Source organism: Sphingomonas phyllosphaerae, assembly GCF_036946485.1.
GTDB lineage: Bacteria > Pseudomonadota > Alphaproteobacteria > Sphingomonadales > Sphingomonadaceae > Sphingomonas > Sphingomonas phyllosphaerae_E.
The window spans coordinates 287,871-343,108 of sequence record NZ_JAQIJA010000006.1; the positions used below are offsets into that span (position 1 = coordinate 287,871).

A 55,238-nucleotide genomic window follows, 5' to 3' on the forward strand; every position below is an offset into this window, starting at 1 on the left:
CCAATGATTATAGGCGCGTACCTGCATCCGGCGCTCATCCGAGCCGACCGGCGCATGAGCCTCGCCGACGCCGCCCTCGGTGGGATCGTCGTCCTGGCGAAGATCGTCGTAGCCGCGTGCGCTGTCCATGCTCATCGTCCGTCCCGGCGAGCGGCCTGCCATTCGGCCGGATTCGCCGGACGCTTTTGCCGCGCGGATGGTAAAGGCCCGGTAAAGCCGGGAGAGGCTTGTCAACGCCCATTCCCGCTGCTAAGCGCCGCCACCACGACGTTTCCCACGCGGAAGCGCGTTGGCCGCTTTAGCTCAGCTGGTAGAGCATCGCATTCGTAATGCGGGGGTCACAGGTTCGAGTCCTGTAAGCGGCACCACACCCATCCATTGTGACAGCTTCCTCTCTTGGCCGGCGGCGATGCTTTTGAGCGAGCGCTGAGGAGAGGAGGGAGCGAGGTTGCGATTGGCTCGCGGCGCCTCACCGATCTACATGCCGCGGCGCTGCTACGGGCGGCACAAGATGACACGCCGGGGCTAGACGAGAATGGCTCGTTCGGGGGGAGGTAAGATGTCGCCGATCCCGCTGACACATCGGGTGTCCTCCGCTGAGCCGACGAAGGCCAGGATGCGGCGAAAGCGATCGATGGCGCTGGTTTTGCAGAGTGCCGGTGTCGTGGCCCCGGGAAAACCATCGATGTCCGGCGACCACCGCCGTGCCCGGTGACCCGCCCGAAGCTCGGGCGGGTCGGATGCTGATCAGGCGGCGGCGACGGGTTCGGGCTTGATCGCGCGGCTGGTGCGGCCGTCGATGCCGCGCGGCACGTCGCCGGCGACGGTGGCGCGGCGCAGGTGGCGGCGCTGCAAGCCGAAATCGGCGATAGCGCGGTGCTGCGTCGAGCGATTGTCCCAGATCGCCACGTCACCCGCCTGCCAGCGCCAGCGCACCACATTCTCCGGCTTGGTGATGTGATCCTGCAGGATCGAGAACAGCCGCTGCGAATCGGCGGTGTTCAGCCCGGCGAAGCGCTTCACGAAATGGCCGAGCAGCAGCGAGCGTGCGCCGCTTTCGGGATGCACGCGCACGACCGGGTGCTCGGTTTCGTAGATCGTCGAGGTGAAGACCTTGCGGTGCTCCTCCTGCGCCTTCGACGCGCCGGCCAGCACCTCGGCATAGTCGTAATCGTTGCTGTGGATCGCGGTCAGCCCGTCGACCAGCGTGCGCAGCGAGTCGGGCAGTTCCTCGTAAGCGGTTTCGCCGTTCGCCCACAGCGTGTCACCGCCCGCGTCGGGGATCACCAGCGCGCGCAGGATCGATGCCTTGGGGTAAGCCGGGACGAAGGTGACGTCGGTATGCCAGCTCGACGCCGCATAGCCTTCCTTCGATTCGAGTTCGAGCAGGTAGCGCGATCCTTCGGCGACCGGCACGGTCGGGTGCGCGATCGGATCGCCGAGCAGCGCGGCGAATGCTTCGTGTTCGGCGTCGGTGAGATGCTGTTCGCGGAAGAAGATCACCTTGTGGCGGACCAGCGCGGCCTGGATCGCGGCGACGGTCAGCGGATCGAGATCGCCGCCCAGCTTCACGCCGCGGATCTCGGCACCGATCCGGCCGGCGACGGGGTGGATGTCGAGCGGGCTTTCCGCTTCGGCGGCATTCACGAACCGGTGGACGAGAGACGTCATGGCACTTCTCCTTCTTCGTGGTTGATCGGTGGGATGGAGGTCAGTCGGCGAGCGCGCGGCGGATGCGCGCGTGTTCGGCCTGATCGAGCGGGAAGCCGTAGAGGCAGGCGGCGGAGATCAGGTGCGCGAGCGCGGGGCCGAGCGCGAAGACCAGCAACAGTCCGTCGAGCGCGGCGGGCGTGTTCGGGCCGGTCGGCGTGAAGCCGAGCCACGCCACCAGCGGCAGCGCGATCCCGATCGCGGCGGCCATGCCGGCCTTGCTGGTGAGGCTGAACACCGAGAAGAACAGCGTGGTGCGATCCGCGCCGGTTTCCAGCCGATGCTTGTCGGCGATGTCGGCGACCATCGATCGCAGCATCAGATTGCCCGAACCCTGCGCGAGCCCCTGCGCCAGCGTGAGCGCGAGCAGCAGCGGGAAGCGCGCCGGGGTGACGAGCAGCAGCCCGAGGTTGATCGCGACCTGCACCAGCTCGCCGAGGATCGCGGTGCGGTGCTTGCCGAACCGGGTGGCGATCCGCATCCAGATCGGCCCGGCGGCGATGCCGAAGACGAATTGGAACAGGAACAGGCCGCTCGCCCATTCCGGATGGCGCATATAGGCGCTGACGAAGAAGACGATCAGCGCGGAGCGGATCAACTGCCCGGTCGTCACCGCGAAGTCGGAGACGATCACCCGCAGCAGCAAGGTCTCGCTCAGGATCAGCCGCACCGCGCGCGCGAACGGCATTCGGGTGTTCGTGGCGGGCGCGCGGCTGTTGTCCTCGACCGCCGTCAACGCCAGCGGCAGGGTGACGACCAGCCCGCCGATCACCACCAGCCCGAACGAGGCGAGCTTCAGCACGGCATCGTCGGGGCGGAGCTGGTCGATGATCGTCGGCAGGATCAGCACCAGCAGCAGCGCGATCGATCCGGCGACCGTGCCATAGGTGGCGATGCGGGTGCGCTCGTCATAATCGCGCGAGATTTCGCCCGACCATGCCAGATACGGGATCTGGATCATCGACCAGCCGAGATAGAATAGGAACAGCGAGACCGCGAGCAGCGGCGCGCCGAACCCGGCCGGCGGGAAGAACAGCGTCGAGGCGGCGGCGGCATAGACGATCGCGCCGGCGATGATCCACGTCCGCCGCCGGCCGAGCCGGCTGCTCCCGTAATCGCCGAGCACCCCGATCAGCGGGTCCGCGATCGCACCCCACACCCGCTCCAGCAGGAAGATCAGCCCGATCGTCGCCAGCGACAGCCCGTAATGCTCCGCGTAGATTGCGGGCAGATAGACCGCCAGCGGCCCCTGCGCGGCATAGATGGGCAGCGTCAGCGACGAGAAGGCCGCAAGCCGCAGCGGCGTGAGCCGCGTGCCGCCACGCGCCTGCGCGGGGAAGAGGGATGCGTGGAGTGTGGCCATGCCGCTAGATCCTCACAGCTTCGTGCGAAGGGTGACGCCCCAGGTGCGCGGGTCGCCGACGATGCCGGTCACCAGCCCGAAATTGGTCGGCGACAGCGTCTGGAAGTAATCGGTGTCGCCCGCATTCCTGACCCATGCGGAGACGTCCCAGCGGGCGTCTTCGGTACGCAGGCCGACGCGCAGGTTGAGCACGCCATACGCGTTGATGACGCCGTAGCGCGAGTTGCCGGCGGTGGTGTTGAACGACGAGCGATGCGAATAATCGGCGTGGCCGTACACTTCGAGCGCGCCGCCGACCGGCTGCGCGACGTCGGCGCCGAGCGTGTAGGTGAACTTCGGCACGCCTGCGAGCTGTTGCCCGGTCAGGTTCTGGATGCCGCCGAGGTTCAGCCGCTCGGGCGCCTGCGGCGCATTGCGGTAATCGCGGTAGGTGGCGTCGGTGTAGCTGATGGAGGCGTTCAGCGAGGCGTGCCGCACCGGCGCCCACACGAGATCGCCCTCGATCCCGCGCGAGCGGACCGACGGGATGTTGGCGATATACTGGCGGTAGGTGACGGTGTTGGCGAGCAGTTCGGTGATGCCGGTCTGATAGTCCGAGACGTCGGTCCAGAAGCCCGCGAGGTTGAGCGTCACCGTGCGGTCGAGCCACTGCGACTTCAGCCCGACCTCATAGGCGTTGACGCCTTCCGGCCGGACGTTCGGATCGATCCCGGCGGGCAACGCGGTGAGGTTGAGCCCGCCCGATTTGCTGCCGCGCGAATAGGAGGCATAGAGCAGCGCATCGGGTGCGACGCGATACGACAAGGTGGCCAGCCCCGAAAGGCTGTCGTCGTTGAGCCGCGTCGTGAAATCCATGACCGGATTGAACTGGGTGCGGATCGCGAGCGCGGCGGCGCGCGCCTTGTCGGGCAACCCCGACAGGTCCGCCCCGGCGAAGTGGAACTGATGAAAGCGGCCGTTCTTCCGCTCGGCGGTGTAGCGCAGCCCGACCGTCAAGTGCAGCGCGTCGGTCGCGTTCCACGTCGCTTGACCGAACGCCGCGACGCTCTTCGTCTCGGGCGTGGAGGTCGACCGCGCCTCGAACCCGGACAGCGCGGCATTGCCGATCGCCGCGGACACCGTGGGCAGGTTCCAGCTTGCGGCATCGGCCCCATAGGCGGTGGCGCCGTAACCGCGGACGATCTGCCAGAAGTAATAGGCGCCCACGACGTAATCGACCGTGTTGTTCCCGGTGGACGCCAGCCGCACCTCCTGGCTGAACTGGCGTTGCCGGTTCGCCTGTTGCGCCTTGGTGACGACCGACAATGCGGTGTTGTCGCCATCATTGGCCGGGTCCCAGTCCCACCAGCGGTATGCTGTAATCGAGGTGAGCGCGGCGCGGCCGAGGTCCCAGTCGACCTGCGCCGATGCGCCATAGCTCTTCATGTTCGACTGATAATGGCTGTTGGCGTCGCCGCGTCGCGCGAAGGGATCGATCGGCAGCGGCGTGTAACCGGCGCGCGCCGCGCGATCGCGGAAATTGTTGGGGACCGCTGCGCCGTTTTCGTAGGTACCGAAATAATCGGCGACGATGCCGAGCACGAAATGCTGCTTCTGCTGCGAATAATCGCCGATCAGCTTGATCGCGAGCGCGGGCGCCGGGGTGATGAGCAATTGCCCGCGCGCGGAGAAATTGTCGTAATCCTGCGCGCGCTCTCGGGTGGTGACGTTGGTGAGGAAGCCGTCGCGATGCGTGTCGGCGATGCTCAGGCGGTATGCGATCGTGTCGGCGACGATCGGGCCCGACACCGACCCGCGCACCTGATGATAGCCATAGTCGCCCAGCGTCGCCTCACCCGCGAATTCGGTGGTGAAGCTCGGCGCGCGGGTCGAGATGTTGATCGCGCCGGCGGTCGTGTTCTTGCCGAACAGCGTCCCCTGCGGTCCGCGCAGCACCTCAATGCGATCGAGATCGACCAGATCGAATTGCGACTGGCCGACGCGGCCGTAGAAGACGTTGTCGATATAGATGCCGACGCCATTCTCCAGGCCGTCGTTGGTCAGCGCGACGTTCGAGCCGAGTCCGCGGATGTTGATGTTGGTGTTGCGCGGATTGAAGCTGAAGACCTGCAGGCTGGGAACCAGTTGCTGCACCTGTCCGAGCGTGAAATTGCCGGTGCGTTCGAGCGCTTCCGAGCCGACGACGCTGAGCGCGATCGGCACGTCCTGCGCGCGTTCCTGACGACGGCGGGCGGTGACGAGCACTTCGCCGCCGACGGCGTCCGCATCCGCATCGGCGGTCGGCGCCGGATCGGCGTTTGGTGTGGGATCGGCCTCGGGCACCGCTGTGCGGGCGGCGGCGACGTCGGTGCTTGCGTGCGCCTCGGCGGCGAGCGCGACGGTGGAGGTGGCGGTCAACAGACCGGTCAGCAGGATAGTGGAGGCGCGCCGCGGCAATCCGCCCGCCCGGGTGGTCGATGGCAACAAGATATGGAACTCCCGTCACGATCCGGCGCCCGCCCCCCTGGCGGCACGAACCGGTCGATGGATTTTCATTGGAGCTTGGAATCGCGTGCCGCGGTGCAGCCTGTCGGCATGCGGCGGCGTGACGATCCTAACGGATAGCGCGCATCACATTCCCCTTCACGTCGGGGGGAAGACACGATGCCTGGCGTGGTCGCCTCGGCGTCGTGCGCTTTAGCCGTTGGTGACGCGGAGCAAGCTGCATCCCGATCAAAAGCCGCGGGCCTGATGTCCGGCGAACCGGGGGCGGAGGGCCAGTCCGCTGTTAATATCTATCGATCTAATAGGATTTCAGGTCAACCAAAGCTTTGGTATCAGGGTGCAAAGCTCAATCGGCGAAGCGGCGTCGGCGCGTCACGTCGAGCTGGACGACGCGCGCGCCATGGACGGTGATGACGATCGAGCCATAGTCCAGCCCGGCGATCGCCTCTTCCACCGCGCGCAGGACGGAGTCTTTTGGCGGCGGAGTGGCATGGTCGGTGACCGCAGTTCGTTGATCGATCATCGCATCGAACCCTTTCGATGGCAGAGGAGGGGAGCGGCCGTCCGGCCGCCCCCGATCGCGGTCAGTGCGCGCTTTCTTGCTGCACCGGCTGGCGTCGGCGATTGCCGACGTCCTGCCAGGTGACGAGCGGGTAGAGATTGTGCGCCTGCGCTTCCTTGTCGAACAACGCCTGGAGTTCGGCGAGCTTGGCGGGGTTCTTGCCGGCCAGGTCGACGCGCTCGGTCGGGTCCTGGTCGAGGTTGTAGAGCCGCCACGCCGGCGTGCCGTGATCCGCGCCGATGCTCGCCCCGGCGATCAGCGGGTTGGGTGCGGCGAGCGACGCCTTCCATCCGTCCTGATAGATCGCACGCGCACCGAAGATGTAGTAATATTGCGTGCGGTGGCGCGAGGCGGCGGCGGCGTCGTCGATCGAATAGGCAAGCGAGGTGCCTTCGATCGGCTGCTGCGCGATGCCGCGGATCGTGTCCGGCGGCGTGATCTTCGCCAGTTCCAGCGTGGTCGGCAGGATGTCGATGACATGGCCATATTGCTGGCGCACGCCGCGTGCCGAAATCGCCTTCGGATAGGAGACGATCAGCGGGTTGCGCGTCCCGCCCTCGCAATTGGCGTCCTGTTTCCAGCAGCGGAACGGCGTGTTGGTCGCCTGCGCCCAGCCGAGCGGGTAATTGGCCTCGACGCCCTCCGGCGTGCCGATCTGGTCGATATGCGCGAGATTATAGGCAAGGTTCTCCTTTTCGGGTAGCGCGGGCGCCGTGAGCGAGCGATCGATGTCGCCGTTCAGCGTGCCTTCCTTGCTGGCGCCATTGTCGCCGATCACCACCACGAACAATGTATTGTCGAACTGGTTAATCTTCTTCAGGTGATCGACCAGCCGTCCGATCTGCGCGTCGGTGTAGCCGAGATAGCCGGCATAGACTTCCATGAAGCGCGCATACAATTTGCGCTCGTCGGGGCTGAGCTTGGCCCATGGTTTGATCCCGGGGTCACGGTCGGGCAATACCGCATTGGCCGGGATCACGCCCAGCTTCTTCTGCTGCGCGAACACCTGCTGGCGATAGACGTCCCAGCCGGCGTCGAACTTGCCACGATACCGGTCGCGCCAGTCGTCCGGCACCTGATGCGGGGCGTGGGTGGCGCCGGGGGCGTAATAGAGGAAGAACGGCTTGGTCGGGGCGGGCGGCGGCGCGCCCAGCCCGGTGCGCGCGGGTGCGGCGTGTTGCTGACGGTCGATGAAGCTGATCGCCTTATCGGTGATCTGCTCACTCAAATGGCGGCCGTCCGGGGTGACATGCGCCTGATCCTCGACCAGATCGGGCTTGTACTGATCGGTCTGCGAGCCGAGGAAGCCGAAGAAATGGTCGAACCCCTTGCCGGTCGGCCAGCGATCGAACGGGCCGGCGTCGGTCGCGTCCTCGTCGGGGGTGACGCCATATTTGCCGACCGCGAACGTGCTATAGCCGTTGTCGCGCAGGATTTCTGCGATCGTGCCGGCCTGGGACGGCAGGTAGCCGTCCCACCCCGGAAAGCCGGCGGCGAGCGAATGGTGCGAGAACCCCGCCACATGCACCGACGAGCTGTTGCGTCCGGTCAGCAAGGCGGCGCGGGTGGGGGCGCAGATCGCGGTGGTGTGGAAGTTGGTGTAGCGCAGGCCCTGTTGCGCCAGCTCCTCCAGCCGCGGCGTGCTGATCCCGCCGCCGAACGCGCTAGCGGCACCGTAGCCGACATCGTCGAGGAGGATCCAGACGATGTTCGGCGCACCGGCGGGTGCGCGAACGGGCGCGGGCCACGCTTCGGTCGAGTCCGCGAGCGTGCGGCCGATCTTGCCCTGAAACGGCGGCTGCGTCTGCGCCTGGGCCTGGGTGGTCAGCATCAGGATCGCGGCGAGCGCGGTCATGGATCGTCTCATTTTCTCTTCCCCTTTTGGCTGATGGCGATGGTGGGCGACGCGGGGCGCCAGACGCAGCGGAAGCCGATGTGCGTGGTGCCGGTGTCGGTTGTTTGGGCGTGGCGTGCGGCCGGGCGGTAGCGGCGGCAGTAATTGTCGGCGCACAGATGCGAGCCGCCTTTCAGCACCTTGCGCCCGCCGCTGTCGGCCCGGGTGCCGCCGCGCGGGTTGGCGGGGACGCAACAGGTGCGCGCCGGTGCCGCAGGAATGGTGTACCAGTCGTCGGTCCACTCCCATACGTTGCCGATCAGGTCGTAAAGACCGTAGCCATTGGCGGGATAGGTGCCGACCGGTGACGTCCGGTGCCATTCATCCGGTGTCTCGTTCACCAGCGGGAACGTTCCGTGCCAGTAATTGGCGAGGATCGTCCCGTCCGGTGCCAGTTCGTCGCCCCATGCGTAATCCGCGCCGTCCAGCCCGCCGCGCGCGGCAAATTCCCACTCCGCCTCGGTGGGCAGCGCCTTGCCCGCCCAGGCGGCGTAGGCGGCGGCATCCTGATGCGCGACATGGACGACGGGATGATCCTCAAGCCCGTCGATCGCGCTGTCGGGACCGGTCGGGTGTCGCCAGTCGGCGCCGAAGACGAAGTGCCACCACTGGCGATGGTCACGCGGGTCGGTGAGCCGTGCCGGCGGAGCGAAGACCGACGACCCGGCATGCGCCATGTCGGCGGCCATGCCGGGATAGTCGCGCGGGTCGGGCGGGACCTCGGCCACGGTGCGATAGCCGGTGGCGGCGACGAAGGCTGCGAACTGGCGATTGGTGACGGGATGGTGGTCGATCCAGAAGGTGTCGACCCGGACGCGCCGCACCGGCGCTTCTTCCAGGTAGAAACGGTCCGACCCCATCTGGAACGTGCCGCCGGGCACCTGGACCATCGTGGAGCGATCCACCAGCGCATGGGCCCGCTGCGCGCGGTGGCGCGCGAACCGCGACATGGCCGCGCTCGTCCATGTCACCGTCGCCATTCCCTCATCTCAAACGCCCCCATCGCCCTTCGCATTGAATACACACTAGATTGATAGGATTTCGTGAGGCCGCAAATCTTTGCCGGGGAGAAGGCCAGCTTTCCGGCGTCACCGTCGCGAGGAAGTGCGAAACAAATTGAAATGCTTGCGAGGTCTTGTCGGAGTATTTACGCCCACACCGACGACCCCGCGCAGCCGGGGCGGGCGACAGGAGACGATATGAAGGTGTTGATCGCAGTGACGAGCCTGGTGCTGACGCTCGGCACGATGGCCTCGTCGGCGCGCCCACTGACGCAGGATGGCGCGCCCGGAACGCGTCAACTGGACGTCGTGGGCACGATCGACAGCCATCGCGCGCCCAAGGCTCCTTCGGCGGCGCGATCGGCCTATCTGCTCGCCTATTTCAAGGACGAGACGCACTCGCTGCATTTCGCGACCTCGGCGGACGGCTACACCTTCACCGACGTCAATGATGGCGCGCCGGTGCTGTCGGGGCGTGCGGTCGCCGATCAGCAGGGCATCCGCGATCCGCATATCATGCGCGGGCCGGACGGCGACTTCTACATGTCGATGACCGACCTCCACATCTTCGCCAAGCGCGAGGGGCTGCGCGCGACCGACTGGGAGCGGCCGGAGAAGGACTATGGCTGGGGCAACAACCGCAACCTTATCATGATGAAGAGCCACGACCTGCTGCACTGGACGCTGGCGAAGGTGAACGTCAGCGCGCTGTTCCCGGCCTTCGCGCAGGCGGGCAACGCCTGGGCGCCGGAGACGATCTGGAACCCGGCGCGCAAGCGGATGATGGTCTATTTCACCACGCGGATCGGCAACGGACCGAACTTCATGGTGCAGTCGCTCGCCGACCCGGCGTTCACGACGCTGACGACCGAGCCGAAGCAGATCCTGCACTATCCGCGCCCGGCGGTGAACACGATCGACGCCGACATCACCAAGATCGGCGATCGCTATCACATGTTCTACGTCGCGCATGAGCAGCCCGGCAGCATCCGCCAGGCGGTGTCGCGGCGGATCGACGGCGGCTATGTCTACGATCCGCAAAAGATCGATCCCGAGACGGTCGCGGCGGAGGCGCCGAACCTGTGGAAGCGCCATGGCACCGACACCTATGTGCTGATGTACGACGTGTTCGGGGCGAAGCCGAACAACATGGGGTTCGCCGAGACGACTGACTTCAAGACATTCCGCAACATCGGGCGGTTCAACGATCCGGGTGCGAAGATGAAGACGACGAACTTCACCGCACCGAAGCATGGCACGGTGATGGCGATCACCCCGGAGGAAGCGGCGCGGCTGCGGGGGTATTTCAGGGGGAAGCAATAACGACAGCCATCTGTTGTTCGTCGTCCCGGACCCGATCCGGGACCCGCTTCTTGTTCGAACGGTCCGTCTGCAGAAAAAGCGGGGCCCCGGATCAGGTCCGGGGCGACGGGGAGGGTGACAGGAAGGTGGTTCCTCGTCATCCTGCTTCAAGAACCTAGCGAGAGAAGAAGATGGTCAGCGCACGGCATCGCTTGCGGCAGGGCTTGCGGCAGGGACTTGGCTTGGCGATCGCGGCGACGCTCGCCGTGCCGCCCGCAGCCGCGCAATCCGCCGACACCTACACCCCCGCACCGGAAAATCTCGCCGCGCGGAAATGGTTTCAGGACGCCAAGTTCGGGATCTTCCTGCATTGGGGCCTGTACAGCGAGCTGGGCGGTACCGGATCGTCGAGCGGTGCCGAATGGATCATGCAGAACAACAAGATCCCGGCGGCGAAATATGAGCGGCTCGCCAAATTCTTCAATCCGCAGCAGTTCGATGCCGACGCCTGGGTCCGTTCGTTCAAGGACGCCGGCGCGCGCTATATCGTCATCACCAGCAAGCATCACGACGGTTTCGCGATGTTCGACAGCAAGGTGTCGCCGTACAATGTCGTGAAGGCGACGCCGTTCAAGCGTGACCCGATCGGCGAACTGGCGGCGGCGTGCCGGCGGCAGGGTATGAAACTGTTCTTCTATTATTCGCAGCTCGACTGGCACAATCCCGACTATTTCCCACGTGGGCAGACCGGCCAGTCTGCGGGGCGTCCGGAAGCGGGGGATTGGGACAAGTATCTGGACTATCAGGATGCGCAGTTGCGGGAGTTGCTGACGCAATATGGGCCGATCGGCGGCATCTGGTTCGACGGATGGTGGGATCAGGAGAAGTCGCCGCTGCGCGATCGCTGGCGGCTGGAGCGTACCTACAAGCTGATCCACCAGCTTCAGCCCGGTGCGCTGATCGTCAACAACCACCATCACGCGCCGTTCGCGGGCGAGGATTACCAGACGTTCGAGCGCGATCTGCCCGGCGAGAACAAGACCGGCTTCAGCGGCACCGCGACGGTCGGTGCGCTGCCGCTGGAAACCGCCGAGACGATGAACGGTAGCTGGGGCTTCAACCTGACCGACGACCAGTACAAGTCGCCCAAGACACTGGTGCAGACGTTGGTCGGCGCGGCGGGGCGGAACGCCAATTTCCTGCTCAACACCGGGCCGATGCCGAATGGCGAAATCCAGCCGGAAAATCTTGCGACCTTCCACACGATCGGCGCGTGGCTGAAGGTGAACGGCGCCAGCATCTACGGCACGCGGGGCGGGCCGGTGTCGCCGGGCGACTGGGGCGTCACCACGCAGAAGGGCAAGACGGTGTACGTGCACCTGTTGCGCGCCCATGACGGGCGGGTCGTATTGCCGCTGAAGGCCGCGGTCGCCTCGGCACGGCTGCTGGACGGCGGTGCGCGGGTGGCCGTGGCGCGACGTGGCGCGAACACCGAACTATCCGGGCTGCCGCAACTCGGCGAAAGCTGGGATCAAGTGGTCGAGTTGACGCTGCGGTGACGCGGGCGGCGGGCCGGGGCTGGTCAAACCTCTCCACAGCGGCATAAGCGCGCGTATGGCCGCTTTCGACGACTCCGCCGACCCTGCGCTCGGCGCCGCGTGCAACCGCCTCGCCGCCTGGGTCGAACCCTTGCCGGCCGGGGTGACGATCGATCCCGCCTCCGGGTTGACCGAAGCGGACCTGGCGTTGATCCTTCGGCATCTTCACGCGACCCGGCACGGCGAGGCTGCGGGGCGGGCGGCCGGACGATCGTCGGTGCCGCTGACGGCGCGGGAGTGAGCAAGCGATGACCCTGCGGAGCGAAAAGCAGAAGATGCTGGCCGGCGAACCCTATCATGCGGGCGATGCCGAGCTGATCGCGGACCATCAGGCGGCGCTCGCCTGGATGGCGCGGTACAATGCCGCCGCGGCGCTTCCTGCCGCGGAGCGACGCGCGATCCTGCGCGAGCGGTTGGCGGCGGTGGGCGAGGGGGCGGTGATCCGGCCGCCCTTCCACTGCGATTATGGCTATAACATCCGATTGGGGGACGGCGTGTTCCTCAATTACGGCTGCATCATCCTGGACGTCGTGGCGGTGACGATCGGCGCGGCGACCCAGATCGGGCCGGGGGTGCAGATCCTGACCGCGGATCACCCGCGCGATCCCGAAGCCCGCGCGACCGGAGCCGAATGGGGGCGTCCGATCGCCATCGGGCGCAACGTGTGGATCGGCGGCGGCGCGCTGATCCTGCCCGGCGTGACTATCGGTGACGATGCGATCGTTGGGGCAGGCAGCGTGGTGACGCGGGACGTGCGCCCCGGAGCGACGGTGGCCGGCAATCCCGCGCGCGAGCGCTAGCGAAGAAGAAGGGTCGGCGCATGACGGGTCGGATCGTATCACCGTGGCCAGCGGGTCTGCGTGCTGGCGTGCTGGTCGTGCTGGCGTTGGTTGCGATGCTGCTGACCACCGCCGCCGCACCGCGAACGCCGCCCGCACTGCTGCTGTTGCCGGACATGCCGTTGCACGATCCGTGGATCGTGGCCGATCGCGCCACCCGCACCTATTGGCTGTTCACCCGTAACGAGAAGCAACTGACCGGCGACCGGCGGCTGGGCATCATGGCCTATCGCAGCCGCGACCTGAAGCATTGGCAGCGGCCGGTGGTGGTCTTCACGCTGCCCGAGGGGAGCTGGGCGAACGACGGTGCCTGGGCTCCGGAGGTGCACCGGTGGAAGGGACGCTGGTATCTGTTTTCCACCTTCTACAATGATGCGCTGAAGCTGCCCGCGGAGGGGGCGCGACGGCCGATCCGGCGTTCGACGCTGATCGCATCGGCGGCCTCGCTGGGCGGGCCGTTCCGGCTGGAGCGTGACGGCGCGCCGGTGGTCGATTCGGGGCGGATGACGCTCGACGGGTCGCTGTACGTCGATCGCGCGGGCAAGCCGTGGATGGTCTATGCACACGAATGGGTCCAGATCGGCGACGGGACGATCGAGGCGGTGCCGCTCGACGACCGGCTCGTCGCCGCCGGACCGCCGCGCCTGCTGTTCCATGCGTCGGACGCACCGTGGGTCAAGCGCGCCTATCCCGCCGACGCCGCGGGTGGCAACGTCACCGACGGGCCAGAGCTGTTCCGTACGCGCACCGGCACGTTGCTGATGTTATGGTCGAGCTACGACCGGCGCGGCTACGTCCAGTCGCTGGCGCGGTCGAAGAGCGGCGAGGTTACCGGACCGTGGGAGCAATTGCCGCCGCTGGTGCGCGGCGACAGCGGACACGGGATGCTGTTCCGCACCTTCGAGGGCAAGCTGACGATGGTGCTGCACCGCCCGTTCGAGAACGCGCGCGGCAAGCTGTATGCGATGCGCGACATGGGCGACACGATCGCGGTCGAGCGCGAACTGACCGAACTGGACGGCGAAACGCGGCCGGTGGTGACGGCCGCGGGGGATTAGGCTCGAGGTCCCATCCCTTTTCACGTCATCCCGGACCCTTCGGCGCGCTCAGGACAGGCCTGATCCGGGATCCCGCTTTTTCCGCGGGCGCGGCGAAGAAGCGGGGCCCCGGCTCAAGGCCGGGGCGACGACGAAGGGGTAGGCTAGCCGTCGCTCAGTAATTGACCGCATAGTCCTTGCGGAAATCCTGTCCGGCGAAGGCGCGGCGCATCGTCCACGGCTGTGGCGGGGCGGTCCAATAGGCGTGATCGGCGGGCAGGCCGAGCGCGATCAGGCTTTCGGAGGCGATATACATGCTCCCGGCGTTGGAATAGATGTCGCCCAGCGTCGGCTGGTGCCGCGCGAAGCCGATCGTCAGAAAGCCATCGGCGTTGAAATTGCTGGGATCGGCGAACACGCGCCGTTGCGCCGCCATCGTCGCCGCACGCACCTGACCCGGCGGCAAGGTGTCGGGCAATTGCCCGCGCCACGCCAGATGCCCGAGCGGCTGATGCACCGCGGTGCGATAGGTGAGCGAACGGCCGATCGCGGCATAGCTGCCGTCGGGGGCGATCATCCGTTCGAGATGCTCGGCATAGCGCTGCTCGCGCTTCACCGCGCGCGCCAGTTCCTCGGCGGGGCGGAGGTTGTTGAAGCTGGGCTTGCCCGCCGCCAGCGTGGCGAGGATCTGCACCAGCATGGGGTGGATGACGTAGCTGTTGTAATAGTCGTAGTGGAAGCGTTCGCCGTCGCCGTACCAGCCGTCGCCGACATACCATTCGAGCATCTTCTTGACGGTGAGGTCGACGCGCATCGGGTCCCAGTCCTCGCCGATCGCGAACAGGAACGCCTCGTTCATCGCCGCGAACAGCAGCCAGTTCTGATAGGGCGGGGAGATGCGGCGCAGGCCCTTGATCTCCTCGACGATCCGCGCCTTGGTCTTCGCGTCGAGCGGCTTCCACAGCGCGTCGGGCGCGCGCAGCAAGGCGCTGGTGAAATACGCCGAATCGACCAGCGCCTGTCCATGGCCGCGCCACAGCAGATAGTCGGGGCTCTTCGGGTCGACCGCGTGGGTGTAGCTCTCCAGCGCCTGCGCACGCAGCCGGGCGCGCAGCCGGCCCTCGGTGCTGGTGTCATCGGGGAGCGCGAGCCATGGCGCGATCCCGTCGATCAACCGCCCGAACGCCTCCAGATAGGCGACGCCCGGGTTGCGACCGTCCCAGGTCGGGCTGAGTTCGGGCGTCCATTCGGCATGGAGCCGGCCGCGCGCCATCCGGCCCAGCACCGGCTCCGCTATTCGTCGCAGCAGCGCGAGTGCATCGGCGCGGTCGGTCGCGCCATCGGGGAGCGGGGGCGCGGCGGGCTGCGTCTGCGCATCGGCGACCGTCGTCACCAGACTGGACGCGGCCAGTCCGCCCGCCAGCACCGCGCGTCGATCCACTTGCATCGTCATTGCCCCGCCTTCGGTATGGTGAAATCGAGCGCCGCGCCCTTGGCATAATCGTCCCATTGCGCGCGCGTGCGGAAGTCGCCCTCGCCGTGGCTCCATGCCGAGCCCGAATAATAGACGAACGGCGTGCCGGGGGTGACGCGCAGCAGCACCAGCTGGTTGTCGGCGTCGGCGCGCACCTCGGCGATCATCCGCGGGTCGACGCGGATCGCGATCGCGATCCGGCCGTGGCCGGGATCGTCCGGCCCCCACCATGACAGCAGCCCGCGCGCGCGATCGACGGTCAGCTCGCCCGCGCCCTGTCCGGTGGTGCGCTTGCCGATGCCGATGCCGACCAGCAGCGGCTCGGGACGGTCGGAGGAGATGGTCGAGACCATGCGCGTGAAATGCGTGCCGAGCGGCAGCGTGAAGCGCCGCGTCTCCCACACCTTCCGCCCGACGTCGACCGGCCAGGGCGCGTAATCGACCGAGAAGTCGGCGCGGTCGCCGCCGCTGGCGAGGATGCGGTGGCGAACGAAGTTGCGCGAGGTCCACAATTTGTTGTCGTGCCAGATGCCCAGCCCGCCGGCACCGCGCGTCGTCCCGACATTGTAGAAGTCGATGCCCTCGCCATGATAGGCGTGCTGGTCGCCGGTGCGCAGCTGGCGATCGGCGAACGGCCAGCGGACGTTCTTGCCCCAGCTGTCGATCCCCGAGCCCGACGGCGGCTCGGCGGCCTCCAGCGCATGGCCGTAGATGCGATGCGCGGTGCGGTCGTTCTCCCAGAGGAGATCGTCGTAGCGATAGTCGGCGAGCAACGCGACCGCGCGCGGTGTGCGGTCCGCGGGCGGGGGCAGCGGCGAGACGACCGGCAGCGGAGGCGGAGACGCCTGTTGCGCGAACGCCGGCGAGCCGGCCAGCAGCCCCAGCGTTGCCGTCGCGCGCAACCGCCGTGCGATCCTCATGCTCACCTCTCCATCAGCAATGTTGTAGGATAACCTAAGACATCATATCTATTTTGCCAAGCTGGCGCTTTTTCCATGGGGCCGAGCCAACGACGTTGATATAGAGCGGAAATGACCAAGAACATGTCGCTTGCCGATGCCCTGTACGTCAAACTGGAGGCGCGGATCCGCTCGGGCGAGATGCCGCCCGGTGCGCGACTGCCGACGCAGAAGGCGATCGCCGAGGACGAAAAGGTCAGCCGGACCGTGGTGCGCGAGGCGGTCGCGCGGCTGGAGGCGCAAGGCATCGCCGTCGCGCGGCAGGGGTCGGGCGTGTTCGTGTCCGACGACGCACGCTACCAGGCGTTCCAGATCACCCGGCAGGACATGAGCGAACTGGCGGACGTGATCCGCTTGCTCGAGGTGCGGCTGTCGGTCGAGGCGGAGATGGCCGCGTTCGCGGCGGCGCGGCGGACTTTGACCGACATCTCGGCGATGCGCGCGGCGCTGCGCGACATGGCGGCGGTCGCCGACGATCCGGTCGCCTCCGCAGCGGCGGACACGCGCTTCCACACCGCGATCGCGCGCGCCACGCAGAACGAGACGTTCGTCAAGCTGATCGACTTTCTTGGCGTGCGGCTGGTCCCGCCGCGCAACCTGTATCTGCGCGACCAGCCGCCCGAGGCGCAGCGCGCCTATGTCGAGAAGGTGCGTGCCGAGCATGAGGCGATCGTCGACGCGATCGTGCGCATGAATCCGGCCGGCGCGCGCGATGCGGCGCGGCATCACATGCAGGAAAGCCTCAGCCGCCATACGGAGTTGAGCGAGGCGGCGGCACTGTCGCGCGACGGATGATGCAAGCGGATTGACGCGATCCGAAAGTTGTATGATAACCCGATTCATAAGCCGCGATCAGCGGTGTAGCAGGAGGGGTTATCGTGGGCAGGTCGTTGTTCATCGGCATGGCGTCGGCGCACGCCATCGCATTGGCGCTGGTGGCGGCTCCCGCCGCAGCGCAAACTGAACCGGCTGCATCTGCTGCCGCCCCCGCCAGCGACCCGCAGGCGCCAGCGGACGCGACGAGTGAGGACATCGTCGTCACCGGGTTCCGCCGCAGCCTTGCCGAAGGGCTTGAGCTGAAGCGTGAAGCGATCGGTGTCCGCGATTCCATCGTCGCCGAGGACATCGGCAAGTTCCCCGAGGCGAATGTCGCGGAATCGCTGCAACGTATTCCCGGCATCTTCCTGTCGCGCGACGGCGCGTCGAACGAGGGCCAGCAGATCAGCATCCGCGGGCTCGGCCCGTCCTTCTCGGTGACGACGATCAACGGCGCACCGGTGCGCACCACTTCGACCGGCGGCGTCGGCAATTCGTCGCGGACGTTCAACTTCGACGTCTTCCCCTCCGAGCTGTTCGGACGCGTCGACATCTACAAGAGCCCGCTCGCCAACCTTGAGGAAGGCGGCATTTCGGGCAACGTCGATCTGCAGACGCCGCGACCGTTCGACAGCAAGGGGCGCGTGGTCCGCTACAATCTCGCGCAGAACTACAACACCGGTTCGGGGCAGATCCGCCCGCGCGCGTCGCTGCTGGTCAGCGATACCGTCGGCAATTTCGGCGCGCTGTTCGGTGTCGCCTATGCGCAGAACGTCAACGAGCGATCGGGATTCCAGTCGACCGGCGGCTACAACTCGACGACGCTCGCCACGCGACCGGCGCCGACCGCCGGGCAGCCCGACAATCGCGGGCCGTTCACGCCGTTCGCGCTCGATCTCGACAATCCGGCGGCCAACTTCAGCGGCCTGACGCGCGATCAGATCGCGGGCGCCTATCTGCCGCGCTTCTACCGCGTATTCACGTCGAGCAACCAGCGCGAGCGGCTGGGTTTCGTCGGGTCGCTGCAATATAAGAGCGACCGGTTCGAGGCGAGTGTCGACGGCATCTATTCGCGCGTGACCGACGTAAATGATGAATTCACCTTCGGCGTGCCGGTACGCAACACCCGCACCACGCGCCCGACGACCAGCCTGCCGGGGCGCGGCACCAATTCGGGTCTGATCCCGGTCGACGTGAAGATCGACAAGTATAATAACTTGTATGGTACGTTCGACAACAGCTCGCTGCTGACAGAGAGCTTCTATCGCAATGCCGAGACGGAATTCCGCTACGGGATCGCGCGCGCGGTATGGAGCCCGACCGACACGCTGAAAATCTCGGCGCAGGGCAATATCAACAAGAGCGAGGCCTTTTCGTCCGGCAATCGCGTGGTGTCGAACATCTATTCGATCCGTACCACCTTCGACCCGACCGTGAACGTCAGCTACCCGACGATCAGCTCGCCGGTGTCGTTCACTAACCCGCGCAACTTCACCGATCCCAGCCTCGGCTTCGGCTCGGCGCGCGAGCTGGATCAGCAGAAGAGCGGGCGATTGGTCGCGACATGGGATGCCGGCGAGTTCGCGGGCGCAGAATGGTCGGCGCTCGTCGGCGCGAGCTATATCTCGAGCGTCAAGGAGATCGAGCGGCGTGACGGCACCTCGATCGCGCGCACGCGGACGCTGCCGGGCGGCGGCACGTTCGCGACGATCGACGTCTTCTCGCACATGGTGCCGTTCCTGCCCTACGGCGCGACCCGCGATGGTGGTAACGCTGGCTATCCGTCGCAATTCGCGACCTTTCCGCGGGCGTTCGTGATGGACTATCTCGATGCCAATGGGGCGAACGCGGCGGCACCGGTGCAGCTCAATTCCAAGTTCCGCGCCGAGGAGCGGGTGAAGGCGGCGTTCGTCGAGACGAACATGAAGCTGCCGCTAGGTCAGGGCGATCTGCGTGGCAATTTCGGGATGCGCTACGCCAAGACCGAGACGATCATCGACAATTACGCGCCGACCGGGGGCGGGGCGTTCGGCCCACGGCAACGCCGCGGCGGGTACGACAACTGGCTGCCGTCGCTCAGCCTGGCCTGGGACATCACGCCCAAGGTGCTGGTGCGCGGCTCGGCGGGCAAGACGATCACCCGGTCGGCGCTGGTCGATATCGCGAGCGGAATCGCAATCCCCAACCGCTTCAACCCCGACGTGACGGTCGGCAACCCCAACCTGCGCCCGCAGGTGGCGACGCAATATGACTTCAGCGCGGAATGGTATTTCCAGCCGGCATCGGTGCTGAGCATCGGCGCCTTCAAGAAGTCGCTGCGCGACACGCCGCAGTCGGTGACGATCTATGGTGTGCCGTTCAGCACCCTGCAATTGTCGCAGGATCTGTTCGACCGGCGTTCGATCACGGGCAGCGACACGGGCACGATCGCGCCCGACCAGCCGTTTACCGTCACGACGGTGCAGAATATCGGCACGCTGGGGCTGAAGGGGCTGGAGATCGCCTATCAGCAGAACCTGACTTTCTTGCCTGCACCGTTCGATGGACTTGGTGTGCTCGGCAGCTTCACCAAGGTTTGGCGCGACGGCAACGATTTCGTCACGTCGAAGGGCACGCGCGTCAGCATCGGCGGGGTGCCGGATTACTCGTACAGCGCGACCGCCTTCTACGAAAAGGGGCCGTTCGCCATCCGCGGGTCGTGGAATTATCGTGCGCGTGCGGCGTTCAGCTCGACCAACAGCGGGAACGACCAGATCGCCTATACCGCGCCGCAGGGCTTCCTCGATGCGACCGTCAGCTATCGCCTGAACGACAATTTCGAGCTGCGTGTCGATGCGCTGAACATCACCAACACCAACCTCTATACCTATTACGAAAACCCGGATCAGCCGAAGGGCAACGGTTCGTCGCGCCGCGACAATTCCTTCTACAACGGCACGACGATCGCCTTCGGCATCCGCGGCAAGTTCTAAGCCTTCCCCACCTGGGCCCGCGGCGGTGTCGCGCGCCCTTCCTTCCCGGAGCGCCACCGCCATGCCGGACATCGCCGCCGCGCCGCCGACCGGGCGCTATCGCTGGACGATCTGCGCGTTGCTGTTCGCGGCGACCGCGATCAACTATATCGACCGGCAGATGATCGGCGTGCTCAAGCCGGTGCTCCAGAAGGATCTGGGGTGGAGCGAGGCGCAATATGCCGACATCGTCTTCTGGTTCCAGGCCGCCTATGCCGCCGGGTTCCTGATGATGGGGCGATTGATCGACCGGTTCGGCGCGCGGCTCGGCTATGCGCTCGCTTTCTCCTTCTGGACGCTGGCGCATGTCGCGCACGGGCTGGTGAGCAGCGTCGCGCAATTCGGCGCTGCGCGGTTCGCGCTCGGGCTGGGCGAGGCGGGCAATTTCCCGTCCGGGCTGAAGGCGGTGACCGAATGGTTTCCGCAGCGCGAGCGCGCGTTCGCGGTCGGGCTGTTCAACGCCGGGGCGAATGTCGGGGCGATCGCGACGCCGTTGCTCGTGCCAGCGATCACGCTCGCTTACGGCTGGCGGATGGCGTTCATCGCGACCGGCGCGTTCAGTGTGCTGTGGCTGATCGCGTGGGTCGCGATCTATCGTCGGCCGGAGGATCATCCGCGCGTCACGCCGGGCGAGCTGGCGCTGATCCGCTGCGATCCTGCGCCGGCGGTGCAGCGCGTGCCGTGGCTGCGGCTGTTCGCCTATCGCGAGACCTGGGCCTATGCGGTGCCGAAGTTCCTGACCGACCCGATCTGGTGGATGTTCCTGTTCTGGCTGCCCGATTTCCTCGGCAAGCGCTACGGGCTGGACCTCAAGTCGTTCGGGCCGCCGCTGGTGGCGATCTATCTGCTGTCGGACGCGGGGAGCGTGCTGGGCGGCTGGACCTCGTCGCGGCTGTTGCGGCGCGGCTGGTCAGCCAACGCCGCCCGCAAGGCGACGATGCTGGGCTGCGCGATCGCGGTGCTGCCGATCGTTACCGTTCAATATGTCGACAGCCTGTGGCTCGCGGTCGCGCTGATCGGATTGGCGACCGCCGCGCATCAGGCGTTTTCCGCCAATCTGCTGACGCTGCCGTCCGACCTGTTCCCGCGCGCGGCGGTCGGCTCGGTCGTGGGGATCGGCGGGACGGCGGGGGCGATCGGCGGGATGCTGATCGCCAAGTTCGTCGGTCACGTCCTTGGCATATCGGGCAGCTATGCGCCGATCTTCGCGGTGGCGGGGGGTGCCTATCTGCTGGCATTGCTGTCGCTGCACGTCATCAGTCCCCGGCTTGCCCCGGCCCGTTTCGCGTCCATGGAGAGTGCCGCATGATCTTTCGACACCTTGCCCTAGCCGCCAGCATCGTGGCGGTGGCTGCGCCCGCCGCGGCACAGCAACAGGGACCGATCGCGCAGGCGGTGAAGCTGGCCGACTGGCAGCTGGCGCATATGGACGTGAACCCGCGCAGCGGCGACATGCGGGCGTGGGAGCCGGCGGTGTTCTGGGTCGGGATGACCGCGCTCGCCGATGCCGGCGCGCCGCCGCGCATCAAGGACGCGATCATGGCGATGGGGCGCGCGAACGGCTGGCGGCCGGGCGAGAAGCCCTATTTCGCGGACGATCATACGATCGTGCAAAGCTATCTCTGGGCGGCCGCGCATGGCGGGCCACCGCAGGCGCTCGCCAGCGCCAAGGCGACGTTCGACCGGGTGGTCGACAAGCCGGCGGTGACGACGCTCGCCTTTGCGGTGCCGCCGGAGGGCTATGGCGCGACCGAGTGCCTGACGCGCTGGTGCTGGTGCGACGCCTTGTTCATGGCGCCGCCCGCGCTGGTCGAACTCAGCCGCCAGACCGGCGATCCGAAATATCGTGAGTTCGCGCTGCGGGAGTTCTGGGCGACGACCGACTTCCTGCTGGATCCGGTGGAGCAGCTCTATTACCGCGACAGCCGATTCTTCGAGCGCCGCGATGCGCAGCGCCGCAAACAATTCTGGGCGCGCGGCAACGGCTGGGTATTCGCGGGGATGGCGCGGATCATCCCGCTGCTGCCCAAGAACAGCCCCGATCGCGTGCGGATGGAGGCGCTGTTCCGCAAGATGGCGGCGAAGCTGAAGACGTTGCAGAAGCCCGACGGCTATTGGGCGCCGTCGCTGCTCGCCCCCGAAGGATCGCCGCCGGAATCGAGCGGCACGGGTTTCTTCACTTACGGCATGGCATGGGGCGTCAACGCGGGGGTGCTGCCGCGCGCGGACTACGCGCCGGTCGCCAAGCGCGGCTGGGCGGCGCTGGAGCGTTCCATCCAGCCCGATGGGCGGCTCGGCTGGGTGCAGCAGGTCAGCGACCGGCCAGACAAGGTCGCGGCGCAAGAGACGCAATATTACGGCGTGGGCGCGTTCCTGCTGGCGGCGACGCAGATCGCGCAGCTCGACCGCGCCCGTTGAACAGGAGCACCGACGTGTACGCCAAGACCTATTACGCCACGCATCCCGACATGATGGAAGGCGCCTCCAACGAGGCGCTGCGCGACCGCTATCTGGTCGGCGGGCTGTTCCGCGACGGCGAGATCGTGCTGACCTATTCGCATGGCGAGCGGTTCATCATCGGCGGAGCGGTGCCGGGGGCGACGCCGTTGGCGTTGCCGACGCACAGCGAGCCGGAAAGCGCGGCGGGGCATCCCTTGCTCGAACGGCGCGAGCTGGGCGTGGTCAACATCGGGCGCGGCACCGGTAGCGTGACCGTCGATGGGCAGGTGTTCGAGCTGGCGCGTTATGAGGCGCTCTACGTGCCGATGGGGTCGGCGGAAGTGACGTTCGCGGGCGAGGGTGCGCGTTTCTATCTGCTCAGCGTGCCCGCGCATGCGCCGTTCCCGCTGCGCAAGGTGACGCTGGCCGACGCCAATCCGATGCAGCGCGGCAGTCTGGAGACGTCGAATGACCGCACCATCTACCAACTGGTGCTGCCGCATCTGTGCGCCAGCGCGTCGCTATGCCTTGGGCTGACGCAGCTCAAGCCCGGATCGGTGTGGAACACGATGCCGCCGCACGTCCATGAGCGGCGCAGCGAGATCTATCTCTATTTCGATCTCGAGGACGACAATCGCGTCTTCCATTACATGGGGCGGCCCGACGATCTGCGGCATATCGTCGTCGACAATGAAGAGGTCGTCATCAGCCCGCCGTGGTCAGTGCACATGGGGGCGGGGACCAGCAACTATACCTTCATCTGGGCGATGGCGGGCGAGAACCAGGATTATAACGACATGGACGTGTGCGACATATGCCAGCTGCGCTGAACCATCCGTTCGACCTGACCGGCCGCGCCGCGATCGTCACCGGCGCGAACACCGGGATCGGACAGGCGATCGCGGTCGCGCTGGCGCAGGCGGGGGCGGATGTCGCCTGCGTCGGGCGCACCGCGGCGGAGGAGACGGCGGCGCAGATCCGCGCGCTGGGACGGCGCGCGGCGCTGATCCACGCCGATTTGTCCACGATCGAGCCGGTCGCGCGCGTGGTCGCCGAGACGCTCGACGCGTTCGGGCGGCTCGACATCCTCGTCAACAATGCCGGGATCATCCGGCGTGCGGATGCGGTCGACTTCAGCGAGGAGGACTGGGATGCGGTGATCGACACCAATCTAAAGTCGGTGTTCTTCCTCAGCCAAGCCGCCGGGCGGCACATGATCGCCGCCGGGGGCGGGCGGATCATCAACATCGCCTCGATGCTGACCTTTCAGGGTGGCATCCGCGTGCCGAGCTATACCGCCGCGAAGAGCGGGGTCGGCGGGCTGACCAAGCTGCTCGCCAACGAATGGGCGAAGCACGGCGTGACGGTGAATGCGATCGCCCCGGGCTATATCGCGACCAGCAATACCGCGGCGTTGCAGGCTGATCCCGAGCGTAACCGGGCGATTCTGGACCGAATTCCCGCTGGGCGCTGGGGCGCGCCAGCCGATCTGGGCGGCGCGGCGGTGTTCCTCGCGTCGGACGCTGCCGCCTATGTGCAGGGGCATGTGCTGGCGGTCGATGGCGGGTGGTTGGCGCGGTAGCGACAAGCTGCGCGACCTTCATTCGTCATTGCGAGCGTAGCGCGGCAATCCAGGGCGTCCTGATCCGGCCCTGGATTGCTTCGCTCCGCTCGCAATGACGAGGCGCTCAGCCGATCGTGCGGCGGAAGAAGGCGAGCGTCTGCATCATCGCCTGCAGGAACAGCGCGGGGTCGTAGCGCGGGCCTTCGTCGCGGAGGAAGGCGTGTTGTGCGTTCCATTCGTGCCATTCGTACGACGCGCCGACCGCCTCCAGCCGGGCACGGATCGCGGCGCGGCCGTCCAGCGGCACATGCGGGTCCTGCCGGCCCCAGACCAGCATCAGCTCGGCCTGCAACTCTGCGAGCCGCGCCAACGTATCGTCGCTGCGGCCCTCGCCGAGCGTCCCGGAATGGATGTCGGTCGGATAGAAGCACGCCGCGGCGGCCACGCGCGGATCGAGCGCAGCGCGGCAGGCGAGATGCCCGCCCAGACACACGCCGAACGTCGCCAGCTTGCCCGTGCAGGCCGGATGCGCCGCCAGCGCGCCGATCGCGGCGCTGGCGTCCGCATCGAAGGCCGCGACCGGCTTGGCGAATTTCAGCGCATTGCCGCGCTCCGTGCCGGCCGCGTCATAGGCGAGCTTGGTGCCGGCCGGCTCATATTCGTGATAAACCTCCGGCACGGCGACGACATAGCCGTTGCCCGCCAGCATCGCCGCCAGCCGCCGGATCGGGGCGGTGACCTGATAGATTTCAGAATAGAGCAGCACCCCCGGGAAGCGCCCGTCGGCGACGGGACGGAAGAGGTGCGTCCGCATTGTCCCGCTTCCCGGCACCTCGACGTCGACGGCCTCATCGCTGCGCAGGATCATGGATTAATTATCCTATTTGTTCTGGAAACTATTACGAAAGCACCATCGTGTAATGGGGCGGGATGGCACCACCCACTTTCCATATCGAAGCCGACGCGCCGGGAGAATTCCTAGAGTTGACGCTGACCGGCGACTGGGATGCGGAGATTACCGCGCGCTTTGGCGCGGAGGTCGGGGCGACGCTGCGACGGATGGTGGCCGAGGGGACGCGGCACGGTCATTTGCGCACGTTGATCGACATGAAGCGCAAGAACGTCGTGCCACAGACCGTCGCTGCCGAGTTTGCGAAGATGGTGCGCCCGGACTCTCCTTCGAAGCGGATCGCGCTGGTCTTTTCGGGCGCGCTGCACCGTATGCAGACGAAGCGGATCGCCGACGAACGCTGCGCATTGTTCGAGAATGTCGAGGAAGCGCGGGCGTGGCTGTTCGCGGATTAGGGTGCGTCTGCACCGGTCACTTGCCTCATTCCGTCATCCCGGACTTGCTCCGGAATCCCGCTTCTTCCTTCCGGCGGAAACAAGCGGGACCCCGGATCAAGTCCGGGGTGACGATCAAGAGTGCTCGGCGAATGTCGCTTTGCGTTAGCGCGTCGTCTTGGTCAGCGTCGCGACCACCACTGGCGGCGGCGGTGTCGCGCCGACCTTGACGAGCGCGGCGGGCGGCCAGCGCTGCTCGCGGATCGCGGCCTTCACCTCGGCGGGGGCGGGCGGGGGCCACGGAGCGCCGCTCGCGCGCAATTTCGCTTCGAGGCGTTGCCGCGCGGCTTCCTCGTCGGACGATGACAGCTTCAACGGCTGCGCGATGCCATAAGCTGGGAGTGCACCACCCGCGCCGACCGCCCACGGGTTCGCGCCCGCTTCGATCAGCACCTCCGCGACCTGCATCGAGTCCATGTCGACCGCATCCTGCAACGGGCCGCTGCCCGTCGCGTCGATCCGGTCGAGCCTTGCCTTGTGCGCGATCAGCAGCCTGGCGGCGGCGGGATCGGCGACGCGGGCGGCGGTGCGTAGCGGCCAGACGGCGTCGTCACCCTGCGGATCGGGGCTGGCACCGGCCGCGAGCAAGGCCCGCATCGCGTCCAGATCGTGCCCGTCGATCGCGGTGTCGAGCGGCAGGCCGGGGATCGCACCATCGGGCTTCGCGCCCATCTGGAGCAAGGCGTCGCGCATCGCCGGGTCGCAGCGCGCAACCGCGAAGGACAGCAGGTCGCCGGCCTGACCATCGGGCCGGAAATCGGGGTAGCGCGCCGGCGGCACATGGGTAGTGAGCACGGCGGGGTCGGCCTGCGCCAATGCGCGGACCTTCGCGACATCACCTGCGAAGACCGCGGCGGCGATGTCGCGCCCCGACTGGCCGTTGGTGACCGCCTTGAGGATCAGTCGTTCGTCGAACTTCATCGTCGCGCCGCGTCCCTTGCATCCCTGCGCCGCCGCGGGGGCGGGGCGCGAACAGGCCGTCGCCGGCACCACCATGGCCAGCGCCGCGGCAAGGGTCAGCCAGCGCGTCAGCGCGGCAGGCTCGACAGCACCCAATCCATGCTGTGCCGGTCGATCGGCAGCATCGGGCTGAGATTGCGTTCGAACCAATTCAACCCCTCCGGCGCGACGGCCTCCATTTCATGCCGCGTACCATAGGCTTCGGGCAGGTCCAACAGCACCGCGCCCGCCGCCGCGCCGCCCGGCCCGCCGGTCAGGATGCCGCCCAGCACACCGCCGATCACGCGGTCGCCGCCGTCCTGGATGCCCGACAGGATCTCGCCGTCGACGTACCACGCCTGCACCGCCGCCTGTGTGGTCGTGCCGTTGGCGGCGCGGATCGTGTCGGCTTGCGCGATCGTCGCATCGTGCAGCCCGGACGCGTTGAAGGTGTCGGCGGGCCGCCCGCCGGCGATCGCCGCGGCAGAGGCGAGCCCGCCACCGAGCGAGTGGCCGGTGAACGACACCTGATCCGCCAGCTCGGAACGCCCGATACGCTCGCCGATCAGCAGCGCGGAGCGGTAGTGCGCGGACTCGGCGCCGAACGCCTGTTGGGCGTTGGTTGTCCAGTCGGCGAGGCTTTCGAAGCGCGTGCCGCGCATCGCGATGACGTAGCGCGTGTCGTCGCCGCTGCCCTCGGCATAGACGCGGGCGCGGAAGTCGCCGGCTTGCAGCACGGAGGGATCGAGGTTGAGGTCGCGCAATTCCGCTTCGCTGGCAACGCGGTAGCCGGCGGGCGGCGCGGCGGTGTCGTTGTAGACATCCTGCGCGAGCAAGGCGTGGGCGCGGAGTTCGGCGGGGTTCTGTGACGAGGGCGCGGCGGGGCTGGCGAGCATCCGGGCCGCGGTGCTGGCGAGCGGTGCGATCGTACCGAGCGTCGTGGGCGCGAGCGGGAGCGGTGTTGTCGCGCGTAATGCGGGACTTAGCGCGTTGGTCTGGCCGATCTGCATCCTCACCTCCCTGATCGTGGGGGCGACGATAGGGCGATCGGGCGGAAGTGGCTCTAATCGAAACGCTTAGTCGCAGAAGAAGCGGGACCCCGGATCAAGTCCGGGGTGACGGGGGGTGGTCAGCCCGCCACCGCGAGCGCGCCGACGCCGATGCCGGCGTCGTGCAGATGGCGCGCCAGGCCGGGGAGGCGATCGGCGTAATCGGGCGCGCCGTCGGCGACCTCCAGCGAAATGTCGAGCGTTCCTGCGGCGTTGCGGACCAGTCGCGCGCCGGTCGCCGGCCAGGCGTCGCGGCCGAAGCGGACCGAGACCTCGCGCGCGCCCTTGCCGTTCTCGCGCGTCCAAAGATCGGCGAGCATCTGCGCGAAGGCGCTGGGGTCGACGTGCGGGGCGGGCATCGTGGGGACGCCGACGACCGGGGCGGCGAGCTGTCCGGCGAAGGATTGACCGCCCGACTGGCCGCCGGTGTCGCGTTCCTCCTCGCGGTGGATCGCGTGGCGGTCGTCGGTGGGCAGAGCGGCGGCGCGCTCACGGGTTTCGCCGGTCATGGTGCCGGCGTTTTGACGTGGTGCGTCCTTGCCGGTGCCGCTTTTGGCGGGAGCGGGGCGCAGTGCGGTACCTTCCGGCTGCATCTTTGCGCGGGCACGCGCGAAAGCGTCGCTCATGGCGCGCACATCGTCGCTGCGCGGTTGCTGATCGGGACGCTGTTGCGGCTCGGCGGCGCGCGTCGGGGGGCTGCGGGTCGCGGAAACGCTGGTCATTTGAACCTCCTGGTATCCTCGCGGTCGCGTTGCTGGCGCTCGTCGGTGCGCAGATGGGCACGTCGGCGGAGCGTTGCGGTGCGCTCGGCGAGCAGATCGTGACGCGCGCGGGCGATGATCGCGGCGCGTCGGTGCGCACTTTCCTCCGCCGCGGCAGCGGTGCGGGCCGCTTCGGCGTCGCTGTGGGCCTGTTCGGCGACCGAACGGCGAAAGAGGGCGGCGTCGAGCACCGCCAGCCGCCGTTCGGCCTCGGCCGGATCGGCGGCGAGCGCGGCGTGCGCCTCGGCCTGTCCTTGCGCGGCGGCGGCGGCCGCGTCGGCAGCGCGGCGGGCGGCGTCCTGCGCGGCGTCGGCGTGCGCGCGCGCCTCGGCCAACGCGCGCGCGGCGGCTTGCAGGCGGACCTGCCGCAGCCGCAGCAGCTGCGTCGCCTGCCGACGCTCGTCGCCCGCGCGGCTCATCCGCCGATCGCCCGCAGGCGGAACAGCCCGGTGTCGAGCGGCTCGGCGCGGTCGGGGGGCTGGCGGAGCAGCGCGTCGATCTCGGGACGCGCGGCGATCGCCTGATCGGCGAGCGCGTCGGCGCCGGGCTTGTACTCGCCGACCTGCACCAGAAAACCGATCTCGGCATGTTTGGCGAGCAAGGCGCGGACGCGCGTCGCGGCGGCGCGGTGGTCGGGAGTGGCGAGGCGCGGGAACAGCCGGGACAGGCTGCCGAGGATGTCGATCGCGGGATAATGGCCGGCCGCGCCAAGCTTGCGCGACAACAGGATATGGCCGTCGAGGATCGAGCGCACCTCCTCGCCGACCGGATCGCCTTCGTCCTCATCCTCGAGCAGCACCGTGTAGATCGCGGTGATCGAACCGGTCTCGTCGGTGCCGGCGCGCTCGAACAGCCGCGGCAGCTCGGCGAAGACCGACGGCGGGAAGCCACGGCGCACCGCCGGCTCGCCCGCCGCGAGCCCGATCTCGCGCAGCGCGCGCGCGAAGCGGGTGACCGAGTCCATCAGCAGCAGCACGTCGCGGCCCTGCGCGCGAAAGCCCTCGGCGATCGCGGTCGCCTGATAGGCGGCCCGGACGCGCTCCATCGCGGCGCGGTCGGAGGTGGCGCAGACGATCACCGAGCGCGCCAGCCCTTCGGGGCCGAGCGCATCCTCGATGAACTCGCGGACCTCGCGCCCGCGCTCGCCGATCAGCGCGATGACGATGACGTCGGCGGCGGCGAAGCGGGCGATCGAGCCAAGCAGCGTCGACTTGCCGCCGCCCGCCGCGGCGAACACGCCCATCCGCTGCCCGCGACCGAGCGTCAGCAAGGTGTCGATCGCGCGCACGCCGGTCGGCAGCACCGCGTCGATCAGCCGGCGGCGCATCGGATTGGGCGCGAGGGCGTGGAGCGCGCGGCGCGGCAGACCGGCGGGCAGCGGGCCACGGTCGTCGATCGGGGTGCCGCGCGCGTCGAGCACGCGGCCGAGCAGCGCATCGCCGTACGCCACGCGATCGTCGCCGCTGCGCACGATCACCTCGGCATCGACCGACAGCCCGCGCACGTCGCCGAGCGGGGTGAGCACGGTGGCGTTGCCGGCGATCCCGACGACCTCGACGGGCACGACATGCCCGGTGCCGGGCTCGACGACCTCGCACGCCTCGCCGATCCGCGCGGCGATGCCGGTGACCTTGAGCGTGGTGCCGAGGATCTCGACGATCCGGCCGCGGCGGTCGAGCGTCCGCGCACCGTCGAGCCCGGCGATCAGCCGGTCGACCAGCGCGGCATCGTCACGCAGCATCGCCGGCCCCGTCCTGTAGTCCCCACGCCGCGGCAAGCTGCGCGAGTTGCACGTCGAGCCCGGCGCGCGCGCGGCCGAGCGGGGTTTCGATCACGCACTCGGTCGCGTCGAGACTGGTGTCGGCGACGACGCGCAGGCCCGCGCCGTGCGCGAGCCGCGCCTCGGTGGCCGCGACCGCCTGCGGCGCGACGCGGACCAATGTCTCGGCGGGGGCGGCGACCGCTTCGGCGGCGCGGGCGGCGAGCGCGGCGACGGTGTCGGCGGGGCCGATCTCGCCCGCGATGCGCCGGACGACCTCGAGCGCGAGCCGCGCGATTTCCTGCGCGCGGCCGGCGTCGCGCGCCCGATCGCGCGCGGCGATCTCGGCGAGCAACGCCGCGCCGGCTGCCTCGCCGGCGGCGCGGCCGTCGCGATAGCCGGCGGCGTGGCCCTCGGCGTGGCCGTGCGCGGTGGCGGCGTCGACCGCGGCGGCGCGGGTGTCGTGCAGGTCACGCGCGTGGGCGAGCAGCGCGAGCGCGTCGCGCAGCGGTGCGATGTCGGCGGCGCGGACGAGTGGATCGTCGGCGAGCAAGGTCGCGAAGCGATCGGCGGCGAGAATCGTGAAGCTCATGCCGCGGCCACCAATTGCCGCGCCTCGGACGCGGTGAGCGCCAGCGGGACATCGGGCGCGGCGGGCAGGATGCTGCGCAGCCCGAGCGGGAGCGCACGGCGCAGGATCGCGTGGCCGAGCGGGGCGAGCGCACTCGCCTCGACCCATGCGCATTGCGGGAGGCCGGTGTCGGCGTGCGCAATGGCATGGTCGATCGCGGCGCTGCCCGCGACCTCGGCGAGGGTGCCGAGCCACGCGCCGTCGATCGAACGCGCGAGTTCGTCGGCGAGTGCCAGCGCGGCGACGCGGCGCGCCAGCGTGTCGCGCCTCGCTTCATCCTGACGCAGCCAGTCGGGAACGAGCGCGAGTTCCTCCCAGCGAACCGCGGGCGCATTGGGGTCGGTGAGCGCGCGCTTGCGCGGGGCGGCGACCCCGCCGAGGTCGCGGCCGAGCGCGGCGAGCGCGGCGCGGGCGGCGGCGCTCATGGCCGCGCCTGCGGGACGATCGCGCGGCGCCGCTGGTTCCAGCGTCGAAACGCCGGATAGCCGAGCAAGGCGGCGACGAGCAGGAGCAGCGCGACGATGCCGCCGATCACCGTTGCGGACATGCCGCTGGCGGCGGGCTGCGGCGCGACGAGCCGCATCGGCTCGGCGGGGAAGGTTTCGACCGTCACGCGCTCGTATTTCAGCCCTTCGACCGCATTGACGACCAACGCCTTGATCTTGCCGATCTGCTGATCGATCGCGGTGCCGGGGCGATATTTGACGAATACCGAGGCCGAAGCGGGCGGGGGCGTCTCCGCGAGCGGCTGCGCCTCCGGCAAGGCCAGATGGACGCGCGCGGCGACCACGCCGTCGATCTCGGTGATCGTCTGCTGGAGTTCCTGCTGGAGCCCATAGGTCAGCCGCGCGCGTTCTTCGGTGGGCGAGGACAGCACGCCCTTCTTGGGGAAGAGCGTGCCGAGCGACTGGAATTCCTCGCGCGGATAGCCTTGGGCGTGGAGCAGCTCGATCGCGCGCGGGAAATCGCCCTTGGAGGTCGAGATCTTCCACTGGTTCTCGCCGGCCTCTTCCTTGTCGGCGGTGATCCCGGCGCTTTGCAGCACCGCGACCATCTCATTGGCCTGCGGCTCGGTCAGTTTGCCATACAGCTCCGCGCGCCCGCACGCCGCAAGCAGCAGCAAGGCGCCGAGCGCGGCGAGCGGGGGGGCGCGCATCGTCATGATCCCCGGGTCACGATTGCTGACGGAACAGCTGCTGGATGCCGTCCGACGTGCGGTTCGCGATCGACGACGACAATTGGCAGTGGAACATGAATTCGTGGCATTTCATCGTCAGGTTGACGACCTCGCCCGGCGTCATGTCCGCACCGCCCGCCTGTGCCGCGCGCGCGATCTCGCCGACCGACTTCGCCTCGCCGTTCACCTTCTCGATCTGCCCCAGCATCGCCTTCATCGCCGGGGCGAGCGCGTCGGGGCTGCCGACCGACATCGCCGGTTGCACGCCCGCAGCGCCCAGCGCCCCCTGAAAGCCGGTCATATCGGCCAGGCTTGCGCCCGGCCCCATCTGGCTGACGCCGGGCGTGTCGACCGACACGCCCATGCCGCCCGCCGCGATCGGATCGATCGTCATTGCGGCTCTCCCGTCTTAGCCCTTGCGCGCCATCGTCTCCAGCGCCTTGCCGACGCTGTCGAGCGAGCTGGACGAGCTGTTCGACAGGAACGACATGCGCATCGCCTCCGCGGTCAGCTCGGTGATCTGCGAGGGATTGTCCTGCCCGCCGGCGCCGAGCTGCTGCGACAGCGTGTCGAGCTTGCCGGCCTGCCGGTCGAGCGTCGCGCCCCAGGCGTCCGACAGGGCCTCGAACCAGCTGCCCGAGGTGCCGTGCGGACGCTGGTTGTTCAGCGGGGCGGTGGCCATCGTGGTGAGGCCGGTCGTCACGGTCATATCGCTCATCACCTTGCTCCTTCTTGGTTCACAATCAGAAAGTTACGCGTGTCTGTCGGCCGCCCTTGTCGAGAACGACCATGTTACCCTGGATCGCGACCAGCCGGTGCCCGCTGGGCAGCAGTGCGCCGCTGAAATAGCGCGCCCCGTCGACGGTCTGGATGTACGACGGATCGCCCGCGACGACGGTCGAGACCTTCTTGGTCGCGTCCGACACGCTGCGCACCGCGACCTCCTCGTCGGGCGGCAGGTCGCCGCGGACGCGCAACTGGCGGATGCCGGGTACGTCGGTGCGGATCGCGGCGATCAGCCGCGTGCGCTGCGCCTCGGTGACCGGCACGGTGCGCAGTTCGACGACGCGCAGGCCGAGCGGGCGCGCGGCGGCGCGGATGTTCTGCAAGCGCGCGACGTCCGCCGAGGCGGCGGCGAGATCGGCGGTGGTGCGGATGCGCAGCTCGGCGGGGATGTCGTGCGCGGCGAGCGCCTGTTCGGCCTTGTCGCGCGCGGCGGGGCTGGCGACGAATCCCTCGACCAGCACGCCGTCGCCGTCGGTTCGCGCCGCGACGCGCAATTGCGTCAGCCCGGCCTGCGCCAGCGCGCGTTCGGCGCGGCTTTCGTTGGTGCCGAACAGCCCGAGCCCGGCAACCGCGGTCGGCATTACCAGCACGAGCAGCAGCACCGCCAGCGCGATGCCGGCGATCGTGACGACACGGCGGTTGCCGCCGATCCGGCCGAGCTGCGTGCGAGCATCGCCCAGCGCGGCGAGCGCGCGGTCGGCGACCGGCTCCGGCAATTCGGGCGGGGCGGGCTGGGCGTCGGCGAGCTGCCCCGCCTCGGCCCAGCGCGCGCTGTCGGGCTCGCCCCAGGCGAGCGCGACCCCGCCGATCGCGAACGGGACGTAGGCCGGAAGCAGCGCGGTGCCGCCCGCCTCGACCGGCGAGCCGAGCAGCGTCGCGCTGCCGCTGAGCACGGTCAGTTGCGCGGCCTCGCCATCGCGCTCCAGCTCGACCGCGACGCCCTTGGTGGCGGGATCGCGGATCACCACGTCCTGCCAGAATTCATGCCCGATCGAGACGCGCCCGCGCGGGGGCAGCCGCTTCTCGGTGCCCGACAGGCGCCCGGTCAGGACGCGCAGGACGGCGGTGTCGGTCATGGTCGGCTCGTACTCGCGGTCGGCGGCGTCGCGGCGCGCGTGCCCGGCACCAGCGGCGCGGAGGCGGCGGGGCGCACCGGCTGGGCGGGGACGGACATCGTCGCGGTGCTGGCGTTGGTGCCGACGTCGACGACGCGCGGCGAGATCAGGAACAGCCGTTCGATCCGCCCGCGCGAGCGCGAGCGCGACTTGAACAGGTTGCCGAGGATCGGAATGTCGCCGAGCAGCGGGATCTTGTATTCGACGTCGCTGTCCTGATCGACGGTCATCCCGCCGAGCAACAGGCTCTGGCCGTCCTGCACCATCGTCTGGTTGGTGACGCTGGCGCGGTCGACGACCGGCAGCCCGTCGACGCGGTCGGAGGTGATCGCGCCGTCCTCGATCGCGACGCGGACGCGGATGCGCGTCTGGTCGTGGTCGCGGAAGACGTTGGGGGTCACGCGCATGATCGTGCCGGCGGTGACGTTGAACAGGTCGACCTCCTGCCGCCCGGCGACGCGGACGTAGAAGGTGCGGGTACGGTCGAACAATGCCTCGACGTTCGACAGCGTCATCACCTGCGGCCGCGCGACGACGCGCGCGACGTTCTTGCGCTCCAGCGCCTGGAGGCGGCCGATGAACTCGCGGCTGTTGCCGATGATCGCCGAGATCACGCCGCCCTGCGCCGAGGGGGTGATGTTATCGACGTTGCCGCGCCGGTCCCCGCCGGTGCGGTTGAGGCGCCCGTCGCTGTCGCTGTCACCGCTGCCGAACAGCGCGCCGAACCCGCCCGAGCCGAACCGCCAGTTGATGCCGAGGTTGCGCAGCTTGGTGGTGTCGATGTCGATGATCGTCGCATCGACCTCGACCACCTGCGGCTCGACGTCGAGCGCGCGGATCAGCGAATCGTAGGAGGCCATGCGTTCGGGCACGTCGCGGACGATCACCGCGTTGAGCTGCGGGCTTGGCTCGATGCGGACGACGTCCTGCGTCAGCGGCGCGACGAGATCGCCGCCACCGCCGCCAGCTACCGGCCCGCCGAGCACGTCGCTGTCGCCCTGCGGATAGGCGCCGCCGAGCGGCAGGCCGAGCCGCGGGGTCTGCTGCCCGTTGGGCTGGACCGCGTCGAAGCCGAAGCCCTTGAGCCGTGGCTGGCTCTGCCGGACGAGCCGGGCGCCGAACTGCGGCGCATTGGGCGCGGCGCTGCCGCCGGGGCGCTGATCGAGCACCAGATTCTGGAGGATCGTCGCGAGCCCGGGGACGGTAAGCTGCTGCTGCCCCGAATAGACGGTCGTGTCCTGCGCCTGCGCATAGCGGAGGTAGAAGACGCGGAATTCGAGCGGCTGCACCGGGGCGTTGGCGGGCAGCGCACCGCCATAGCCGGGCAGCGGGCGCGCGCCGGGCGTGGTCGCGGCGGTCGCCGTGCCGCCGGTGCGGGCGAGCGCGGTCACCTGTTCGATGAAGCGCGGGGTGCCGCTGGCGACCAAGGTCCCGTCGGCGGCGGCGCGCAATGTGTTGCGCTCGTTCAGCAGCCGCAGCGCGCGGACGCGGGCGAGGATGCGCGCGCCGTCGGCGGTCTGGATGGTCTGCACGCCCAGCTCGTTAGTGGTGTAGACGTAGAGCGCGGCGCCGTCGTCATAGCTGACGAGATTGAAGGCGCGCGAGATGTCGCGGTAGATCCGGTCGACCGGCCCCGAGAAGACGCCGTTGACGGTCCCGGTCAGGTTGGGGCTGGTGATGACCGGGCGACCGATCCGCCCGAACAGGTCGCGCAGGAACGCCGCGACCGGTTGATCGCGCGCGGTGATCGAGACCGTCGCGGTCCCGCCGCGCGACTGCGCCGCGACCGCGGCGGGGAGCGCCGTGGTTGCCGCCAGCGCCATCGCCATTGCCGTCACACCGGATCGTTTCACACCCATCCACATGTCCCTTGGTTATCCTTCCGAGCCGACGAGCGCGGGCTGCGCGGGCAGGACGCCCGGCGGCAGGCCGATCTGGCCGACGATCGTGATAGAAGCGTTTGAAGTCAGTTCGTTGAAGGCCATCACCGGCACGTCGAACAGCTCGGGTTCGAGCAGGTGGCGCAACGTGCGGCGCACCTCGAAGGCGGTGACGATCACGCTCGCCTGCGTCTGTTCGACCGCGGCGACGATCGTCTCGACCACGCGACGCGCGACCTCCGGCGGGAGCGCGACGCGTTCCTCGCCATCGACCAGCCGCACCGCGTCGCGCACGGCGGTTTCCAGCTCGGGCGCGATCACCAGCGCATGGACCTGCCCGTCGCGCTGCGCGCGTTCGAGCAGGTAGCGCTTGATCGAGACGCGGGTGAGGTCGGCGATGCGCGGCACGTCGCGCTCCTGCGCGGCGGCCTCGGTCAGTGCCTCTAGCACGTCGCGCATATTGCGCAGCGACACTTCCTCGGCAGCGAGGCGGCGGAGCACGTCGGCGATGCGCGGCGCGGGCAAAGCACGGACCGCTTCCTTGACGACCTCCGGATAGTCCTCGCCGACGCGGTTGAGCAGCGTCACCGCCTCCTGCACGCCGAGGAAACGCGGCAGATGGCGGCGCATCAGCGCGGCGATGCCCGCGATCGCGTCATCGGCGCCGGTCCACGCGCCTTCGCCGACCGGCAGCTCATAGGCGAGCAACTGCCAGGCGCGCGGGCCATCGGGCGCGACGAAATGGATCGCGACCCGCGGGAGCGGCACGCCCGAGCGGTGCTGCAATTGTTCGAGCATCGCGCGCAGCGCCGCGGCGAGCGCGGCTTCCTCCTCGGCCGGCGGGCGCGGGCCGCTGAGTTGCAGCAGCAGCGGCAGCACCGGGCGTGGGGCGGCGGGCTCGGCGGCGAGCGTCAGCGGGCGCGGGGCCTCGCGCCCGCGCGATACGACGCGGCGGAGCGGACCGGCGTGACGCAGGACGTGCGGGCGCAACCGCGGGTGGAGCGATGCGCCCGCCAGCATCAGCACCAGCCCGAGCAGCACGAACGTGCCGGTCGGGAAGCCGGGGATCATCGCGAAGGCGAGCGCGATCGCGCCGACCACCAGCAGCACGCGCGGTTGCGCGGTCAACTGGCGCTGGATCGCATGGCCGAGGTTGGCGTCCTGCTCCTCGTCGATCGAGCGCGTGACCATCAGACCCGCCGCCATCGCACCGAGCAGCGCCGGGATCTGCGCGACCAGCCCTTCGCCGATCGTCAGGATCGAATATTTGTGGGTGGCCGCCCCGACTTCCATGCCCTGTTGCATGACGCCGATCGCCAGCCCGCCGATCAGATTGACGACGACGATCACGATCGAGGCGATCGCATCGCCCTTCACGAACTTCATCGCGCCGTCGAGGCTGCCGTGCAGCTTGCTCTCCAGCTCGAGCACGCGGCGGCGGCGGCGCGCCTCGTCCTTGTCGATCAGCCCCGAGCGCAGGTCGCTGTCGATCGACAATTGCTTGCCGGGCATCGAATCGAGGCTGAAGCGCGCCGCGACCTCGGCGACGCGTTCCGCGCCCTTGGCGATGACGATGAACTGCACGACGGTGATGATGAGGAACATCACCAGCCCGACGACGACGTTGCCGGCGGCCATCAGCTGCCCGAAGGTCTGGATGATGTGCCCGCCGTGGCCTTCGCTGAGGATCAGCCGCGTCGTCGTGATCGACAGCGCGAGCCGGAACAGCGTGCTGACCAGCAGCACCGACGGGAAGGAGGAGAAGTCGAGCGGGCCGCGGATGTAGAGCGTGGTCAGCAGCAGCATGACCCCTACCGTGATGTTGATCGCCACCAGCATGTCGACGATGACGATCGGCAGCGGCAGGAACAGCAGCGCGACGATCGCGACCAGCACCGCGACCAGCCCGAGATCGGAGAAGCGCGCGGACAGCGAAAGCCGCGGGGCCAGCCCGGCGGACTGGAAATAGCGTTCGACGCTCATCGCTCAGCGCCCCTGTCGCGTGCGCTGCCAGCGCTGCATGATCGCGCCGACATAGCCTTGCGTCTCCCGGTACTTCGGGATGCGGCGCCCGGCCTTCATCACCGCGCCCGGCCCGGCATTATAGGCGGCGAGCACCAGCGGCACGTCGTTGCCGAACTTGGCCTGCAATTGCTTCAGATAGACCGCGCCCGCCGACATCGCGAGCACCGGGTTGGTGAGCATCGCCTTGGGATCAGCCACGCCGACGCTGCGCGCGGTCGCGGGCATCACCTGCATGAGCCCGAGCGCGCCCTTGCCGGACACCGCATCCATCCGGCCGCCCGACTCCTGCCGCATCATCGAGGCGAACAAATGCGGGTTGATCCGGTATTTGCGACTGATCGCGGCGACGAGCGGGGTGGGGGCGGCGTTGGGCCGTCGCGCGTTCCCGCGGCTCGCGCGGGTCGATGCGACGCGGCGGGTGCCGGGCATCGCGATCGATACCGCGCGCGCCGTCGTCGGCTCCGGGATCGTTGCCGTTTGTTCGGCCGTCGCCTGCGTCGGGTAGGAAACAGCAGCGGCGGGCGCATCTGCGCCACGCGTACCCGCGGCATCGGCGCACAGCGCCATCGCCTCGCGGAAGCGGGGATCGAGCGCCATGCCTCCACAGGAAGCGGCCGAGGCCGGCTGGGGCGCCGCCAGCAGGAAAGCCAGCATCGCGCCCGTCGACTTTTGCATTCGCATCGCCATCAATCGGCCTCTCCGTCTGGCGCAACGCCGGCATCACCGGCGTGCTGTTCGTGAAAGGTCGACGTCCGTGGGGGTCCTGCGGCACCGTCGTTGCGGCTTTATAAGTAGCTGTCGCGCGGCTGGTTCGTAACCGGACATTTCTTACAAAAACAAACGGCTGGCCGTCCGTTCGGCACGGTTAGTCCATGAAAATTAACCATGTTGGAACCGGTTACATAGTTCCGTTGACGCAATGACCGCCTGAAATGCGCGGGTTCAATCGTTTGCTGTGCGCGCGTGCCGCAATCCGGCCATCATTTGCGCTTCATCCGCATCATGGGTTAGTAAACGCCATCGGTTCGACACGTGGAACGGGTCCTGCGGCGAACCAGACACCCCCGTCATGCTGGCGGGGACCGACGTTGCCGGCGATGGCCGACGCGTTTCCGCGCCCATTCGAGGCGCGGAGGCGCCGTCGTGAGCGGAGCGGTGCGTGGCGGAACAGAATAACGGCGGCGACAAGACCGAAAAGCCCACCCCCAAGCGGCTGGCCGATGCCCGGAAGAAGGGCGACGTCGCCAAATCGAAGGACGTGACCGCCACGGTGACGTTGTTCGTCTGGGCGTTGGTGTTCCTGTTCGGCGTCAGTGTCGCGGGGACGCGGCTGGTCGGGCTGTTCGAGGATACGTTCGTCGCGGTCGCGGCGGGGCGGCCGTTCGCGCCGGTCGCGGCCGATCTCGGCTGGAGCGCGGCGGGGGCGTTGCTGTTCATCACCGCCGCGGCGCTGATCCCGCCAGCGGTGGCGGGGTTCCTGTCCGAGTTCCTCCAGGCCGGCGGGGTCTTCACGCTCGACAAGGTCAAGCCCGGGCTCGACAAGATGAACCCGGTCGAGGGCATCAAGAAGATGTTCAGCATCGACAATCTCGGCGAGCTGCTCAAGACGCTCGCCAAGGCGATGCTGATCGTCGCGGTGATGTGGCTGGTGTTCAAGGGCGCGATGCCCGCGATCTTCGGCGGGGCCGGGCCGGCGTGGCTCGCCTCCGGCGCGACCGACGGGCGTGCGGCGGCGGGGGCGGCGCTGATGTCGTCGGGGCGGGTGGTGCGCGACGCGCTGATGTGGACGTTCGGCGTGTTCCTGTTCGTCGCGGTGCTCGACATGGCGTGGCAGCGGCATCGCTACATCAAAAAGCTGCGCATGAGCCTGCGCGACATCCGCGAGGAATCGAAGGAGAATGAGGGCAATCCCCTCATCAAGTCGAACCGCCGGCAGCTCCACGAGGAATGGGCGAACCAGAATGCGGTCGGCGCGGCGCGCGGGGCCAGCGTGCTGGTCGTCAACCCGACGCATATCGCGATCGCGCTCGACTATGACGCGGAGCGCTGCCCGGTGCCGGTGATGACCGCCAAGGGCGAGGGGCCGCTGGCGCAGGCGATGCGCGCCGCTGCGGTCGAGGCCGGGGTGCCGATCGTCCGTCATGTTCCCGTCGCGCGCGGACTTTACGAGGATGGTCAAGTGGATGCGGTGATCCCGCGCGACATGTTCGATGCGATCGCGCAGATCGTGCTGTGGGCGCAAAAGGCCCGCGACGACGGTGTCGTCGCCGAGCCGGTCGACCTTGAGGGAGTGGAGTAATGGATTCGACGATCGGCACCGCGCTGACCGGATTGCTGGGAATGGTGATCGCGCTGGCGATCGTGCTGGGGCTGGCGTTCGTTACGCTGCGCACGCTCAAGCGCTGGCAGGACCGCGGGTTCGAGCGCGGCGGCGATGCCGACCGTCAGTTGCGCTTCGTCCGCGCGCTGCCGATCGGTCAGCGCGAGCGGCTGTTGCTGGTCGAGGCGCAGGGCGAGCTGATGCTGATCGGCGTGTCGGCGGGATCGGTGAGCCTGTTGCGCAATTGGGGCAGCGACGCCGCGCCGCGCGCCGATGACGCGACGGTGACGCCGTGAGCGGCGCGCTGGCGGCGCGGCTGCGGCGGATCGCGCCGGAGCAGGCCGAGACGCAATTGCGGCTGGTGGGGGCGCTTAACCGCCGTCGCGTCGGCGCGTGGCGGACCGAGGCGCGCGCGGCAACCGATGACGAGCGGGACGGCGCGCCGGGTTGGTTGCGGTTCGCCGTATCGGCCGGCGAGGTGGCGGTCGCGCCGCTGATCGTCGACGGCGCGGCGGTGTCGCCGACGGTGTCGCGGGATGCGGTGGCGGCGGCGGCGCTGCTCGACCCGATCGAGCCGCTGGTGGCGGCGCTGGAGGCGGTGATCGGCGACGCGCTCGAGCCGTTCGGCGTGGCCGAGGCGGCGGCGGACGACCGGTTCGTCCTGCATCTCGACGCGCTGGCGGACGACCTGACGGCAATCCGGTTGCTGGTGGCGGTGCCGCCCGGCCTCCCGCTCGCGCCCGATCCACTGACCGCGCCGCCGCTCGACCCCGCCGCGCTGGCGGCGGTGCCGGTCGCGTGGCGCGCGACGATCACCGGCCCGGCGCTCGCCGCCGCGCGCGCGGCGACGCTGGCGCGCGGCGATCTGCTGCTGCTCGGCCTTGCACCGTTGCAGACCCGATTGCGCTGCGGCGCGCTGACCCGCGCCGCGCATCTCGACCCCAGAATGGGAAGGATTATCGTGCAGGAAGATGCCACGGCTCCGATCGACCCGACGACCGAGCCCGATGCCGCGCCGAACGACATACCGGTCCGGCTGACCTTCGCGCTCGACGGCGGCACCATGCCCGCCGGCGACCTGGCGACGCTGGGCGCGGGGAGCGTGCTGCCGCTGCCCGCCACCGGCGAGACGTTGCCGGTGCGCATCCTGAGCGGCGGTAGTACGATCGGCACCGGCGAGCTGGTCGCGATCGGCGACGGGTTCGGCGTGATCGTCACCGCGCGGACCGGGGATCGCTGAGGCATGGACCTGTCCACCTTCACCCCCGGCTCCGCGCTGGTCGTCGTCGTCGCGCTGGCGATCGCGCCATTCTTCGCGGTGATGGTCACGTCGTTCACCAAGATCGTCGTGACGCTCAGCCTGTTGCGCAATGCGCTGGGGCTGCAACAGGTGCCGCCCAATATCGTGCTCAACGGGCTTGCGCTCGTGCTGACCTTGTACGTCATGTACCCGGTCGGGCAGCGGATGCAGGATGCGATCGTCGCCGATCAGGTGATGCAGGCGCAGACGGGCAGCGTGCTGGGATCGACCACGACGATGGTCAATGCCGCGACCGCCGCCAAGGAGCCGCTGCGCGACTTCCTGCTGAAACATTCCGACCAGCGCGAGCGGCGCTTCTTCCTGCGCACCGCCGAGCGGGTCGGCGATCCGCAGCGCGCGCAGCAAATGACCGACCGCGACTTCGTGGTCATCATCCCGTCATTCGTGGTGCGGGAGCTGAGTGCGGCGTTCCAGATCGGCTTCCTGATCTTCCTGCCGTTCCTCGTCATCGATCTCGTCATCTCGAACATCCTGCTCGCGATGGGAATGATGATGCTGTCGCCGACGACGATCTCGTTGCCGTTCAAGCTGCTGCTGTTCGTGCTGGTCGACGGCTGGGTGAAGCTGGCGCACGGGCTCGTGCTGTCCTACGCGTGAGGGAGGCGGGCGCATGAACGCCGATTTCGTCCAGCTGACCTATGACGCCTTGTGGCTGGTGCTGATCCTGTCGGCGCCGCCGATCGTGGTCGCGGCGGTCGCGGGGTTGCTGGTCGCGGTGGTGCAGGCCGCGACGCAGATCCAGGAACAGACGCTGCAATATACGATCAAGTTCTTCGCGATCGTGCTGACGCTGTTCGTCACCGCGTCGTTGCTCGGCGGGTCGCTGTACCGGTTCGGCGACCGGGTGTTCACGCAATTTCCGGCGTTGATCGTCAGATGACCGGCTGGGCCGATCAGGTCCTGCTGCTGGGCGTCGCGACCGCGCGGGTCGCGGCGACGTTCCTGCTGCTGCCGATGTTCTCGACCGAGACGGTGCCGGCGATGGTCCGCAACTCGATCTTCGTCGCGATGGGCGTGATCTCGCTGATGATCCAGCCGCCGCTGCTCGTCTCGACGCTGGCGCCGCAGCAATGGGTCGGGCTGATCGCCAAGGAGGTGCTGGTCGGGCTGACGATCGGCTTCTTCTTCGGATCGGTGCTGTGGGCGTTGCAGGGCGCGGGCGAGATCATCGACGCCAAGGTCGGTGCGACGCTGGGGCAGGTGGTCGATCCGCTGTCGGGCAACCAGACCTCGCTGAACGGCGCGTTCCTCGGACGGCTGGCGAGCGTCGTGTTCCTGTTCGCGGGCGGGCTCAGCATGGTCGTGCAGGTGGTGGTGGTGCAAAGCTATGCGATCTGGCCGATCGCCGCGCCGATGCCGCGGCTCGACGCTGCGACTCTGGTGCTGTTCGAGGGCGAGTTCGGACGGCTGATGGTGCTTGCCACCCTGTTCGCCGCGCCGGTGCTGAGCGCCTTGTTCCTGATCGACCTGTGCCTGGGGCTCATCAACCGTTTCGCGCAGCAATTGAACGTCTTCACGCTGTCGATGTCGCTGAAGGCGTTCGCGTCGACCGCGCTGATCCTGGTGCTGCTCGGCAGCTATGTCGCCGCGATCGTCCATGACGTCGCGACCCGGCCGGAGGCGCTGCGCGCGCTGCTCCGCGCGTTTGCGGCGCAGGGGAGCGCGCCGTGACGACCGCCCCCGCCGTCAGCACCGTCACCGAGGACGAGCGGATCGCCGCGATCGCCGAACTGCTGCGCCGCGCCGATGCGCAGCCGGGCGCGCCCGCGCCGGTGACGCTGGGCGAGCATATCGTCGAGGCGGCGCGCGTGCCCGCCCGCCACCGCGATGCGCTGCTCCGGCTGACGCCGACCGAGCTGACCTGCGTGCGATTTCTGGGCTGGGGGCGCGCCAATCGCGACATCGCGACGCTGATGCTGATGTCGGAGAATACGGTGCGCGTGCATCTCGCCAATGTCGCGCGCAAGCTGGAGCTGGACGGGATGCGCGAGCTGGCGGTGCTGGCGGGGTTGCTGTTCTACCCGACCGATTGAGCTTGCGACGGCGGGGCGCAGGCGGGCGCTCGGCGGTAAATCAATACCCCAGACGGCGGCACATGGCCTTCATCTTCTGCATCTTGGGATGATCGTCGCCATATTGCTTGCGATAGACGGGAAGATAATCGGTGCAGATGGTCGCCATTTCCGATGCAGCCGCGGGCGGCGTGTCTGCGCGCGCTCGCGCACGATCAATGTAACCCTGATTCTGCCCCATCAGGACCATGCCCTGAGCTTGGGTCGTTGTATCCATCTGCGCTGTCGCGGGAGACAGGGACAGTAGAGGATTCAGACAAAATGCGAGAACAAGAGCTGGCCGCCGGGCTTTCATTGCGTTTTCCTTCCGCCTCCCGAGCCTGATGATCGGCACGAGCGCAGCCTAATAGCCCGCCCGGCGACACAGACCAGCCAATTCAACTACGTCGGCGTTGTTCGCGCCGTACTGCGCGCGAAAGCTAGGTAAGCGCTGCGTACAAAGATACTTCACCCGCGTCGGCGATGGGCGCGCAGTAGCTGTGCGCCCACGGGCGCGATCAGCATAGCCTTCGTTTTGTGCACGGAGAACCTGGCTTAGTCCGACGGTTGCCGGGTCGACCTGTGCCACCGCCGGAGTGCCGAGCATCGCCACCAGAGCAAACGTCAGGGCCATCTTCATTGTAGCATCCTCAGTTACGCTACCAAGTCTATACATCGATTTTCGTAAAGCGTCAAAAACGATGCGTGACCAGGCGAGCCTGGTCACGCAGTCGGATTGTTAGTTCTTACGAGCGGCGTTGCCCATCGCTTCGCCGACTGTCTTGATGGCGTTGGTCGTAGCACTCATCAACATGTTGAACTGCTGCGAGACGACGCTGAATTCGGCGGAGAGGCTCGGCGTATCTTTGGTGATTCGTCCAGCCATGTCCTCCATTTCGGCACCCAGCTTGTCGAGTTGCGCACCGAGGGCCTTCGCCATGGCCATCAACCAACCCTGGCCCTTCGCACCGCGTACCCCGCCACCCTGCGACTCCTCAGCCTGTTCGCGGCTCTGGCGTACGATGTCGCTGATGAAGTTTTCGGTCGTACGCTGCTGCTCACCGATCTCACTTGGGGAAGCGTTGGTGAAGCTACCGAGTTCCTGGATCGCGTCGCGCACGCCGCCAACCTGGCTCGGGAAATTCCCCGAACCCGCCGCGAATGCGTTCTGCGCCAGCGAGATCGACGCCTGCGGCAGGCCGAGTTGCGCGCCAAGGCGGCCGATGATTTCCTGTCCGATGCTCGCGTAAAGCTGCGACGTGAGCGTCGCCGCCAGGCCGCCGGCCGGGCCGAGCGCCGCGGTGGCGAGGAGCGAGACCGGGCTGAAGCTGCCGATACCGAAAACCATCTGCTTTCTCCTGATTGAGGCGTCTGCCATGACGCCGGTTGCCGTTCGATGAACCGGTTATGCGGCGTCGCGACTGGGGCCGGTATCAGCGTTTCGATTAGACGATGGGGCGATCGCCTAATCGAAACGATGATGCCGGTGCGCCCGGCGGATGCTTACCGCGGGGAGGTGCCATGATGACGGAGGCGTTTGTGACGAACCGACAGCGCGGCGGTTTATCGAACTGGCGGTGGGTGACGCTTTTCGGCGGGTTGGCGGTTGCGACGCCGCTGACCGCGCAGGATTGGTCCGGTGGGGCAATGGACCCGGCGGCGGTCAGCGCGCCGATGGCGGTGCAGGCGGCCAGCGCGGCGCAGGCGCACCCTCGCGCTGGCAAGGCGAAGGGCTCGCCGGCGCGCAGTCGACAGATTTGCGGGAAAGCGCGCGACCGGATGGCGGCGGGCGAGGACGATCCGAAGCTGCCGCGTCTTTTGGCGCTGTGCCGGAAGGGCGGGTACTGACGCGATCGTCCGGCGGCGAGGCAGGATGACGAGGAGGTCGGAGATGAACGGGATCAATCGTGCGACCGGGGCGACGGTGAATCTGCCTGTCGTCGGGCTGGGCTGCGGCGATCGTAAGGCGGCGGAGCGGATCGTGCAGGATGCGAATGCCGCGATGCAGAACCAGATCATCGATCGTCGCGCAGACGCTGCCAGGCCGGCGCTGCCGCAGAGCGCGCTCGATCGCCTGTTGTCGACACCCGGGCCGCTCGATCGGTTTGCGGACGAGCAGCCGGTGGATCGCGCCTAATCGTAACGATGATGGCGCGGACGACCGGGACACGCCATCTAGGGTCGGTAAGGAGCGTGAGATGAACCCTGTCGCCAGCATCGGCGCTGCCCCCGTGCGGGGTGCGCCCTCGACCGATCCGATGGCCGCCGCGGCCGAGCGGCAGACGCCGCTGGAGCGGTTGCTGGCCGAGCCGGGTCCGCTCGACCGCTTCATCGCGCCAGAACCGGCGTCTCATGTCGCCGACGCCGAGCATGGCGCGGCCCCGCTCCGCTGATCCAGAGGTGACGTCATGACCGCGATCGACGGTTTCTCTCGCCTGCCCACCACGCCCGTCCATGCGGCCGGTGCGGTCACGCCGATCGGCGACGGCGCGCACGATGAGGCGCGCTCGCTGGCCGGGACCGCGATCGGCGAGATCGGCCATCGCGTGCTCGCCTGGGTGGGGCAGAGCGCGCGGACGCTCGACACCGCCTCGCACGCCTGGGCGGCGTCGAGCGGGGTCGCGGCGGGCGGGTTCCGCCCCGACCCGGCCGAGCTGGCGCGCGGTGGGGATGTGTACGAGCTGCGCGGGCTGGCCGCCGATCTCGGCGGGCGGACCGGCGCGACGCCGACCCAGGAAGGCGAGCTGCGCCGCGCGCTGGAGGATGTGACGCGGCAGGCGGTGGTGCAGCTGGCCGGGCTGTCGGGGGCGCCGGCCGACCGGCAGCTCGCCGGGATGCGTGCGGCGCTGGGCGAGGCGCTGGACACCAGCGCCGGCGACGGTGCGGACGGCGTGATCTCGCGGTTGCAGGCCGCCGCGCAGCATCTGGCGCGCGGCAGCGACGCTTGAGGCCCGGAACCCGGTGCGCGCGGCGGCGTAGAGGCGGCGACGGGAGCAGGAGAGGCGATCGGATGCGACGGATGATGGCAGCCGCGATCGGCGGTCTGGCAGTGGCGCTGGTGGCCGCGCCGCTCAGCGCGCAGCGGGCGCAGGTGGTCAATGCCGGCAGCGAGCAGGCGCTGCGGATCGGGACGGTGACGGTGTCGCGGCCGTTCGGCGGGACGCTGGTCGACGGGCTGGCGGTGGTCGGCGCGTACCGGATCGGGCGCGAGCGGCTGTGGCTGGTACGGGGCGACGGCGGGCCGCAATGCCCGGCGCGCTATGTGGTCGTCGCGCGCCGCTCGGCCGAGGAGCTGGTGACGAGCACACCGTTCGGGACGTGTGCGGCCGCGGGAAAGCCGCGCGTCGCCGACGGTGCGCTGATCGTGCCGATCGCGGGCGCGCGCTATGCCTATCGCAACGGTGACGTGCGGCTGCTCGACGCGGCGCGGGTCGCGCGCACCGTGCCGGTCGCGCCGCGCTGCGTGCCGGGCGCGCAGGTGCCCGCGGGCGAGCAGGCCGCGACGCTGGCGGCGTTCGAGGACGGTTTTCCGGCGAGTTACGGCACTGCGCGGGCGTTGAAGCGGCTCGACATGACGCCGCCGGAACTGCGCGACCTGCTGACCGGGCTCGCCTGCCTTTCCAGCTGGCCGGCGGCGCAGGAGGCGGTTCCCGATCGCGCCACCGCCTTGCTCGCCGACAAGCGCTGGGGGCCGCGTGCGTTCGCGATGCTCGACGTGATCGCCGAGGATCGCGCCACCAGCCCGCATCTGGTGGCGCTCACCCGCAGCTTCGCCGCCGAGATGCGCTACCGCGTCGATCGCCGCACGACGATCTGAGCAGCGGTCACTGCACGCCCGGCCAGCCGTCCGCGCTCCACGTCAGCGGCTGGATCTGGAGCGTCGGGAAGCCGTTCTTCTGACGGTCATAGGCGTGATAGACGATATAGTCGCCGTCCGCCTGTTGCAGCACCGCGACGTGACCGCGGCCGACGAAGCGGCTGCCATCGTTCTGCCCGTTGCCGAGCACCGGCGTGCCGCCGCCCTGGAGCATCGGCTTGCCGTCGCGATCGACATAGGGGCCGTCGGGGGCCGACGAACGGCCGACGACGGTGTTGTAGGTGCTGTTCGCGCCCGCGCAGCAGGTGTCGAACGAGACGAACAGATAATAGAAATTGCCGTGGCGGACGATGTACGGCGCCTCGATCGCGCCGGGGAAGGGGCGCTGTGCCAGCGCGCGCGGCGCGGCGTCTCCGGTCAGGCGAAGGCCGGTGGCGGGATCGAGCCGGATCAGCTTGATCCCGGTCCAGAAGCTGCCGAACGCCAACCACGCGCGGCCGTCGGCGTCGGTGAACGCCATCGGGTCGATCGCGTTATAGTCGTCGCTGGTCTGCGACTGGACGACCGGGCCGCGGTCGACCCAATTGGCCGCCGGCTTCGTCGGATCGATGACCGTCGCGGTGGCGAGGCCGATCGCCGACTGGTTCTTCCCGAAGGTCGAGATCGAATAATAGAGCCGGTATTCATTGCCGACCTTCGAAATGTCGGGCGCCCACATGCCGGTCGCGCCGGGAACGGCGGTCGCGGTCCACGCCGGCAGCGCGGTGTAGCTGCCGCCGCGCAGCGTCCAGTCGCGCAGGTCGGTTGAGGTGCGCAGCGCCAGCAGCCCCTCCGCATCGCCGGCATTGCCGGTGGTGAACAGGTAATAGGTGTTGCCGTCCTTGAGGATCGCCGGATCGTGCGCGGGCGCGACATTGCCGGTGAGCGCGAGCGTGGCGCTGGCGGTCGGCGTCGGGCTGGGCGTGGGCGTCGGTGAAGGCGTGGGCGAGGGGGCGGGGGTCGGCGTCGCGGACGGGGCGGTGCTGGCGGACGGCGCGCCGTCGCTGCCGCCGCAACCGGAGGCGAGCAGGAGCAACGCGAGCGTGGGGAAGCGCTTCACGGCAAATTCCTTTGCGAAAGAAGAAAGGGGGCGGACCGGCCGGTCCGCCCCCTGAGGAGGTCAGTTGAAGCTGTAGCGGACACCGACCGCGAAGGTGCGCGGGATCAGCACCGTGCCGAGATTGTAGCGATCCTTGTCGCCGACATTGTCGAAGCGGTAATATTCCTGCTGCTTGGTGCGCGTCAGGTTGACCGCATCGAAGGTGAGGCCGAGCCGGTCGGTCAGGCGCGCGGTGAGCTGGAGATCGAGGCTCGCCTCCGCACGACGCCACACGCCGAGCGGGTTGGCGAACAGCCGCGCCTCGTAGCGTGCCTGCCACGCGTTGCGGTAGACATAGGACAGCCGCGCGCCGACCGGACCGTTATCATAGGCCAGGGTGGCGTTGTACGAGAGGTCCGACACCCCGAAGAAGCCCGAGCGCTGCTCGCCGACCTGCTGCCCCGAATTGTTGTAGATCGGCACGTTCTGGTCGGAGTCGAGCACCGTCAGGCTGCCCTGGAAGCCGAGGCCGTTGAGTACCGACGGGAGATAGGTCGGGAAATAGGTGAGCCCGACCTCAATCCCCTTCAGCACGCCGTTCGAGGCGTTGGCCGGGCGGCTGATGACGAAATTGTTCGTCGCGCCGGCCACGATGCCGTTGTTGGGGATGAATTCGAGCTGGCTGACCGGCACGACCAATCCGTCGATCGCGCGGCGGAAGCCGGTGACGGTGATCGCGCTGTTGCGCTCGAAATACCATTCCAGCGCGACGTCGTAGTTCTTCGACGTGGTCGGCTTGAGGCTCGCGGTGCCGGCTCTGCCACTGCCATAGCCAACATTGGTCAAATCACCTGTCAGCGTGAAATTCGGGTTGATGTCCGTGAAGTCAGGGCGGCGCAGTGTCTCGCCGTAGTTGAAGCGTGCGCGTATCGTAGGAGTAATCTCGTAACGAGCGGTGAAGCTGGGTAGAAAACGGGCAGAACCCGGCGAAGCGCGTGAGATCGCACCGTTGTTGAAGCGATCGCGGAAGGTCGCGTCGGTATCGACCGTGACCGAGCGGAAGCCGCCCTGCAGGTTGAGCGGACGTCCGAAGATTGTGATCTGCGCATCTGCCTGCAAATAGGCGGCGAGCGTCGTCTCGTTAACGTCGAAGACTTTGGTCAATGAGAGCTGGTCTGAAGTCTTCAGTCCGTAGAGGCTGCGGATCGCATCGGCATTGGCGTAATTGTAATAGCCGTTAGCAGACACCCAGCTGGTCGGCACATCGGCCCGTCCCTCAAAGAAATCTGAGTTCGTGAAGGTTGCGCCTTCTGGCAAGCTTGACAGCGGACGGTTGAGCGCAGCGGCGTCAGCTGTCCGGGTTTCGGAGGAGGCTCTGCGGTTGTCAAAGCGAAAGCCAGCCTTGATCTGGCGCAGAAAGCCGGTGTCTCAACGATAAAAGCCGTCAAGGGTCCCGGTGATTGCGCTCCCCTTATTACGATCTTGATTGTCATACAATTGCGCGACGTTCCAGACGCTCGGATCGGCGAGCAACGCATCATTGTCGAAATGGTATGAGGGAATGCCGCCCCCGGCGTTGAAGTCGGTCGTGATCTGGTTCGCCACGCGATCGGTCCGCATCGCGAAAAAGGCGGTCTTGTAGGTGCTGGTCTGGTAGGCGACGTCGGCGACGATCCCGCCATGTTCGCCGACGTCCCACTTTCCGTTCAGCGCATAGACGAAGCTGTCGGTCTGGCTGCGAGTATAATCGGCGCTGTTGAAGCCGTAGACGCTGTTAGCGACGCGCGATTTGACGATGTTGGTGCCGTCGTAGATCTCGGGCGCGACCGGGTTGGCCCAATAGTCCACGAAGCTGAACTGGAGGCTGTTGAAGGTCTCGCCGCGGAAGCCGGCGTAATAGGCCTCGGCGGTGTACACCGAACTGCTGTTCGGCGCCCATTGCAGCGCGACGTTGACCGACGGCCGTTCCCGCTTGCCGTACAGGTCCGAGCTGAACACCGCGTCGCGCGACAGGTAATAGGGCGCGTCGACACCGTTGACGACCATCGTCGAGCCGACCGCGGTCGGCAGACCGGTCTCGTTACCGACCGTCCAGTTGCCGAGCGCGGGCGTGTTGATGAATTGGCCGGTCAGTGGATCGCGAGGCGCGGGGAAGATGCGTTGGGAGCCTGTCAGGCCCGTCCCCGTGGGCGGATTGAGCGTCGCGAACGGCACGAATGCGCCGGCAGTGGTCGCCATCGTGCGGAACTTGGAGCGCGTGTAGCTGCCGTTGACCAGCACGCCGATGTCGCCGATCCCGGTTTCCCAGCGATCGCTGATCAGCAACGCGCCGTTCGGGTTGAACTTGTCGGCTTCCTGGTCATAGATGCCGCGCGCCAGCGCCGAGATCGCGAAGCCGTCGAAGTCGAACGGGCGGCGCGTCACGACGTCGACCTGACCGGCGAGCCCGGTTTCGATCTGGTCGGCGGCGCGCGTCTTGAAGATGTCGACGCGCTTGATGAGGTTGGCCGAGATGTCCTGCAACGAGAAGGACTGGCCGGCGGCGGTGAAGATGTTGCGGCCGTTGAGCGTAGTCAGCGCGTCGGGGAGGCCGCGGATCTGGATGCCGGCGGCTTCGCCCTGGCCGCGGTCGGTGACCTGCACGCCGGTGACGCGCTGCAACGCCTCGACGACGTTGTTGTCGGGCAATTTGCCGACATCCTCGGCGACCACCGAGTCGACGATCTGCGTCGATTCGCGGCGGCGGTTGAGCGCGCCGACGATCGAGGCGCGGACGCCGGTGACGACGATGTCATCGGGTGCCTGCTCCTGCGCGGCCGGCGGCTGATTGCCGTCGATCGCCTGCGCGGTGCCGGGTGAAGCGACGGCGGCGCCCGCCTCGCTCTGCGCGGCGGCGGGCGCGGCGGCGAGCAGCGATGCGGCCGAAACCGATGCCAGGAAAAGCAGCTTGGGTGCCATGGTGATCCTCCCCATTTTTTCGTCACAGCGTTGTCGAGATGGCCGATCTGTCGTCGGCCATTACTCCTACATTCGCGTAGCACGCTGAACCGAATTGGCAAGCAACTTCGTAGCAGAAGGGTCCGCAAATGGTTGAGATGAAACGATGGTGAAGGGAAAGGGTGCTGATTGACGCTACGTCATCCGCATCCAAATGACGCCAGGAAAGGCCCGCCAATGCTCCGATCAAAGCGCCGAGGGCGATGTCGACGGCACGCTTTTCAACGCCGAGGATTGCGGCGCGGCTCGCGCGGTTTCTCGACTCAGCGCGGGGAGCGGCCGACGGGGCTACGCGAACCGGCGCGTCACGGCGTTGATCGGGACGTCGTGCAGGCGGCGGAAGCGCGCCTCGACGAGGCTGAACAGGCCGAACCCCAGAAGGCCCGCGCCGACGATCAGATCGAACGGAGGATCCAGCCATGCCAATACGCGGGCCATGCCGCCGGTGGCGCTCGCCTGTTCTTCGATGCCCGCCTCGAGGAGCAGCCAGCCGGTGATGAGGAACACGATGCCGCGTGCGGCATAGCCCGCGCGACCGCTCCACCGCACCCATGGCCGCTGGCCCATCCGCGGATCGAGATAGCGAAGGAACGAGCCTTTGGCGGCCTTGACGAGCTGCACGACGCCGAGCGCGAACAGCACCGCCGCGCCGACCATGACGAGTGCCCGGCCACCCGGCAGTTGCAGGGCCATTTGCGTGCCCTCTCGCGTGCTGTCGCCGGATAGCGCCGCGCCGCGCATCAGTTTCACGGCCTGCCACGCCAGCGCGAGGTGAACGACGCCGCTGACACCCGCGCCGACGCGTTCTACCCATCCTTTCCGGTCCGAGCCGTGCCGCTCGATGTCCAATGCCGCGTCCGCCAGTCGCCAGATGCCATAGGCCAGCAGACCGATGGTCAGGACCGCCAGCAGGAACTGGCCGCCGCCCTGACCGAGAAACTCCAGCGCACCGGCGGGATCCTCCGCGCGCCCGGTCCGCAGGATCAGCACGGCAATGACGAGGTAAAGGAGGCCACGCGTGGCGAACCCCCACCGCGTCAGCAATGTCAGGCGGGCATTGGCGTTCATGCGTGTATCTCCGATCGGTACAGAAACCCGATGTCCGCGCGGTCGTTCCAACGGCGCAATGAGCAGGGATGGGCGCTGGAGGGGGAGCTGGGCTCAGCGATGGTCGCGCTGACGGACGGCGAGAACCAGCCCGGCCGTGACGAATGCCTTGGTGAGCAAACCGTACCGCACCGAACGCTCCTGATGTCGTGAGCGGGCAGGGTAGGCGGTGGCGTTGGGCTGTTCGCGTGGAGAGCGAGGGCGTGCGGTGCAGCGTGGCGTTCGCCGAGGCCTTAATGCACAACGGCCCCGCGATCGCTCGCGAGGCCGTTGGAGAAACTGGTGGACGCACTTGGGCTCGAACCAAGGACCCGCTGATTAAGAGTCAGCTGCTCTACCAACTGAGCTATGCGTCCAGTGACCGTGGGAGAAGCGTTTCCGAAGAACCGCCCCGCGATCGGGAAGCGCGCCTCTAACAGCGCTTTTCGGATTCGCAAACCCCTTTTTTGACTTTTCTCACCAGCGCGTGGACTGGCGCGCCGAAATCGAGCGGTCGATGCCCATCAGGATGCCGAGCGAGATCAGCACCGTCATCTGCGCCGATCCGCCAAAACTGACCAAAGGCAAAGGGATACCGACCACCGGCGCCAGACCCATCACCATCATCAGGTTGATCGCCATGTAGAAGAAGATCGTCGTCGCCAGTCCCGCCGCCGCGAGCTTGGCGAAGCGGTCCTCGGCGCGCACGCCGACATTCACCCCCCAGCGAATCACCAGCAGGAACGCGATGATGAGGAAGGCACCGCCCGCCAGCCCCCATTCTTCCGCCATCGTCGCGAAGACGAAGTCGGTGTGGCCCTCGGGCAGATAGTCGAGGTGGCTTTGGGTGCCTTGCAGGAAGCCCTTGCCGAACAGCCCGCCCGAGCCGATCGCGATCTTCGACTGGCTGATGTGATAGCCGGTGCCGAGCGGGTCGCTTTCCGGGTCCATGAAGATCAGGATCCGATGGCGCTGATATTCGTGCAGGACGTAGTTGAAGGCGAGCGGGATCGCCACCGCCGCCGCCATGGCGCCGCCGACGAACAGCCGTAGCGGGACGCCCGCCAGAAACATCAAGGTCGCGCCGCCGGCGCAGATCATCAATCCGGTGCCCAGATCGGGCTGCGCCATGACGATCAACGCAGGCATCCCGATCAGCATCGCGGCCGGCCACACCGCCTGGAAGCGGCGCGTCTCGGCAGCGGGCAGCATGTCGTAGAAGCGCGCGAGCGCCAGCACGATCGCCAGTTTCATCATTTCCGACGGCTGGATGCGGATCGGGCCGAACCCCAGCCAACGCTGGCTACCGCCGCGCACCGCGCCCAGCAGCTCGACCAGGATCAGCAGGATCAGGAAGGTGCCGTAGATGTAGAAGGCGGACTTCTTCCACCAGTCGAGCGGCACGCGCGACAGCGCCACCGCGCCGATCATGAACACCGCAAAACGCAGCCCCTGCGGGATCACCCACGGGCGCAGGCTGCCACCGGCAGCCGAATAGAGGACGATCAGCCCGAACCCGCCGATCGCGGTGACGAGCAGCAGGATACGCCATGGCAGAACCGCGAGCGGCGCGGGGACGAAGCCGCTCATCGCGGCGCCTCCGGGGCGGAGTCCAGCGGTGCCGCGCGACGCTCGCCTTCGGTTTCCGGCTCGGGGGAGCCGGTGCGGGCGGGTCCGCCGCTGGTGGCGATGTCACGCGCGGTCGCCTCTGCGCTGGCGTTCGATGCGTCGGTCGCCGCCTCCACCGCGGGCGAGTTCGACGCGGGCACGTCGTCGTCGTCGACCACCGGCGGGGCGGGGGGCGTGCGCGGCGCGATAGGCGGCGCGCTGCACGGCCATGCGCGTCGCGATGTCGCCGCCCCAGGTCGGCTCGACCTCGGCAAGGCTCTTCATCGCGCGGTCGCGGTCGAAAAGGTAGGTCATGATGTCGCGGCCGATCATCGGCGTGTCGAGGTTCCGGACGGTATGGCCGTTGTGCTCGAGCACCACCGCCGCGGCATAGCGCGGATTGTCATAGGGCGCGAAGCAGACGAACAAGGCGTGGTCGCGCAGCTTGAACGGCAATTGCCCGTTCTTGAGCACGCCCGAGCGCCGCTCCGCCATCGTGATCCGGCGCACCTGCGCGGTGCCGGTCTTGGCGGCGATCGCGATGCCGGGCACCAGCATCCGCGCCGCGCCGCCGGTGCCGCCATGGTTGACGACTCCGTCCATCGCCTCGCGGATGATGCGGAAATGCTCGGGATCGATCGGCAGCATCTCGGCCTGCGGCTTGAACGGATCGCGGATCAGCGTGGGTACCAGCTTGCGCCCCGACGCGAGCCGGCTGGCCATCACCGCGAGCTGGAGCGGGTTGGACAGTACATAGCCTTGCCCGATCGAGGCGTTGAGCGAATCGGCGACCTTCCAATCGGTCTTGTACTTGCGCTGCTTCCACGCGCTGTCGGGGACCGTGCCGTAGCGTTGCGTGGCGAACGGCAGGTCGAACTTCTGCCCCAGCCCCAGCTCGCGCGCGACCGGCGCGATTTTGTCATACCCGACGCGGCGCACCATCTCGTAGAAATAGATGTCGCAGCTCTGCATGATCGCGTTCTTGAGATCGAGCGGGCCGTGGCCGCCGCGCTTGTGGCAGTGGAACACGCCATTGCCGACGCGCATCGCGCCCGAGCAGAACACGCGCTCGTTCGCGCCGACCCCGGCGGCGAGCAGCGCCAGGCCGTTCATCGGCTTGACGGTCGAGCCCGGCGGATAGAGCCCCTGCGTCACCTTGTTCATCAGCGGGACGTGGTCGTCCTCGCTGAGCATCTTCCACTCCATCTGGCTGATGCCTTCGGAGAAGGTGTTCGGGTCGTAGGCCGGCATCGACACCATCGCGAGCATCTCGCCATTGGTGCAGTCGAACACCACCGCCGAGCCCGAGTTGGTGCCGAGCCGCCGCGCGGCATATTCCTGAAGCCCGGCGTCGATCGTCAGCCTTAGCGTGCGGCCGGGGACGTCGGGGCGGGTGGCGAGTTCCTTGACCAGCTTGCCGCGCGCGGTGACCTCGACGCGC

General features: G+C 68.2%; 55 protein-coding genes, 2 tRNA genes and 1 pseudogene (2 of these 58 cut by a window edge). 25 read left to right on the forward strand and 33 right to left on the reverse strand.

Going from position 1 to position 55,238, the window contains the following annotated elements; all coding sequences use genetic code 11:
• Positions 1–129, reverse strand: the 5' portion of a protein-coding gene (locus PGN16_RS17075; RefSeq protein WP_335310572.1) for a PAS domain-containing protein. Its footprint begins 1,101 nt before the window's first position; only the first 129 of its 1,230 coding nucleotides appear in the window; it begins with the start codon at positions 127–129; its stop codon lies off the left edge, out of view.
• Positions 130–292: 163 nt separating this feature from the next.
• On the opposite strand from PGN16_RS17075, the gene PGN16_RS17080 reads away from it, so the two are divergent.
• Positions 293–368: transfer RNA gene (locus PGN16_RS17080), tRNA-Thr, on the forward strand.
• Between the two features lie 379 nt (positions 369–747).
• On the opposite strand, the gene PGN16_RS17085 is transcribed toward PGN16_RS17080, so the two are convergent.
• From PGN16_RS17085 to PGN16_RS17110, 6 genes are all read right to left on the reverse strand, one after another.
• Entirely contained in the window at positions 748–1,671 is a 924-nt protein-coding gene (locus PGN16_RS17085) for a TauD/TfdA dioxygenase family protein (RefSeq protein ID WP_335310573.1), read from the reverse strand.
• 40 nt (positions 1,672–1,711) lie between these two features.
• On the reverse strand, positions 1,712–3,073 hold the full coding sequence (locus PGN16_RS17090; protein ID WP_335310574.1) for an MFS transporter: 1,362 nt from the start codon (positions 3,071–3,073) through the stop codon (positions 1,712–1,714).
• 12 nt (positions 3,074–3,085) lie between these two features.
• A complete protein-coding gene (locus PGN16_RS17095) occupies positions 3,086–5,536 on the reverse strand; it encodes a TonB-dependent receptor (RefSeq protein WP_335310575.1) in 2,451 nt (816 codons plus the stop codon).
• A 367-nt stretch (positions 5,537–5,903) separates the two neighbouring features.
• Positions 5,904–6,080: a YezD family protein gene (locus tag PGN16_RS17100; RefSeq protein ID WP_335310576.1), complete on the reverse strand. Its 177-nt coding sequence runs from the start codon at positions 6,078–6,080 to the stop codon at positions 5,904–5,906.
• 61 nt (positions 6,081–6,141) lie between these two features.
• Positions 6,142–7,974: an arylsulfatase gene (locus PGN16_RS17105; protein WP_335310577.1), complete on the reverse strand. Its 1,833-nt coding sequence runs from the start codon at positions 7,972–7,974 to the stop codon at positions 6,142–6,144.
• Between the two features lie 8 nt (positions 7,975–7,982).
• Complete coding sequence (locus PGN16_RS17110) at positions 7,983–8,903, reverse strand: formylglycine-generating enzyme family protein (RefSeq protein ID WP_335310978.1); 921 nt, start codon at positions 8,901–8,903, stop codon at positions 7,983–7,985.
• 309 nt (positions 8,904–9,212) lie between these two features.
• On the opposite strand from PGN16_RS17110, the gene PGN16_RS17115 reads away from it, so the two are divergent.
• The 5 genes from PGN16_RS17115 to PGN16_RS17135 all read left to right on the forward strand — a co-directional run bounded on the left by PGN16_RS17115 (position 9,213) and on the right by PGN16_RS17135 (position 13,811).
• On the forward strand, positions 9,213–10,337 hold the full coding sequence (locus tag PGN16_RS17115) for a glycoside hydrolase family 43 protein (RefSeq protein WP_335310578.1): 1,125 nt from the start codon (positions 9,213–9,215) through the stop codon (positions 10,335–10,337).
• A gap of 221 nt (positions 10,338–10,558) precedes the next feature.
• Positions 10,559–11,875, forward strand: coding sequence for an alpha-L-fucosidase (locus PGN16_RS17120; RefSeq protein ID WP_335310579.1), 1,317 nt, complete (start codon positions 10,559–10,561; stop codon positions 11,873–11,875).
• Positions 11,876–11,930: 55 nt separating this feature from the next.
• Positions 11,931–12,155 carry a hypothetical protein gene (locus PGN16_RS17125; RefSeq protein WP_335310580.1) on the forward strand — a complete coding sequence of 75 codons (225 nt, stop codon included), beginning with the start codon at positions 11,931–11,933 and terminating at the stop codon, positions 12,153–12,155.
• 7 nt (positions 12,156–12,162) lie between these two features.
• The gene (locus PGN16_RS17130; RefSeq protein ID WP_335310581.1) at positions 12,163–12,714 is read left to right on the forward strand and encodes a sugar O-acetyltransferase; all 552 of its coding nucleotides are present in this window, start codon (positions 12,163–12,165) and stop codon (positions 12,712–12,714) included.
• Between the two features lie 20 nt (positions 12,715–12,734).
• Positions 12,735–13,811 carry a glycoside hydrolase family 43 protein gene (locus PGN16_RS17135; protein ID WP_335310582.1) on the forward strand — a complete coding sequence of 359 codons (1,077 nt, stop codon included), beginning with the start codon at positions 12,735–12,737 and terminating at the stop codon, positions 13,809–13,811.
• Positions 13,812–13,965: 154 nt separating this feature from the next.
• Here PGN16_RS17135 and PGN16_RS17140 read toward each other — a convergent pair whose 3' ends face one another.
• Complete coding sequence (locus PGN16_RS17140) at positions 13,966–15,243, reverse strand: DUF2264 domain-containing protein (RefSeq protein WP_335310583.1); 1,278 nt, start codon at positions 15,241–15,243, stop codon at positions 13,966–13,968.
• Positions 15,240–16,184 carry a DUF4861 family protein gene (locus tag PGN16_RS17145; RefSeq protein ID WP_335310584.1) on the reverse strand — a complete coding sequence of 315 codons (945 nt, stop codon included), beginning with the start codon at positions 16,182–16,184 and terminating at the stop codon, positions 15,240–15,242. The genes PGN16_RS17140 and PGN16_RS17145 overlap by 4 nt, the downstream gene beginning before the upstream one ends.
• 111 nt (positions 16,185–16,295) lie before the next feature.
• Here PGN16_RS17145 and PGN16_RS17150 point away from each other — a divergent pair, with 111 nt between their 5' ends.
• The 6 genes from PGN16_RS17150 (at position 16,296) to kduD (ending at position 24,071) form a co-directional block, all read left to right on the forward strand.
• The gene (locus tag PGN16_RS17150) at positions 16,296–17,018 is read left to right on the forward strand and encodes a FadR/GntR family transcriptional regulator (RefSeq protein WP_335310585.1); all 723 of its coding nucleotides are present in this window, start codon (positions 16,296–16,298) and stop codon (positions 17,016–17,018) included.
• Positions 17,019–17,101: 83 nt separating this feature from the next.
• Complete coding sequence (locus tag PGN16_RS17155; RefSeq protein ID WP_335310586.1) at positions 17,102–20,011, forward strand: TonB-dependent receptor; 2,910 nt, start codon at positions 17,102–17,104, stop codon at positions 20,009–20,011.
• A gap of 61 nt (positions 20,012–20,072) precedes the next feature.
• Positions 20,073–21,359: an MFS transporter gene (locus PGN16_RS17160; RefSeq protein WP_335310587.1), complete on the forward strand. Its 1,287-nt coding sequence runs from the start codon at positions 20,073–20,075 to the stop codon at positions 21,357–21,359.
• On the forward strand, positions 21,356–22,468 hold the full coding sequence (locus PGN16_RS17165) for a glycoside hydrolase family 88/105 protein (protein WP_335310588.1): 1,113 nt from the start codon (positions 21,356–21,358) through the stop codon (positions 22,466–22,468). The genes PGN16_RS17160 and PGN16_RS17165 overlap by 4 nt, the downstream gene beginning before the upstream one ends.
• Before the next feature lie 14 nt (positions 22,469–22,482).
• Positions 22,483–23,319: a 5-dehydro-4-deoxy-D-glucuronate isomerase gene (gene kduI / locus PGN16_RS17170; RefSeq protein ID WP_335310589.1), complete on the forward strand. Its 837-nt coding sequence runs from the start codon at positions 22,483–22,485 to the stop codon at positions 23,317–23,319.
• The gene (kduD, locus tag PGN16_RS17175; protein WP_335310979.1) at positions 23,316–24,071 is read left to right on the forward strand and encodes a 2-dehydro-3-deoxy-D-gluconate 5-dehydrogenase KduD; all 756 of its coding nucleotides are present in this window, start codon (positions 23,316–23,318) and stop codon (positions 24,069–24,071) included. The genes kduI and kduD overlap by 4 nt, the downstream gene beginning before the upstream one ends.
• 106 nt (positions 24,072–24,177) lie before the next feature.
• Here kduD and PGN16_RS17180 read toward each other — a convergent pair whose 3' ends face one another.
• The gene (locus tag PGN16_RS17180; RefSeq protein ID WP_335310590.1) at positions 24,178–24,921 is read right to left on the reverse strand and encodes a dienelactone hydrolase family protein; all 744 of its coding nucleotides are present in this window, start codon (positions 24,919–24,921) and stop codon (positions 24,178–24,180) included.
• A 62-nt stretch (positions 24,922–24,983) separates the two neighbouring features.
• Between PGN16_RS17180 and PGN16_RS17185 the strand changes: the two genes are divergently transcribed.
• Positions 24,984–25,358 (forward strand): hypothetical protein, encoded by a 375-nt coding sequence (locus PGN16_RS17185; RefSeq protein ID WP_335310591.1) that lies wholly within the window; start codon positions 24,984–24,986, stop codon positions 25,356–25,358.
• 144 nt (positions 25,359–25,502) lie between these two features.
• Here PGN16_RS17185 and PGN16_RS17190 read toward each other — a convergent pair whose 3' ends face one another.
• The 14 genes from PGN16_RS17190 to PGN16_RS17255 form a co-directional block, all read right to left on the reverse strand.
• Positions 25,503–26,453 carry an ankyrin repeat domain-containing protein gene (locus PGN16_RS17190; RefSeq protein WP_335310592.1) on the reverse strand — a complete coding sequence of 317 codons (951 nt, stop codon included), beginning with the start codon at positions 26,451–26,453 and terminating at the stop codon, positions 25,503–25,505.
• Positions 26,426–27,346, reverse strand: coding sequence for an Mbeg1-like protein (locus PGN16_RS17195; RefSeq protein WP_335310593.1), 921 nt, complete (start codon positions 27,344–27,346; stop codon positions 26,426–26,428). Before PGN16_RS17195 ends, PGN16_RS17190 begins: the two co-directional genes overlap by 28 nt.
• A gap of 119 nt (positions 27,347–27,465) precedes the next feature.
• Positions 27,466–28,107: a hypothetical protein gene (locus PGN16_RS17200; protein ID WP_335310594.1), complete on the reverse strand. Its 642-nt coding sequence runs from the start codon at positions 28,105–28,107 to the stop codon at positions 27,466–27,468.
• Entirely contained in the window at positions 28,104–28,565 is a 462-nt protein-coding gene (locus PGN16_RS17205; RefSeq protein WP_335310595.1) for a hypothetical protein, read from the reverse strand. The genes PGN16_RS17200 and PGN16_RS17205 overlap by 4 nt, the downstream gene beginning before the upstream one ends.
• A complete protein-coding gene (locus tag PGN16_RS17210) occupies positions 28,562–29,887 on the reverse strand; it encodes a FliI/YscN family ATPase (protein ID WP_335310596.1) in 1,326 nt (441 codons plus the stop codon). The genes PGN16_RS17205 and PGN16_RS17210 overlap by 4 nt, the downstream gene beginning before the upstream one ends.
• Positions 29,877–30,497: a FliH/SctL family protein gene (locus PGN16_RS17215; RefSeq protein WP_335310597.1), complete on the reverse strand. Its 621-nt coding sequence runs from the start codon at positions 30,495–30,497 to the stop codon at positions 29,877–29,879. The genes PGN16_RS17210 and PGN16_RS17215 overlap by 11 nt, the downstream gene beginning before the upstream one ends.
• A complete protein-coding gene (locus tag PGN16_RS17220; protein ID WP_335310598.1) occupies positions 30,494–30,961 on the reverse strand; it encodes a hypothetical protein in 468 nt (155 codons plus the stop codon). The genes PGN16_RS17215 and PGN16_RS17220 overlap by 4 nt, the downstream gene beginning before the upstream one ends.
• Positions 30,958–31,692 carry a type III secretion system inner membrane ring lipoprotein SctJ gene (gene sctJ, locus PGN16_RS17225; RefSeq protein WP_335310599.1) on the reverse strand — a complete coding sequence of 245 codons (735 nt, stop codon included), beginning with the start codon at positions 31,690–31,692 and terminating at the stop codon, positions 30,958–30,960. Before sctJ ends, PGN16_RS17220 begins: the two co-directional genes overlap by 4 nt.
• A gap of 16 nt (positions 31,693–31,708) precedes the next feature.
• Positions 31,709–32,107, reverse strand: coding sequence for a hypothetical protein (locus PGN16_RS17230; RefSeq protein ID WP_037488476.1), 399 nt, complete (start codon positions 32,105–32,107; stop codon positions 31,709–31,711).
• 15 nt (positions 32,108–32,122) lie between these two features.
• A complete protein-coding gene (locus tag PGN16_RS17235; RefSeq protein WP_310098226.1) occupies positions 32,123–32,431 on the reverse strand; it encodes a hypothetical protein in 309 nt (102 codons plus the stop codon).
• Between the two features lie 25 nt (positions 32,432–32,456).
• Positions 32,457–33,575 carry a SctD/MshK family protein gene (locus PGN16_RS17240; RefSeq protein WP_335310600.1) on the reverse strand — a complete coding sequence of 373 codons (1,119 nt, stop codon included), beginning with the start codon at positions 33,573–33,575 and terminating at the stop codon, positions 32,457–32,459.
• Positions 33,572–35,473 (reverse strand): type III secretion system outer membrane ring subunit SctC, encoded by a 1,902-nt coding sequence (gene sctC, locus PGN16_RS17245; RefSeq protein ID WP_335310601.1) that lies wholly within the window; start codon positions 35,471–35,473, stop codon positions 33,572–33,574. Before sctC ends, PGN16_RS17240 begins: the two co-directional genes overlap by 4 nt.
• A gap of 15 nt (positions 35,474–35,488) precedes the next feature.
• Positions 35,489–37,477 (reverse strand): flagellar biosynthesis protein FlhA, encoded by a 1,989-nt coding sequence (locus tag PGN16_RS17250; protein WP_335310602.1) that lies wholly within the window; start codon positions 37,475–37,477, stop codon positions 35,489–35,491.
• 3 nt (positions 37,478–37,480) lie between these two features.
• Entirely contained in the window at positions 37,481–38,194 is a 714-nt protein-coding gene (locus PGN16_RS17255; RefSeq protein ID WP_335310603.1) for a lytic transglycosylase domain-containing protein, read from the reverse strand.
• Positions 38,195–38,678: 484 nt separating this feature from the next.
• On the opposite strand from PGN16_RS17255, the gene PGN16_RS17260 reads away from it, so the two are divergent.
• The 7 genes from PGN16_RS17260 to PGN16_RS17290 are packed head-to-tail and all read left to right on the forward strand — an operon-like array spanning position 38,679 to position 43,193.
• Positions 38,679–39,818: an EscU/YscU/HrcU family type III secretion system export apparatus switch protein gene (locus tag PGN16_RS17260; RefSeq protein ID WP_335310604.1), complete on the forward strand. Its 1,140-nt coding sequence runs from the start codon at positions 38,679–38,681 to the stop codon at positions 39,816–39,818.
• Entirely contained in the window at positions 39,818–40,135 is a 318-nt protein-coding gene (locus tag PGN16_RS17265) for a FliO/MopB family protein (protein ID WP_335310605.1), read from the forward strand. Before PGN16_RS17260 ends, PGN16_RS17265 begins: the two co-directional genes overlap by 1 nt.
• A complete protein-coding gene (locus tag PGN16_RS17270; RefSeq protein WP_335310606.1) occupies positions 40,132–41,079 on the forward strand; it encodes a FliM/FliN family flagellar motor switch protein in 948 nt (315 codons plus the stop codon). The genes PGN16_RS17265 and PGN16_RS17270 overlap by 4 nt, the downstream gene beginning before the upstream one ends.
• Before the next feature lie 3 nt (positions 41,080–41,082).
• A complete protein-coding gene (gene sctR, locus PGN16_RS17275) occupies positions 41,083–41,757 on the forward strand; it encodes a type III secretion system export apparatus subunit SctR (RefSeq protein ID WP_335310607.1) in 675 nt (224 codons plus the stop codon).
• Between the two features lie 13 nt (positions 41,758–41,770).
• Positions 41,771–42,040: a type III secretion system export apparatus subunit SctS gene (sctS, locus tag PGN16_RS17280; protein WP_028966770.1), complete on the forward strand. Its 270-nt coding sequence runs from the start codon at positions 41,771–41,773 to the stop codon at positions 42,038–42,040.
• Positions 42,037–42,831 carry a type III secretion system export apparatus subunit SctT gene (gene sctT, locus PGN16_RS17285; protein WP_335310608.1) on the forward strand — a complete coding sequence of 265 codons (795 nt, stop codon included), beginning with the start codon at positions 42,037–42,039 and terminating at the stop codon, positions 42,829–42,831. The genes sctS and sctT overlap by 4 nt, the downstream gene beginning before the upstream one ends.
• On the forward strand, positions 42,828–43,193 hold the full coding sequence (locus PGN16_RS17290) for a LuxR C-terminal-related transcriptional regulator (RefSeq protein WP_335310609.1): 366 nt from the start codon (positions 42,828–42,830) through the stop codon (positions 43,191–43,193). Before sctT ends, PGN16_RS17290 begins: the two co-directional genes overlap by 4 nt.
• Before the next feature lie 40 nt (positions 43,194–43,233).
• Here the strand turns inward: PGN16_RS17290 and PGN16_RS17295 are convergent, their stop codons facing one another.
• From PGN16_RS17295 to PGN16_RS17305, 3 genes are all read right to left on the reverse strand, one after another.
• Positions 43,234–43,527 carry a hypothetical protein gene (locus tag PGN16_RS17295; RefSeq protein WP_335310610.1) on the reverse strand — a complete coding sequence of 98 codons (294 nt, stop codon included), beginning with the start codon at positions 43,525–43,527 and terminating at the stop codon, positions 43,234–43,236.
• A gap of 48 nt (positions 43,528–43,575) precedes the next feature.
• Positions 43,576–43,851, reverse strand: coding sequence for a hypothetical protein (locus PGN16_RS17300; protein WP_335310611.1), 276 nt, complete (start codon positions 43,849–43,851; stop codon positions 43,576–43,578).
• 99 nt (positions 43,852–43,950) lie between these two features.
• Positions 43,951–44,559 carry a hypothetical protein gene (locus tag PGN16_RS17305; RefSeq protein WP_335310612.1) on the reverse strand — a complete coding sequence of 203 codons (609 nt, stop codon included), beginning with the start codon at positions 44,557–44,559 and terminating at the stop codon, positions 43,951–43,953.
• A 176-nt stretch (positions 44,560–44,735) separates the two neighbouring features.
• Here PGN16_RS17305 and PGN16_RS17310 point away from each other — a divergent pair, with 176 nt between their 5' ends.
• The 5 genes from PGN16_RS17310 (at position 44,736) to PGN16_RS17330 (ending at position 47,028) form a co-directional block, all read left to right on the forward strand.
• On the forward strand, positions 44,736–45,059 hold the full coding sequence (locus tag PGN16_RS17310; RefSeq protein ID WP_335310613.1) for a hypothetical protein: 324 nt from the start codon (positions 44,736–44,738) through the stop codon (positions 45,057–45,059).
• 43 nt (positions 45,060–45,102) lie between these two features.
• Positions 45,103–45,348, forward strand: a complete 246-nt coding sequence (locus PGN16_RS17315) for a hypothetical protein (protein WP_335310614.1) — start codon at positions 45,103–45,105, stop codon at positions 45,346–45,348.
• Positions 45,349–45,409: 61 nt separating this feature from the next.
• Positions 45,410–45,604 carry a hypothetical protein gene (locus tag PGN16_RS17320; protein ID WP_335310615.1) on the forward strand — a complete coding sequence of 65 codons (195 nt, stop codon included), beginning with the start codon at positions 45,410–45,412 and terminating at the stop codon, positions 45,602–45,604.
• Between the two features lie 15 nt (positions 45,605–45,619).
• The gene (locus PGN16_RS17325; protein ID WP_335310616.1) at positions 45,620–46,159 is read left to right on the forward strand and encodes a hypothetical protein; all 540 of its coding nucleotides are present in this window, start codon (positions 45,620–45,622) and stop codon (positions 46,157–46,159) included.
• A gap of 62 nt (positions 46,160–46,221) precedes the next feature.
• Positions 46,222–47,028, forward strand: a complete 807-nt coding sequence (locus PGN16_RS17330; RefSeq protein ID WP_335310617.1) for a hypothetical protein — start codon at positions 46,222–46,224, stop codon at positions 47,026–47,028.
• Positions 47,029–47,035: 7 nt separating this feature from the next.
• Here PGN16_RS17330 and PGN16_RS17335 read toward each other — a convergent pair whose 3' ends face one another.
• The 6 genes and pseudogenes from PGN16_RS17335 to mrdA form a co-directional block, all read right to left on the reverse strand.
• Positions 47,036–48,127 (reverse strand): arabinan endo-1,5-alpha-L-arabinosidase, encoded by a 1,092-nt coding sequence (locus PGN16_RS17335; protein WP_335310618.1) that lies wholly within the window; start codon positions 48,125–48,127, stop codon positions 47,036–47,038.
• Positions 48,128–48,187: 60 nt separating this feature from the next.
• Positions 48,188–51,064, reverse strand: a pseudogene (locus tag PGN16_RS17340) (TonB-dependent receptor).
• Between the two features lie 327 nt (positions 51,065–51,391).
• A complete protein-coding gene (locus PGN16_RS17345; RefSeq protein WP_335310619.1) occupies positions 51,392–52,171 on the reverse strand; it encodes a DUF1206 domain-containing protein in 780 nt (259 codons plus the stop codon).
• A 319-nt stretch (positions 52,172–52,490) separates the two neighbouring features.
• Positions 52,491–52,566, reverse strand: a tRNA-Lys gene (locus PGN16_RS17350).
• Between the two features lie 100 nt (positions 52,567–52,666).
• A complete protein-coding gene (rodA, locus tag PGN16_RS17355; protein WP_335310620.1) occupies positions 52,667–53,779 on the reverse strand; it encodes a rod shape-determining protein RodA in 1,113 nt (370 codons plus the stop codon).
• Positions 53,780–53,881: 102 nt separating this feature from the next.
• Positions 53,882–55,238 carry the 3' portion of a penicillin-binding protein 2 gene (gene mrdA, locus PGN16_RS17360; protein WP_443019679.1) on the reverse strand. It continues 644 nt past the right edge of the window, so the window shows 1,357 of its 2,001 coding nt (coding positions 645–2,001); its start codon lies off the right edge, out of view; its stop codon occupies positions 53,882–53,884.

Excerpts from the sequence above, each read along its gene's own strand:
- PGN16_RS17320 (WP_335310615.1), top strand. The coding sequence starts at position 45,410 with ATGAACCCTGTCGCCAGCATCGGCGCTGCCCCCGTGCGGGGTGCGCCC.
- PGN16_RS17110 (WP_335310978.1), bottom strand. The coding sequence starts at position 8,903 with ATGGTCCAGGTGCCCGGCGGCACGTTCCAGATGGGGTCGGACCGTTTC.
- sctC (WP_335310601.1), bottom strand. The coding sequence starts at position 35,473 with ATGGGTGTGAAACGATCCGGTGTGACGGCAATGGCGATGGCGCTGGCG.
- PGN16_RS17315 (WP_335310614.1), top strand. The coding sequence starts at position 45,103 with ATGAACGGGATCAATCGTGCGACCGGGGCGACGGTGAATCTGCCTGTC.
- PGN16_RS17195 (WP_335310593.1), bottom strand. The coding sequence starts at position 27,346 with ATGCAGATCGGCCAGACCAACGCGCTAAGTCCCGCATTACGCGCGACA.
- sctJ (WP_335310599.1), bottom strand. The coding sequence starts at position 31,692 with ATGCGCGCCCCCCCGCTCGCCGCGCTCGGCGCCTTGCTGCTGCTTGCG.
- PGN16_RS17230 (WP_037488476.1), bottom strand. The coding sequence starts at position 32,107 with ATGACGATCGATCCGATCGCGGCGGGCGGCATGGGCGTGTCGGTCGAC.
- PGN16_RS17130 (WP_335310581.1), top strand. The coding sequence starts at position 12,163 with ATGACCCTGCGGAGCGAAAAGCAGAAGATGCTGGCCGGCGAACCCTAT.
- rodA (WP_335310620.1), bottom strand. The coding sequence starts at position 53,779 with ATGAGCGGCTTCGTCCCCGCGCCGCTCGCGGTTCTGCCATGGCGTATC.
- PGN16_RS17215 (WP_335310597.1), bottom strand. The coding sequence starts at position 30,497 with ATGAGCTTCACGATTCTCGCCGCCGATCGCTTCGCGACCTTGCTCGCC.
- PGN16_RS17220 (WP_335310598.1), bottom strand. The coding sequence starts at position 30,961 with ATGAGCGCCGCCGCCCGCGCCGCGCTCGCCGCGCTCGGCCGCGACCTC.
- PGN16_RS17235 (WP_310098226.1), bottom strand. The coding sequence starts at position 32,431 with ATGAGCGATATGACCGTGACGACCGGCCTCACCACGATGGCCACCGCC.
- PGN16_RS17200 (WP_335310594.1), bottom strand. The coding sequence starts at position 28,107 with ATGACCAGCGTTTCCGCGACCCGCAGCCCCCCGACGCGCGCCGCCGAG.
- PGN16_RS17250 (WP_335310602.1), bottom strand. The coding sequence starts at position 37,477 with ATGAGCGTCGAACGCTATTTCCAGTCCGCCGGGCTGGCCCCGCGGCTT.
- PGN16_RS17125 (WP_335310580.1), top strand. The coding sequence starts at position 11,931 with ATGGCCGCTTTCGACGACTCCGCCGACCCTGCGCTCGGCGCCGCGTGC.
- PGN16_RS17115 (WP_335310578.1), top strand. The coding sequence starts at position 9,213 with ATGAAGGTGTTGATCGCAGTGACGAGCCTGGTGCTGACGCTCGGCACG.
- sctT (WP_335310608.1), top strand. The coding sequence starts at position 42,037 with ATGACCGGCTGGGCCGATCAGGTCCTGCTGCTGGGCGTCGCGACCGCG.
- PGN16_RS17135 (WP_335310582.1), top strand. The coding sequence starts at position 12,735 with ATGACGGGTCGGATCGTATCACCGTGGCCAGCGGGTCTGCGTGCTGGC.
- PGN16_RS17180 (WP_335310590.1), bottom strand. The coding sequence starts at position 24,921 with ATGATCCTGCGCAGCGATGAGGCCGTCGACGTCGAGGTGCCGGGAAGC.
- sctR (WP_335310607.1), top strand. The coding sequence starts at position 41,083 with ATGGACCTGTCCACCTTCACCCCCGGCTCCGCGCTGGTCGTCGTCGTC.
- PGN16_RS17345 (WP_335310619.1), bottom strand. The coding sequence starts at position 52,171 with ATGAACGCCAATGCCCGCCTGACATTGCTGACGCGGTGGGGGTTCGCC.
- PGN16_RS17205 (WP_335310595.1), bottom strand. The coding sequence starts at position 28,565 with ATGAGCCGCGCGGGCGACGAGCGTCGGCAGGCGACGCAGCTGCTGCGG.
- PGN16_RS17105 (WP_335310577.1), bottom strand. The coding sequence starts at position 7,974 with ATGACCGCGCTCGCCGCGATCCTGATGCTGACCACCCAGGCCCAGGCG.
- PGN16_RS17160 (WP_335310587.1), top strand. The coding sequence starts at position 20,073 with ATGCCGGACATCGCCGCCGCGCCGCCGACCGGGCGCTATCGCTGGACG.
- PGN16_RS17330 (WP_335310617.1), top strand. The coding sequence starts at position 46,222 with ATGCGACGGATGATGGCAGCCGCGATCGGCGGTCTGGCAGTGGCGCTG.
- PGN16_RS17295 (WP_335310610.1), bottom strand. The coding sequence starts at position 43,527 with ATGAAAGCCCGGCGGCCAGCTCTTGTTCTCGCATTTTGTCTGAATCCT.
- PGN16_RS17090 (WP_335310574.1), bottom strand. The coding sequence starts at position 3,073 with ATGGCCACACTCCACGCATCCCTCTTCCCCGCGCAGGCGCGTGGCGGC.
- PGN16_RS17265 (WP_335310605.1), top strand. The coding sequence starts at position 39,818 with ATGGATTCGACGATCGGCACCGCGCTGACCGGATTGCTGGGAATGGTG.
- PGN16_RS17210 (WP_335310596.1), bottom strand. The coding sequence starts at position 29,887 with ATGCTGCGTGACGATGCCGCGCTGGTCGACCGGCTGATCGCCGGGCTC.
- PGN16_RS17140 (WP_335310583.1), bottom strand. The coding sequence starts at position 15,243 with ATGACGATGCAAGTGGATCGACGCGCGGTGCTGGCGGGCGGACTGGCC.
- sctS (WP_028966770.1), top strand. The coding sequence starts at position 41,771 with ATGAACGCCGATTTCGTCCAGCTGACCTATGACGCCTTGTGGCTGGTG.
- PGN16_RS17310 (WP_335310613.1), top strand. The coding sequence starts at position 44,736 with ATGACGGAGGCGTTTGTGACGAACCGACAGCGCGGCGGTTTATCGAAC.
- PGN16_RS17255 (WP_335310603.1), bottom strand. The coding sequence starts at position 38,194 with ATGCAAAAGTCGACGGGCGCGATGCTGGCTTTCCTGCTGGCGGCGCCC.
- PGN16_RS17100 (WP_335310576.1), bottom strand. The coding sequence starts at position 6,080 with ATGATCGATCAACGAACTGCGGTCACCGACCATGCCACTCCGCCGCCA.
- PGN16_RS17165 (WP_335310588.1), top strand. The coding sequence starts at position 21,356 with ATGATCTTTCGACACCTTGCCCTAGCCGCCAGCATCGTGGCGGTGGCT.
- PGN16_RS17240 (WP_335310600.1), bottom strand. The coding sequence starts at position 33,575 with ATGACCGACACCGCCGTCCTGCGCGTCCTGACCGGGCGCCTGTCGGGC.
- PGN16_RS17145 (WP_335310584.1), bottom strand. The coding sequence starts at position 16,184 with ATGAGGATCGCACGGCGGTTGCGCGCGACGGCAACGCTGGGGCTGCTG.
- PGN16_RS17325 (WP_335310616.1), top strand. The coding sequence starts at position 45,620 with ATGACCGCGATCGACGGTTTCTCTCGCCTGCCCACCACGCCCGTCCAT.
- PGN16_RS17185 (WP_335310591.1), top strand. The coding sequence starts at position 24,984 with ATGGCACCACCCACTTTCCATATCGAAGCCGACGCGCCGGGAGAATTC.
- PGN16_RS17150 (WP_335310585.1), top strand. The coding sequence starts at position 16,296 with ATGACCAAGAACATGTCGCTTGCCGATGCCCTGTACGTCAAACTGGAG.
- PGN16_RS17300 (WP_335310611.1), bottom strand. The coding sequence starts at position 43,851 with ATGAAGATGGCCCTGACGTTTGCTCTGGTGGCGATGCTCGGCACTCCG.
- PGN16_RS17305 (WP_335310612.1), bottom strand. The coding sequence starts at position 44,559 with ATGGTTTTCGGTATCGGCAGCTTCAGCCCGGTCTCGCTCCTCGCCACC.
- PGN16_RS17085 (WP_335310573.1), bottom strand. The coding sequence starts at position 1,671 with ATGACGTCTCTCGTCCACCGGTTCGTGAATGCCGCCGAAGCGGAAAGC.